Source organism: Mycobacterium sp. SMC-21 (assembly GCF_045310825.1).
In the GTDB taxonomy this organism is placed as follows: Bacteria; Actinomycetota; Actinomycetes; order Mycobacteriales; family Mycobacteriaceae; genus Mycobacterium.
In genome coordinates this window covers 57672-113623 of the sequence record NZ_JBJIAO010000006.1, presented here as the reverse complement: position 1 = coordinate 113623, position 55952 = coordinate 57672, and the positions used below count along the sequence as shown (strand labels likewise).

Below are 55952 nucleotides of genomic sequence, written 5' to 3'. Positions count from 1 at the left end.
TTTCATGCCGCCGGGGTTGACGCCTTCGAGCTTGGCCCAGAAGCCGCGGTCATCGGTGGTGAACGGGGCGGTGATCCGCAGCACCGGGGTGCCGCCGACCATGGTGCCGGGCCGGTCGTAGCGGGCCAGCCGGCACGGACCCGAAGCCGGTCGAGCGGTGTTTCTGGGCAGGGTGAGATTGGTCGAATTGTTCATGGGTGCATCACTTTTCGCGTCATGCCGCGGCGCGGCAGCGGGATCGGGCAGCAGACACCGACCAGCCACGAAACGCGGCCGATCTGCGCTGACCGATCAGCGTCGGGAGATGCAGAGCCGGGTCAGGACCGCCCGGCCGGTGTGGATCGCCGCCACCTGACGGGGCGGTCCCCGGCTGGTCACCGGCGTCAGTGCGCACCAGCACACCATCGCGACGCAGACGGCCAGCGCGAGGCCGAGAGCCAGGAGGGTGGAGGTGGACCGGGGAAGGCCGATCATCAGATCCGGGGCCGACGGGATCGAATTGTCGCGCAGGTGTGGATGTTCGGCGGTCACGGACGGCAGCGTGTGGCCCGGTGCCACGAGGACGGGGGCCGCATGGGGATGCGTCGCGGCAGCGGGCTTGATGCCCAGCTGCGTGCCGATCCCGAGGCCCAGCAGCGCGACGAGCAGCAGGATCGCCGCCCGCCATCGCATCGGCCTGGTCGTCACCTTCGCGACTGTACCGACGTTTCAGCGCCTATAGCCGTGCCGATGCCGGCGCATGCGGAAAAGTTACCGGGTTCAAATCACTTTCATATCCGCATCGGCCGGAGACTCAGGCGCTGAACTCGTAGTCGTCGAGATCGAAGCGGCGGCTGCGGACGTAGGCCTCCACGGTGGTGGCGGGCCGTAGCGGCACGTCGCCGTTCTTGTCGAAGTAGTAGCTGTTGGCCGACTGGCAACTGTCCTGCCAGAACACCTGGCGGTGGCGCTTGCGCATCATTTCGTCGAAGTAGCGGTCGTTGGCCTCCTGCGAGACCTCCACCCGGTGGGCGCCAAGCTTTTCCGCCCGCTGCAGACACCGCACGATGTGGTGCGTCTGCGCTTCGATCAGCGCGAAATACGACGAACCCACGTAGCCGTACGGCCCCATGACGGTGAAGAAGTTCGGGAAACCGGGGATGCTGACGCCCTCATAGGCCTGCAGCCGCTGCGTCTCCCAGAACTCGCCGAGGGTGTGGCCGCCCGCACCGGTGACGGGGAACGTCGGCACGCTGTCGACGTCCATCACCTTGAACCCGGTGGCCAGGATCAGCACGTCCACCTCGTGTTCCTGTCCGTCGGCGGTACGTACCCCGGTCGGCGTGATGCGCTCGATGGATTCGGTTACCAGACTGACGTTTTCGCGGTTGTAGGTCGCCAGGTAGCTGTTGTGGAAACCCGGCCGCTTACAGCCGACCGCGTAGCGCGGCGTCAGCTTGTCCCGCACCACCGGGTCGTGGACCTCGCGGCGCAGGAACGACCGCCCCATCCGGGCCGCGCCGTCCGCCAACGGGAAGACGCTGTAGTACTGCGCCGACAGCGGGAAGGTCAGCTCGACGTAGGCCTGGCTGGCCAGCCGCTGCAGCGTCTTGCCGCCGGGAATGCGCATGGCCCACCGGGCCGGGGCCGGCAGCGGCAGGTCGAGTTTCGGGAAGCACCAGATCGGCGTCCGCTGAAACACCGTGAGGTGCGCCACGATCGGGGCGATCTCGGGGATCACCTGCACCGCCGAGGCACCGGTGCCGATGATCGCGACCCGCTTGCCACGCAGGTCGATGCTGCTGTCCCAGCGTGCGGTGTGCAGCGTGATGCCGGCGAAGTCCTCGACGCCGTCGATGTCCGGTGCCTTGGGCACCGTCAGGACGCCACTGCCGTTGATCAGGAACCGTGCGGTGACGGTGCCGCTGCTGGTGTGCACGCGCCACAGGGCGGCGTCGTCGTCGTACTCGGCGCCGGTGACCTCGGTGCCGAACCGGATGCGGTCCCGCAGTCCGTACTTGTCGACGCAGTGCTCGGCGTAGGCCTTGAGCTCGTGGCCCCTGGCGTAGGTGCGCGACCAGTCGGCGCTCTGCTCGAACGAGAACTGGTAGGAGAACGACGGAATATCCACGGCGACACCGGGATAGGTGTTCCAGAACCAGGTGCCGCCGGGGCCGGAGCCGGCTTCGAGGATTCGGTAGTCACCGAGCCCGGCCCGGTCGAGCAGGATGCCGGCCCCGATCCCGGAGAACCCGGCGCCGACGATCACCGTTTGGACATCAGGCGTTGTCATGGGTCCATACTTGCGGAAATTCAGGCGTAGAGGGCGGCTTTCAGGGCCGCGAGTCCACGGTTGGTGGCCTCGGTCGCCACCGGCGAAGCCAGGGCGAGGCTGACGAACCCGTGCACCATGGTCGGCTCGTTGCTCAACTCGACCGGAACACCTGCTGCGGCAAGCAGTTTGGCGTACTCGGCGCCGTCGTCCCGCAGCGGGTCGTGCTCGGCGGTCCCGATGTACGCCGGCGGCAGACCTGCCAGCGACTCGGCGTTCGCCGGGGCCAGGTCGGTCGGCAGGGCCGAGGCGTCGCTGAGGTCCATGCCCGGCAGGTACCAGGTCAGGAAGGCCGCCGTCACATTGCTGTTGAGCATGGGGGCGTCGGCGTTCTCGGTGAACGACGGCAGCGTGACATCACCCGTCACCACGGGGTACCAGAGCAGCTGGAACGCCAGCTTCGGGCCACCGGCGTCACGCGCCCGCAGCGCCATCACCGCGGAGATGTTGCCGCCGGCCGAGTCGCCGGCCACCGCGAGGCGCGCCGGGTCGCCACCCAGTTCGGCGGCATGCGCGCCGACCCACTGCAGCGCGGCCCAGGAATCCTCGATGGCGGCCGGGAACGGGTGCTCGGGCGCCAACCGGTACTCGACCGACACCACGATGGCGCGGGCGCCGACGGCGTGGGCGCGCGCCACATGGTCATGGGTGTCCAGGTCCCCGATGGCCCAGCCGCCGCCGTGATAGAAGACCACGACGGGCAGCGGCCGGGTTTCGCCGTCGATGGGCGGCCAGTAGATGCGGACCGGAATCTGGCCTGCCGCACCGCAATCGAGCGTACGGTTCTCGATCCGCAGGTCAGGCAGCATCGCCGCCGGCGGCCGCATCGCGGCGATCTTGGCCCGCGCCACCTCGACACCGTCGTCGATGGTGAACTCCAGTGGCACGGCGTCCAGGAGGGCTTTGAGGATCGGGTCGATACCAGGGCGGTCAGCGGACGTCACAGCGTCGCTCTCATCCAGGGTCATGCCTCAGGCTAACGCTGCCTTCAGCGCGGCGATTCCGCGGTCGGCCGCCTCGGTCGTCGCCGGCACCACGCCGTGGTACCCGAGGTAGCCGTGCACCAGGGTCTCGGCGTTGTGCACCTCGACGGAAACCCCGGCCGCGGTGAGCATCTCGCCGTACCGGATGCCGTCGTCACGCAGCGGGTCATATCCGGCGACGGCGATGTAGGCCGGTGCCAGCCCGGCCAGCGACTCGGCCCGCGCCGGGACCAGGGCGGCCGGCGGGTTCCGCAGGTCGACGCCAGTGGCGTACAGCAACGAGAAACCGCCGACGGCGTCGCGGCCCAGGACCGGTGCGTCGGCGTTCTCGGTGAACGACGGCAGCGACGTGTCCCAGGTGGTCGCGGGGTACCACAGCAGCTGGGCGCGCAGCATGATGCCGGCATCGCGGGCCAGCTGCGCGACCACGGCGGCGAGGTTGCCGCCGGCCGAATCACCGGCCACCGCAAGACGATTCGGGTCACCGCCGATCTCGTCGGCGTGGGCGGCCACCCACTGCGTCACGGCCCAGACGTCGTCGACCGCGGCGGGGAAGGGGTGCTCGGGAGCGAGCCGGTAGTCCACCGACACCACCACGGCGCCGGCCCCGGCGGCGTGCAGGCGGGCGGTGCCGTCATAGGTGTCCAGATCGCCGACCACCCAGCCGCCGCCGTGGAAGAACAGCACCACCGGCGCCGACGGTTCGATGTCCGCGGGCCAGTAGACGCGCACCGGGACGCCGTCGATGACGCGGTCCTCGGCGCGGACCTCCGGGAACACCGCCTTGCGGGGCAGCTCACGGAACCGGGCCCGGGCGGCTTCGACGCCACCGTCCATGGTCAATTGGAACGGAACCGCTTCCAGTACCTTTTGCAGAATGGGATCGAGCGGGGGACGCGCAGTGTCCGACATGAGTTCACCGTACGCACCGCGCCGGCGGCTGTGGCTGGCGGCCGCCGTGATCGCCGCCGGCTATGGCATCTTCCTCATCGCGACGGCGCTGCGGTTGCCGTCGGGCGCCGACCTAATCGGCCAATTCGCCCTGCAGCCCGTGGTCAAGGCACTGCCCGCGCTGCTGCTGGCGGCGGCCGCGGCGAGCCATCCGATCGTCCGCGAACGCAACTGGCTGGTCGCCGCACTGGTGTTCTCGGCCGGTGGTGACTTCCTGCTGGCCGTGCCGGGCTGGCCCATGGGATTCGTGTTCGGGCTCGGCTCGTTCCTGATCGCGCACCTGTGCTTCCTGGCCGCCCTGCTGCCGTTGGCGCGCCGCACCCCGGCGGCCACCGCCGGCGCCGCGGTCCTGGTCGTCATCTGCATCGGGCTCGTCGTCTGGTTCTGGCCCAGCCTGGTCGCGCAGCAGATGACCATCCCCGTCACCGTGTACATGGCGGTACTGGTGGCCATGGTGTGCACGGCGCTGTTCGCCGACCTGCCGACCCGCTGGACCGCCCTCGGCGCGCTGTGCTTCGCGGTGAGCGACGGCATGATCGGCATCAGCAAGTTCGTGCTCGGTGACGAGACGCTGGCGGTCCCGATCTGGTGGGCCTACGCCGCGTCGTTGCTCCTGATCACCGCTGGATTCTTCGCCGGCAGGACGGTGTCGGCCGCGTCTGCTACACCGGCTGCGTGACCGTCACCAGACAGCAGGCCGAGCACGAGCCCGTGGCTCGGGTGCTGCCCATGCTGTCGGTGCCGCATCTGGACCGCGAGTTCGATTACCTGGTGCCGGCCGACCTGTCCGACGACGCCCAGCCGGGTGTGCGGGCCAAGGTCCGGTTCAATGGCCGCCTCGTCGACGCCTTCATCCTCGAAAGGCGTTCGGACACCGACCATTCGGGCAAGCTGGGCTGGCTGGACCGGGTGGTCTCGGCCGAACGGGTGCTGACCCCGGACGTGCAGCGCCTCGCCGAGGCGGTGGCCGCCCGGTACGCCGGCAGCCGGCCCGATGTGCTGCGCCTGGCCATCCCGCCGCGGCATGCCACCGTGGAGAAGCAACCGCCGCCGGAGCTTCCGCCGTTCGTTGCGCGCGACGTCGACGCCGGCGCCTGGCAGCAGTACGGCCGCGGCGAGCAGTTCCTCGAAGCGCTTGCCGAGGGCCGGGCCGCGCGCGCGGTGTGGCAGGCGCTGCCGGGGGAGGACTGGGCCCGGCGGCTGTGCGAGGCGGCGGCTGTCGTCGTCAACGCCGGCCGCGCGGCACTGCTGATCGTGCCGGACCAGCGCGACGTCGACGCCGTCCACGCCGCGGCGCTGACGCTCGTCGACGAGTCCCGGGTCGTGGCGTTGTCCGCCGGCCTCGGCCCGTCGCAGCGCTACCGGCGCTGGCTGTCGGTGCTGCGTGGTCAGGCCCGGCTCGTGATCGGCACCCGCAGCGCGGTGTTCGCCCCCGTCGCCGACCTCGGGCTCGTCGTCGTATGGGACGACGGCGACGACTCGCTCGCCGAACCGCGTGCGCCGTATCCGCACGCCCGCGAGGTCGCCATGCTGCGGGCGCACCAATTGCGTTGCGGCGCAATCATCGGCGGCTTCGCGCGCACTGCCGAGGCGCAGGCCCTGGTCCGCAGCAAGTGGGCGCACGACCTGGTGGCGGGCCGCAGCGTGGTGCGCGCCCGGGCGCCACGCGTCGTCGCGCTCGACGACGATGCCCACACCCACGAACGCGACGCCGCCGCCCGCACCGCGCGGTTGCCGTCGATGGCCCTCGGCGCGGCCCGGGCGGCGCTGAGTGCCGGCCGGCCCGTGTTGGTCCAGGTGCCGCGCCGCGGCTACGTGCCCGCGCTGGCCTGCGGTAAATGCCGGACCATCGCGCGGTGCCGCCACTGCACCGGTCCGCTGTCGCTGCCGGACCGCGACACCGTCGGCGCGGTGTGCCGCTGGTGTGGCCGTCAGGACGTCGCGCTGCGCTGCGGCCGGTGCGGTTCGGACGCGGTACGCGCGGTGGTGGTCGGGGCCCGGCGCACCGCCGAGGAGCTGGGCCGGGCCTTCCCGGGCGTTCCCGTCGTCACCTCCGGCGGGGACGCCGTCGTGACCGACGTGCCCGCGCGCGCCGCCGTCGTGGTGGCGACCCCGGGCGCCGAACCGCGGGCCGACGGCGGTTACGGCGCGGCGCTGTTGCTGGACGGCTGGGCGCTGCTGGGCCGCCAGGATCTGCGTGCGGCCGAGGACACGCTGCGCCGGTGGATGTCGGCAGCGGCCATGGTGCTCGACCGCGCGGCCGGGGGCACCGTCGCGGTGGTGGCCGAATCGTCGATCCCGACGGTGCAGGCGCTGGTGCGCTGGGACCCCGTCGGGCACGCGGAGTCCGAGCTCGACGGCCGTACCGAGGTCGGGCTGCCCCCCGCGGTGCATCTCGCGGCCGTCGACGGCGTCCCGGAGGCGGCGGACGCGCTGCTGGAGGCCGCCGCCCTGCCGCCCGATGCCGAGGTGCTGGGTCCGGTCGACCTGCCGTTCGGTGCCCGTCGTCCGCCCGGAGTGGACCCGGACGCTCCCGTGCACCGCATGCTGGTGCGGGTCTCGCGTGATCGCGGGCTGGTCCTGGCGGCGGCCTTGCGCCGGGCGACCGGCGTGCTCAGCGCCCGCCACGATCAGACGCCGGTGCGGGTGCAGATCGATCCGCTGCACATCGGATGAGTAGGTTCGGCCGCTGCACAAGTAGCCTGGTGGATCGTGCGTATCGTCTTCGCCGGAACCCCGGAACCCGCGCTGCCGTCGTTGCGTCGGCTCATCGCGTCGCCCCGCCACGAGGTGGTCGCGGTGCTGACCCGTCCTGACGCGGCCTCCGGTCGCCGCGGCAAGCCCGCGCCGTCTCCCGTCGCGGAACTTGCTCTGGCCGAAGGCATTCCGGTGCTGCGTCCGGCCAAGCCCAACGAGCCCGAGTTCGTCGCCGAACTCGCCGCGCTGGCCCCCGACTGCTGCGCCGTCGTCGCCTACGGTGCGCTGCTGCGCGACGAGCTGCTGGCGGTGCCCCGGCTGGGCTGGATCAACCTGCACTTCTCGGTGCTGCCGGCGTGGCGCGGCGCCGCCCCGGTGCAGGCCGCCATCGCCGCGGGCGACGAGGTGACCGGTGCCACCACGTTCCAGATCGAACGGGCCCTGGACTCCGGGCCCGTGTACGGCGTGCTGACCGAGGCGGTGCGGCCCATCGACACCGCGGGCGACCTGCTGGCCCGCCTGGCCGACGCCGGCGCCGGTCTGCTGGAGACGACGCTCGACGGTGTCGAGGACGGCCGGCTGACCGCGGTGCCGCAGCCCACCGACGGCGTGACGATCGCACCCAAGGTGACCGTTGAGGACGCGCGCGTGCGCTGGGAGCTGCCCGCGCACGTCGTCGACCGCCGCATCCGCGCGGTCACGCCGAATCCGGGTGCCTGGACCGAGATCGGCCACCTGCGGGTGAAACTCGGACCGGTGGTCCCGGTCGAAGCAGAACCGTTGGCGCCCGGCGTGATTCGCGTGCAGAAATCCGGCGTGCTGGTCGGCACCGGCAGCACCCCGGTGCGCCTGGGCCTGGTGCAACCGCCGGGGAAGAAACTGATGAATGCGGCGGACTGGGCGCGCGGTGCCCGGCTGGACGAAGGTGTGGTGGCCCGGTGACCGAACGGAGCGGACGAGGCGGACGGCAGGGCCGGCCGAACAACCAGGGGCGTACCGGCGGCCACCGGCAGCCGGCGGCCCGGGCACAGGCCCCCCGCGGCCCGCGCCGCAAGCCGCTCGATCCGGCCCGCCGCGCCGCGTTCGACGTGCTGCGCGCGGTGTCGCAGCGCGACGCCTACGCCAACCTCGCGCTGCCGGCCATCCTGCGCGAGCGCGACATCACCGGCCGCGACGCGGCCTTCGCCACCGAACTGACCTACGGCACCTGCCGCTGCGTCGGGCTGCTGGACGCGGTGATCGAGAGTGCCGCCGGGCGCCCCACCGACCGGATCGACCCGGTTCTGCTGGATCTGCTGCGGCTCGGCGCCTATCAGCTGCTCCGCACCCGCGTCGACGCCCACGCCGCGGTGGACACGACCGTCGAGCAGGCCGGCATCGAATTCGATTCGGTGCGTGCGGGTTTCGTCAACGGCGTGCTGCGCGCCATCGCGAGCAAGGACGAGGCCGCCTGGGTCGCCGAGCTCGCGCCGTCGGCCGCCGCCGACCCGATCGGCCACACCGCGTTCACCCATGCGCACCCGCGCTGGGTGGCGCAGTCGTTCGCCGACGCCCTCGGCGCCGACGCGGGGGAGCTAGACGCGATGCTCACCAGCGACGACGAACGCCCCGTCGTGCACCTCGCGGCCCGTCCGGGGGAGATCAGTGCCGAGGAGCTGGCCGCGGCGATCGGCGGCGACGTCGGCCGCTTCTCGCCGTACGCGGTGTATCTGCCCGGCGGCGACCCCGGCCAGCTGGACCCGATCCGCGACGGCCTGGCACAGGTGCAGGACGAAGGCAGCCAGCTGGTGGCCCGCGCCCTGACCGAGGTGCCGCTGGAGGGCAACGACAGCCGGTGGCTGGACCTGTGTTCGGGTCCCGGCGGCAAGACCGCGATGCTGGCGGCCATCGCCGCACAGTCCGGCGCCACGGTGACCGCCGTCGAACCGACGGAGCACCGCGCCGATCTGGTGGAGCGCAACACCACCGGCATGGGTGTCGAGGTGCTCCGGGTCGACGGCCGCGACTCCGGTCTGGCGCCCGGATCCTTCGACCGCGTCCTGGTCGACGCCCCCTGCACCGGTCTGGGCGCGCTGCGTCGCCGGCCCGAGGCGCGGTGGCGCCGGCAGCCGTCGGACGTGCCCGGCCTCGCCCGGCTGCAGCGTGAATTGCTCGCTGCCGCAATCAAACTCACGCGACCCGGCGGTGTGGTGCTGTACGCGACCTGTTCGCCGCACCTGGCCGAGACCGTCGGGGTGATCGCCGACGCGGTGCGCCGTCAGCCGGTCGAACAGATCGACACCCGCCCGCTGTTCGCGCCGGCGGACCGGCTGGGACCCGGACCACATGTGCAGTTATGGCCACATCGGCATGGCACCGATGCGATGTTCGCGGCCGCGCTCAAAGTAGTCTGACCGCCATGGCAGGACCACTGATCGCCCCGTCCATCCTTTCGGCCGACTTCGCCCGGCTCGCCGACGAGACCGCGGCGGTCGAGGGCGCCGACTGGCTGCACGTCGACGTCATGGACAACCATTTCGTCCCCAACCTGACGCTGGGTCTGCCGGTCGTCGAGAGCCTGCTGAAAGTCACCGACATCCCGATGGACTGCCATCTGATGATCGAGGACCCCAAGCGCTGGGCTCCGTCGTACGCCGAGGCCGGCGCCTACAACGTGACGTTCCACGCCGAGGCCACCGACGACCCGATCTCCGTCGCCCGCGACATCCGCGCGGCCGGCGCCAAGGCGGGCCTGAGCGTCAAGCCCGGCACCCCGATCGAGCCCTACCTGGAAATCCTGCGTGACTTCGACACCCTGCTGGTGATGTCGGTCGAGCCGGGCTTCGGTGGCCAGAAGTTCATCGCCGAGGTGCTGCCGAAGGTGGCGCTGGTCCGCAACCTCGTCGACTCCGGTGAGCTCACCCTGGTCGTCGAGATCGACGGCGGCATCAATGACGACACCATCGAAGCCGCCGCCGCGGCCGGCGTGGACTGCTTCGTCGCCGGCTCCGCGGTGTACAACGCGGCGGATCCGGGTGCCGCGGTGGAATCCCTGCGGCGTCAGGCCGCGGCCGCGTCACCGCATCTGGTGCTGTGACGCCGGAGGCCATCGAAGCGGCCATGCGGCTGGCCATCGGCCAGGCCGACGCGGTCAAAGGCACGACGTACCCGAACCCGCCGGTCGGCGCGGTGATCCTGGACCGTGACGGCGAAGTGGCCGGTGTCGGCGGGACCCAGCCGCCGGGGGAGGCGCACGCCGAGGTCATGGCGCTGCGGCGGGCCGGTACCCGCGCCGCGGGCGGCACCGCCGTGGTGACGCTCGAGCCGTGCAACCACCAGGGCCGCACCGGCCCGTGCGTGGACGCGCTGCTGGACGCCGGGGTGGCGGCCGTGGTGTTCGCCGTGGCCGACCCCAATCCGGTGGCCGCGGGCGGCGCCCAGCGGCTGACCGATGCCGGCGTGACGGTGACTTCGGGTGTTCTCGCCGACGAGGTCAGCGGCGGGCCGCTGCGCGAATGGCTGCACCGTCAGCGCACCGGCCGACCCCATGTGACGTGGAAGTTCGCGGCCAGCCTCGACGGGCGCAGCGCCGCCGCCGACGGCACCAGCCAGTGGATCACGGGCCCCGCCGCCCGGGCCGACGTGCACCGGCACCGCGCGGCGGCCGACGCCATCGTCGTCGGCACGGGGACGGTGCTGGCCGACGACCCGACATTGACCGCCCGGCTGTCCGACGGCACCCCGGCGCCCCGTCAGCCGCTGCGGGTGGTGGTCGGGGAACGCGAAATCTCGTCGGAGGCCAACGTCCTGAACGATGATTCCCGGACCATGGTGATCAGGACGCACGATCCGCTCGAGGTGCTGCGGGCGCTGTCGGACCGCACCGATGTGATCCTGGAAGGCGGGCCGACGCTGGCCGGGGCATTCGTCCGGGCGGGACTCGTGGACCGGATTCTGGCGTATCTGGCGCCGACGCTGCTGGGCGGACCCATCACGGCGATCGACGACGCCGGGGTGTCGACCATGTCGCAGGCCCGCCGCTGGCGTTTCGACGGCGTCGAGACCGTCGGGGCCGACGTGCGGCTCAGTCTCGTGCCGAACTGATTGCTCGGGCGCTTCCAGCGAACTTTTCGCGCCGTGCGCGGCGGTTCGGCGCAGGCGTACGGCGGGTCTGAAGGCCCGAACTGATTCCCGATTGTGGCTGAGATGTGCGATTCACCGTGACGCTCAATGTGAGTGGGCTCACCGCGGCCCATCTTTAGTTTTGCTAATCGTTACCACTTCGAGATCAACGCCGCGACATTCGCGCAGGAGGCCGCGATTTCGCATCCGTAAAATTGAGGGCAGACACCGGATCATCTGGATCCGGCTGAAATATCGCGCTCACCGATGTCGTTAGAGCGAAGGTGATCACGAGCAAAGGATAAGAGCATGACTGCACTGCAGGACTGGCTCAGCTTCCGTCCGAGTGAAGATGGCATCCGGGACATGATGTTCCGCCGGCCCCTACGGGCGGTGCTGAGTGTCGTCGAAGAGTTCGACGAAGCCGTGGACGTCGCGCTGGAACGCCTCGCGGCCCACGCGAACGGATCCCACCCGGATCCGGCGCCCGCGCCGACCCCGGCGTACATCCCGGACAACGTGGTGCTGATGCGCCCGGGCGTAGAGCGGTGCTAGTGCGCTGCCGCTGACGGCCGATACAACGCCGAGACAACGGAGCCGCAGAGTCGATCGACTCTGCGGCTCCGTTGTCGTTACGGCCTACGCCACCGGCGCGGGATCGACCTCGGGAGCGGTCTCGGGCTCCTCGGCCTGCTCGTGGCGACCGGCGATCAGCAGACCGGCCAGCGCACCCACCACACACACGATCGCGGTGATCAGGAAGATCGAGCTGTACTGCATGGTGTAGGCGGTCTTCACGTTCTTGGCGATCTGCTCCGCGGCGTCGGCAAGACTGCCGCCCTTGGCCGGCGGCAGGGCGGCCAGGTTCTGGTTGAACTTGTACAGACCCCATGCGGACAGCGCCGCCATACCGATCAGCATGCCGATCATGCGGGACACCACGACCGCCGCCGAGGCGATGCCGTGCTGCGCCGTCGGGACCACGCGCAGCGTCGCCGACGTCAGCGGTCCGATGACCAGACCCAAGCCCAGGCCGGCGATGATCAGATCGGTCGGCAGTGTCGGGAGCTTCACGATCGCGAGGTCGTGGGTGGCTTCCAGCACGTTCATGTCCCAGTGCGAGACCAGCAGATACGCGGCGGCTGCGATGAGCAGACCGACGAACGCGACGATCCGGTCGCCGATCCGGGTGGCGATCCACCCGCCGACCAGCGCGCCGACAGGCAGCGCACCCAGGAACCACGCGAGCTTGAAGATCGCATGCGCCTGGTCGATGCCGAGCACACCGCGGCTGAACAACTCGACGTTCACCAGCGTGACCATGAGCGCCGCGCCCGCGCACAGCGACGACGCCAGGCCCGCCAGGAACGGCCGGAAGTGCACGCCCACCGGATCGATCAGCTTGGTGCGGGCCATCTTCTCCCACACGAAGAACGCGACCGCGACGACCGCGGCGGCGATCAGCAACGGCGGGCCGTTTTCCGGGAGCACCTGCTTGCCGTCGGGGTTGGGGTTGTACAGGCCCCACGTCGCCAATCCCAGGGCGACGGCGAGCAGCACGCCGCCCAGGACGTCGATCTTCTCGGGCTTCTCGGTCTCGATGCGTGACGGCAGGCTGAAGTGGATCATCACGATGGCCGCGAGGGTCAGCGGCACGTTGATCCAGAAGACATCCCGCCAGTCGTGCAGCAGCCACACCACGGCGACGCCGTACAGCGGGCCGAGCACGCTGCCCAGCTCCTGCGCGGCACCGATGCCACCGAGCACGCCGGCGCGGTTGCGCGCGGCCCACAGGTCGGCCGCCAGCGCCAGCGTCACCGGCAGCAGCGCGCCGCTCGCCACACCCTGGATGGTGCGGCCGACGATCAGCTGATTGAGCGGCTCGATCAGCTCGTTCGCCGGGATGAACATGCCGGCCATCGCCGTGACGATCGAGCCGACCGCGAACAGCGCGAGGCTCGCCTGGAGCACCAGCTTGCGGCCGAACCGGTCGGACGCCCGGCCCAGCAGCGGCATCGCCGCGATGTAGCCCAGCAGGTACCACGTGACGACGGGCGTGACCTGCTGGATCTTGTTGATCGGGATGCCGATCCCGTCCGGCGGGTCCTTCATCATGTCGGTCATGATCGTCACGACGACGTAGGTGTCGAGCGCGCCGAGCAGGACCGCGAGACTGCCCGCGGCTATGGCGACGTGGCGGTTGCTACCCCCGGCCATTACTGAACGTCGGGCTTGTTGACGGTGACCGGCTTACCCCAGTCCGTCAGCGTCATCTGCAGGTTGTTGCCCGGGCTCGTCTCCAGCTGCGCCTGCGCGAGCTGGTGGTTGCCGCCCTCTTCGATCCAGGCGGTGCCCGGCAGCGCGGTGGTGACCTTCAGCTGCGGGGCGATCTTGTTGACGGCCTCGGCGCTGACGGTGCCGGTGACCTTGACGGTCTTCACGCCGTTGATGTCCTCGCGGCCCACGGCCTTGGCGTCGGTGAAGTTGTCCAGGATGTTGGCCAGGCCGGTCTCCGGGCGCAGGATCGCCGAGATGTCGTAGATGGCGTCGGCGGGGCCGAAGTCGGACAGCGGGCCACCGGACGACAGCGAGGCGTACAGGTGGTTGTCGTAGACGACGAACGGCGCGTCCTGGACGCCCATGCCGCCCACCGAGAGGTTGGCCTTGCCCTGGCCGGCGACGGCGGGGGTGAGCGTCATGTCACCGGTCAGCTTGGTGACCGTCAGCTTGGCGATCTTGCCGTTGACCGTCAGGACCAGGTGCACGCTCTGCTGGCCGCGGGTGGTGTCCGCGGACTGCTTGAGCAGCGCTGCGGCGTCGGGCAGCGGCGTCGAGGGGGCCTCGGACTTCGAACATCCGGAGACCAGGAGCACCCCGGCCATCACGGTGGAGAGTAGGGAAACAAGCATGGCGGAGCGTTTGCGCGTCTGCATGTCCTGCATCGTAATAGGTGCGCCCGACCAACAAGTTGCCTCGATCGGCCGGCCCGGCGCCAATAGCTAGGCTGAGGCCCATGTTCACCGGCATTGTCGAAGAGCTCGGCGAGATCGTCAGCAAGGACCAACTGGCCGACGCGGCGCGGTTCGTCATCCGCGGCCCCTTGGTCACCACCGATGCCGGGCATGGTGACTCGATCGCGGTGAACGGCGTCTGCCTGACGGTCGTGGACGTGCTGCCCGACGGCGCGTTCTCCGCCGACGTGATGGCCGAGACCCTGAACCGGTCGAGCCTCGCCGGCGTCGAAGTCGGCGGCCGGGTGAACCTGGAGCGCGCCGCGGCGATCAACAGCCGCCTGGGCGGGCACATCGTGCAGGGTCATGTGGACGGCACCGGCACTGTGTTGTCGCGCACACCGTCCGAGCACTGGGAGGTCGTGCGCATCGCGCTGCCGCCGCAGCTGGCCCGGTACGTGGTCGAGAAGGGCTCCATCACCGTCGACGGGGTTTCGCTGACGGTGTCCGGCCTGGGCCGAGACGAGCAGGGCGACTGGTTCGAAATCTCTCTGATTCCAACGACGTTGCAGCTGACGACGCTCGGCCGCGCCCCGGTCGGGACCACCGTGAACCTGGAAGTGGACGTCATCGCCAAATACGTCGAACGGCTGCTCGGCCCGGCGCAGTAGCGCCCGGTTCTACCGTGTCCGCTGAGCGGACCGGCGGGAGTAAGTCGGCCCGTACCAGTGGTTCATACTGGTAGGTGATCAACATGGCCCTGATGTGGCCACGGCAAGGGTGGTGGAGATGACGAGGCTTGATTCCGTCGAGCGGGCGATAGCCGATATCGCGGCGGGCAAGGCTGTCGTCGTCATTGACGACGAAGATCGCGAGAACGAAGGCGATCTGATCTTCGCCGCGGAGAAGGCGACGCCGGAACTGGTGGCCTTCATGGTCCGCTACACCTCGGGCTACCTGTGTGTGCCGCTCGACGGCGCCATCTGCGACAAGCTGGGCCTGCTGCCGATGTACGCGGTGAACCAGGACAAGCACGGCACTGCCTACACCGTCACGGTGGACGCGAAAAAGGGTGTGGGAACCGGCATTTCGGCTTCCGACCGCGCCAAGACCATGCAGCTGCTGGCCGATCCGGACGCCGTCGCGGACGACTTCACCAAACCCGGACACGTAGTCCCGTTGCGCGCCAAGGACGGTGGCGTGCTGCGCCGCCCCGGCCACACCGAGGCCGCCGTCGACCTGGCCCGGCTGGCCGGTCTGCAGCCCGCCGGCGCGATCTGCGAGATCGTCAGCCAGAAGGACGAGGGCTCCATGGCCCAGACCGACGAGCTGCGCGTCTTCGCCGACGACCACGACCTGGCGCTGATCTCCATCGCCGACCTCATCGAATGGCGCCGCAAGCACGAGAAGCACATCGAGCGCGTCGCCGAGGCCCGGATCCCGACCCGGCACGGCGAATTCCGGGCCGTCGGCTACACCAGCATGTACGAGGACGTCGAGCACGTGGCGCTGGTGCGCGGCGAGGTTTCCCCGGAGAACGGTGACGACGTGCTGGTGCGCGTGCACTCCGAGTGTCTGACCGGTGACGTGTTCGGCTCGCGGCGCTGCGACTGCGGCCCCCAGCTCGACGCCGCCATGGAGATGGTGGCCAACGAAGGCCGCGGCGTGGTGCTGTACATGCGCGGACACGAGGGCCGCGGCATCGGCCTGCTGCACAAGCTGCAGGCCTACCAGTTGCAGGACGCCGGCGCCGACACCGTCGACGCCAACCTCGAGCTGGGCCTGCCCGCCGACGCCCGCGACTACGGCATCGGCGCGCAGATCCTGGTCGACCTCGGCATCCGCTCCATGCGGCTGCTGACCAACAACCCGGCCAAGCGCGTCGGCCTGGACGGCTACGGGCTGCACATCATCGAACGCGTGCCGCTGCCCATCGGCCCCAACGCCGACAACATCCGGTACCTGATGACCAAGCGGGACCGGATGGGCCACGACCTCATCGGCCTCGACGATTTCGCCGGTGACGCAACAGACGGAGAAGGTAAATGAGTGGTGTCGGTGTGCCGGACATGCCGGCGCTCGACGCGTCCGGGATCAAGCTGGCCATCGTCGCCAGCACGTGGCACACCAAGATCTGTGACGCGCTGCTCGACGGCGCCCTCCGGGTCGCCACCGCATCGGGTATCGCCGAACCGACCGTGGTCCGCGTGCTCGGTGCCATCGAAATCCCGGTTGTGGCACAGGAATTGGCCAAGAACCACGACGCGGTGATCGCGCTGGGTGTGGTGATCCGCGGTGGCACACCGCATTTCGACTACGTGTGCGACGCCGTCACGCAGGGCCTCACGCGGGTGTCGCTCGACGAGTCGACACCGGTCGCCAACGGTGTGCTGACGGTCAACACCGAAGAGCAGGCCATCGACCGTGCGGGCCTGCCCGGCTCGGCCGAGGACAAGGGTGAGCAGGCCGCGTCGGCGGCCCTCGCCACCGCGATCACGCTGCGCGACCTGCGTCGATGACGAAGGAAACCGGCAGCTGGGACCTGGAGGTCCGGCCGCAGCGCGTGAAGTACGTCGCGTACGCGGCGGCCGCCGTCATCATCGCCGTGCACGTCACGGTGGGGGCGCTGCTCAAAATCGGTGCCACCGGGGTGATCTTCCAGACCGCCGACCAGGTGTCCATGGCGCTGCTCGGTGTCATCCTCGCCGGTGCGGTGCTGTTGCCGACACGGTCCCGGCTGCGGGTCGGCCCGGCCGGCATCGTCGTCCGTAACGTCTTGAGCGACAAGACGATTGCCTGGTCCGACATCGTCGGGGTGTCGTTCCCGCTGGGCGCCCGCTGGGCGCGGGTGGATCTGCCCGACGACGAGTACGTCCCGATCATGGCCATCCAGACCGTCGACAAGGCGCGGGCCGTCGACGCGATGGACCGGCTTCGGGAGCTGGTCGCGAAATACCGCCCGGACCTCAGCTCAGCGTCAAAGACATCGTGAGTTCGTCTGCCGGGCCCGGGCTTCGGGAACCCTCCGCCGGGTCGGCCGTGGCGACGAATCCGAAGGCGCGATAGACCCCGAGCGCGGCGGTGTTGTCGCGGTGCACCCGCAGCGTCACGGTGCGCGCTCCCAGACCGCGACCCCAGTCGATGGCCGCGGTCAACAGAGTGCGCGCCACCCCGCGGCCGCGGGCGACCGGATCGGTCCACAGCGAGTACAGGTACACCGAGCTCGGGCTGGCCCGATGTGCCGCGATCAGGCCCACCAGCTGGTCCTCCTGAGCCACGGCGAACTGCGCGTGCGCCCGCAGGCGACGGCGCCACTGCGTCCCGGTGAAGCTCATCTCGGCGCGGTACTCGGCATCGTCGGTGCCCGCGGAATCGGCCAGCGCGCGCAGCCGCAGCGCCGCGAACACCCGCCAGTCGGCTTCGGTGAGCCGGATCACCCCCACCTGGGTGCTCCCTCCCATGGGATAGAATTTGCTGATAGTGACCGATTTTCGCATGCCTTCGCCGCCCGACGCCGTGGCGATCGCACCCGATGAACTGGTCGGCCGCCTCGGTGCGTACCCGACGGTGACCGTGCCGATCTACCAGGGCCGGACCGTCGACACCCCGTCGCTGTGGCAGCACCTCGCCGAACCCGCGGACTACTTCGGGCTGACCATGCCTGCCCGCGCCGATCTGGACGCCGCGCTGGCTTCCTTCTCGACCCTGCCGGGACTGGTCGCCGCCACGGTCACGATCACCGACGGCGGCCGGTGCGCGGTGACGGGCCTGCCCTCGCAGGTCTGCACGCCGAAGCCGGTACGCATCGGATGGCGCGACAGCGGCTGGACCCCGCCGGCGGCGACGGACGAGCCGTGGCTGCGGATGGCGGCCCGGACGACCAGCCTGGGCACCGTGGACCTGCTGCTGCGCCGGCTGGCCGAACAGGGCTGCGTGGACGGCATCGCACCCGGTCCCGAGATCACGCCGGCCGTGGTCGGCGCGTTGCTCCTCGACATCGGCGCCGAACTGGTCGGCGTCGAGAATCCGGAGCCGGTCTCGTTGGTGGACCAGCTGCAGACGTGTGGCGTCGTGCGCGGTGTCGAGCGCCGTGCTTCGGTGCCCGCCGACCAGGTACTGCGCGCCTGGTGGATCTCGCCGCAGTACCGCACCCACCCGGTCGCACAACTCGGCGACCATGCCGTCCCCGTTGATCCCGCCCACCCGCCGTTCCTGGAGCAGCTGTGACCGAACCTTTTGTCCCACAGTCCTACAAGTCGTTCCGCATCGACGGCTACGACATCGAGGGCGGTGTGTTCCACGGGCGCTACACCATGTGCGGGGCCGACTCCGCCGACGATGTCAGCTTCGCCGAGACCGTCGATTTCGGCGACACCCTGGGCGGTGGCCGGCCCGACGACCGGCTGCTGCGCCTCCTGACGCTGACCTGCTCGTTGAGCTACTACAAGGCGGCAGCGCCGCCGCAGATCGAAATCGCCTTCCCGACTTACGATTTCGAACGCGAATATCTGCGGCAGGTGTTGGCAGGTGGCCTGGGTGAGTACGCGTACCGCAACAACCTCCCGGGCGCACTGAGCCCGGAGATCACCGGCGACCGTGCCGAGATCGGCGAGCCGCGGGCGGATACCTGGAATCCCGACGCGGCGCCGCTGGTGCCGGTCGGCGGCGGCAAGGACTCGGTGGTGACCATCGAAGCGCTCGCGCCGCTGCGGCCGGTGTTGTTCAACGTCAACAAGTTCGACCCGATCGACCGGTGTGTCGAGATCAGCGGGCTGCCGCACGTGCGCGTCATGCGGACCATCGACCGCACGCTCATCGACGTCAACGCCGCCGGCGCCTACAACGGGCACATCCCGGTCACCGCGATCAACAGCATCATCGGCCTCATCGTGGCCGACGCCAACGGCCTGGGGCCGGTCGTGCTGTCCAACGAACGCTCGTCCAACGTCGGCAATGTCGAATGGATGGGCCAGGACATCAACCACCAGTGGTCCAAGAGCGTCACCTACGAGACGCTGTTACGCGACACCCTCGCCGCGTACGGACTGAACCCGGACCGGTACTTCTCGCTGCTGCGTGGCCTGTCGGAGTCGCAGATCGCCGACCGGTTCGCCGCCAGCCCGCAGTATTTCCGCGCGTTCATCAGCTGCAACCGGCCGTTCGCGCTCGACGCCGGCCGCCGCGGCGCCACCTGGTGCGGGCACTGCCCGAAGTGCCAGTTCGTCTTCGTGCTGATGGCGCCGCGGCTGGGCCGCGCCGAGGTCGAGGCGATCTTCGGCCGAAACCTGTTCGAGGGCACCGACAGCCGTGCCGAGTTCGAGGACATCCTCGGGGTGGGCGCGCACAAGCCGTTCGAGTGCGTCGGTGAGTACTACGAGGCCGCCGAGTCGATGCTGACGATCCTCGACGACGAGGCCTGGGCCGGCCTGCCGCTGGTCGAGCAGTTCCGCAGTGCGCGAGCCGATCTGGAGCGCGTCGCCGCCGACCACGACGACAGCCCGGCGGTGCAGTACGTGCCCGAGCGTTACCGAGCCGCCCTGGACGCGCGGCCATGACGGCACAGCGCCCGCAACTTTCGGGTGCCACCGTCGGCATCTGGGGTTTCGGCAAGGAGGGCCAGTCGCTGGCCCGGACCGCGGCTGCCGCGGGAGCGGCGCGGATCGACGCCGTCGACGACGCCGGCCGCGGCACCCTGGACGCACCGACCGACATCGCCAACCTGAACCTGTGGCGCGGCGCCGAACACCTGACCCGCCTGGCGGACTCCGACGTCGTCTTCCTCAGCCCCGGAATACCTTGGCACCAGCCGGTTTTCGCCGAGTTACGCGCCGCCGGCGCCACGCTGTCGAGTGCCGCCGACTGGTACCTGCGCCGGTACGCCGCGCAGACCGTCGGCGTCACCGGGACCAAGGGCAAGAGCACCACGGCATCGTTCCTGTCACACCTGCTGTGCCGGCTCGGCGCGGACGCCGTGGTCGCGGGCAACATCGGCACCCCGCTGTCGGATCTGGAGCCGGGACCGGACGCCGTCGTGGTCGCCGAGCTGTCCAGCCAGCAGTTGGCACTGGTGACGGCGTCACCGCGGATCTCGGTGATCACCAACCTCTTCGAGGACCACCTGGACTGGCACGGCGACATCGACGCCTACCACGGCGCGAAAGCCAACATCTTCGCCCGCGGCGGTGAGGTCCTGATCACCACGCCACAGGTGCTGGCCGCCCTCGAGCGGTTGGGCATCGCGTTGCCGCCGGTGGTGCGCACCGTCGACCCGGCGGACGTGACGCGTCCCGAAGGTGACTACGTCATGGCCTACGAGCACAACGTCGTCAACGGCGCTCTGGCTGCCGCCGCGGCGGCAGAAGTGCTCGGCCGGCCGGTCACCGAGGACGAATTCCTCGGTGCGGTAACGACATTCGAGGCCCTCCCGCACCGGCTGCAGGTCGTGCGCCGCACCGGGGACGTGCGCTGGATCGACGACACCCTGGCCACCACGGGGGAGAGCGTGGTCGCGGCCCTGCGCTCCATGCGGCCCGACGACCGGGTGGCGCTCATCGTCGGCGGCATGGACCGTCAGCTCGACTACGACCAGATCGACGACTATCTGCTCTCGGGCGCACGTGACGTTCACCTCATCCAGGGACCGACCAACGGGACCGCGATCGGCCGCCGCTTCGCCGCCGCGCGGCCCGCGTCGGTGCACCCCGTGGACAGTCTGCAGGCGGCGGTGCAGGTCGCGGCCGCCGTGCCGGGGGTGACGGCCGTGCTGCTGTCGCCGGGCGCGGCGAGCTACGACCTGTACGCGAACTACATGGCCAAGGCCGCGGCGTTCTGCGAGCTCATCGATGCTGTCAGCCGGCCGAACTAACCTGTAACAGTGCCTGATCCATCGACGTACCGGCCTGCGCCGGGGACCATCCCGTTGGAGCCGGGGGTGTACCGGTTCCGGGATCCGCACGGTCGGGTCATCTACGTCGGCAAGGCCAAGAGCCTGCGCAGCCGGCTGAACTCGTACTTCGCCGACCTGTCGGCGCTCGCGCCGCGGACCCGGCAGATGGTGACGACGGCCGGCAGCGTCGAGTGGACGGTCGTCACGACCGAAGTCGAAGCGCTGCAGCTGGAATACAACTGGATCAAGGAATTCGATCCGCGCTTCAACATCCGGTACCGCGACGACAAGTCGTACCCCGTGCTGGCGGTGACCCTCAATGAGGAGTACCCGCGGCTGTTCGTCTACCGCGGTCCGCGCCGCAAGGGCGTCCGGTACTTCGGTCCGTACTCGCACGCCTGGGCCATCCGCGAGACGCTGGATCTGCTCACCCGGGTGTTCCCGGCGCGCACCTGCTCGAACGGAGTGTTCAAGCGGCACAACCAGATCGGGCGACCCTGTCTGTTGGGCTACATCGACAAATGCTCGGCGCCGTGCGTCGGCCGGGTGACCGCCGCCGAGCACCGCAAGATCGTCGAGGACTTCTGCGACTTCCTGGCCGGCAAGACCGACCGGCTGGCGCGGGACATGGAACAGCAGATGGCCGAGGCCGCCGAGGAACTGGAGTTCGAGCGGGCGGCGCGGCTGCGCGACAACATCTCGGCACTGAAGCGGGCGCTGGAGAAGCAGGCCGTCGTGCTCGGTGACGGTACCGACGCCGACGTGGTGGCCTTCGCCGACGACGACCTGGAAGCCGCCGTGCAGGTGTTCCACGTCCGGGGCGGCCGGGTGCGGGGTCAGCGGGGCTGGGTCATCGAGAAGTCGGGCGAGCCGGGGGAGTCCGGCGAGGACTATCTGGTGAGCCAGTTCCTCACGCAGTTCTACGGCGATCAGGCCGAGCTGCGCGGCGCCGGACCGACCGACGAGGCCACCAACCCGGTACCGAAAGAGGTTCTGGTGCCGGTACTTCCGGACAACGCCGGCGAACTCGCCGACTGGTTGTCGGGCCTGCGGGGGTCGCGGGTGCAGTTGCGCGTGGCGCAGCGTGGCGACAAGCGCGCCCTGGCCGACACCGTGCAGCGCAACGCGCAGGACGCGCTGGCGCAGCACAAGCTCAAGCGGGCCGGTGACTTCAACGCCAGATCGGAAGCACTGCAGAGCATTCAGGACTCGCTGGAGTTGGACGACGCGCCGCTGCGCATCGAGTGCGTCGACATCAGCCACGTGCAGGGCACCGACGTGGTGGCCTCGCTGGTGGTGTTCGAGGACGGGTTGCCGCGTAAGTCCGACTACCGGCACTACGCCATCCGGGAGGCCGCCGGCGACGGCCGGTCCGACGACGTCGCGTCCATCGCCGAGGTCACCCGCCGGCGCTTCGCGCGCCACGTCGCCGATACCCAGGTGCTGGAGAACGCCGACGTGACCGACGCCACCGAAACCCCGGTGCGGCCAAAGCGTTTCGCCTATCCGCCCAACCTGTTCGTGGTCGACGGCGGCGCGCCCCAGGTGAACGCGGCGGCCGCGGTGCTCGACGAACTGGGCGTCACCGACGTGGCGGTCATCGGGCTGGCCAAGCGCCTGGAAGAGGTGTGGGTCCCCGAGCAGCCGGACCCGCTGATCATGCCGCGCAACAGCGAGGGCCTGTATCTGTTGCAACGGGTGCGCGACGAGGCCCACCGGTTCGCCATCACCTATCACCGCAGCAAACGGTCGAAGCGGATGACGGCGTCGGTGCTCGACGCGATCCCGGGTCTCGGTGAGCACCGTCGCAAGGCGTTGGTCACCCACTTCGGTTCGGTGGCACGGTTGAAGGAGGCCGGCGTCGACGAGCTGACGGCGGTGCCGGGCATCGGGGCGGCGACGGCGCAGGCGGTCGTGGATGCGCTGCGCTCGGATTCCCCGGGGCCCGATTCCCCGCCGGAACCGGGGGCGGCGCCGACGGTTATCGGCAATGATCGGACAGAGCAGTGAGCGCGCAGCACCAGCGGATGAGCAACGGGGGACGGACGAAGTCGTGACGGACGATCAGATGGACGGTGCTGCCGGCGAGATCGACGTGGTTCTGGTCACGGGTCTGTCCGGTGCCGGCCGCGGCACCGCCGCCAAGGTGCTCGAAGATCTCGGCTGGTACGTCGCCGACAATCTGCCCCCGGAGTTGATCACCCGGATGGTCGAGCTGGGTCTGGCAGCCGGTTCGCGCATCACCAAGCTGGCCGTGGTGATGGACGTCCGGTCGCGCGGCTTCACGGGCGACCTGGATTTCGTGCGCCGGGAATTGGCGACCCGCAGCGTGTTTCCCCGGGTGCTGTTCCTGGAGGCCTCCGACGACATCCTGGTGCGCCGCTACGAGCAGAACCGGCGCAGTCACCCGCTGCAGGGCAACCAGACGCTCGCGGAAGGGATTGCCGCCGAACGGAGATTGCTGGAGTCGGTGCGCGCCACGGCCGATCTGATCATCGACACGTCGACGCTGCCGGTGCCGGCGTTGCGCGCCAGCATCGAGCGCGCCTTCAGCGGGGAGGCTGTCGCCGGCACGAGCGTGACGGTCGAGAGTTTCGGCTATAAATATGGTCTGCCGATGGACGCCGACACCGTGATGGATGTCCGGTTCCTGCCGAATCCGCATTGGGTCGACGAGTTGCGGCCCCATACCGGGCAGCATCCGGCGGTTCGGGACTACGTGCTGGGACAAGAGGGCGCCGCCGAGTTCCTGGACACCTACCATCGGCTGCTGGGGGTTGTGATCGACGGCTATCGCAGGGAGGGGAAGCGCTACATGACCGTGGCCATCGGCTGCACCGGCGGCAAGCATCGCAGTGTCGCGATCGCCGAAGCGCTGGCGGGCCGGCTGCGTGGCGGTGACCACCTGACCGTGCGCGTGCTGCACCGGGATCTGGGGCGCGAATGACGGAAGATCGGGCTCCCGCACGCATCGTGGCGCTCGGCGGCGGGCACGGCTTGTACGCGACGCTGTCCGCGGCGCGCCGGCTGACGCCGCATGTCACCGCTGTCGTCACCGTCGCCGATGACGGCGGTTCCTCGGGCCGGCTGCGCTCCGAACTGGACATCGTGCCCCCGGGTGATCTGCGAATGGCGTTGGCGGCCTTGGCATCCGACAGTCCACACGGGCAGCTGTGGGCCACCATCATCCAGCACCGGTTCAACGGCAGCGGCGCGCTGGCCGGTCACCCGATCGGCAATCTCCTGCTCGCCGGCCTCAACGAGGTGCTGGCCGACCCGGTCGCCGCGCTCGACGAGCTGGGCCGGATCCTGGGGGTCAAGGGCCGCGTGCTGCCGATGTGTCCCATCGCATTGCAGATCGAGGCCGACGTGTCGGGGCTCGAGGCCGATCCGCGGATGAGCCGCGTGATCCGCGGTCAGGTCGCGGTCGCCACCACACCGGGCAAGGTGCGCCGGGTCCGGCTGCTGCCGGGCGATCCGCCGGCGACGCGGCAGGCCGTCGACGCCATCATGTCGGCAGACCTCGTGGTGCTCGGTCCGGGTTCCTGGTTCAGCAGTGTGATCCCACATGTGCTGGTGCCCCAGCTGCTGGCCGCGCTGCAGGCGACCGAGGCACGCCGGGCCCTGGTGCTCAACCTCGCCGCCGAGCCGGGGGAGACCGCCGGGTTCTCCGCGGAGCGTCATGTACACGTGCTCTCGCAGCACGCCCCGGGCCTGACGGTCCACGACATCATCGTCGACGCCGCGAGCGTCCCCAGCGAACGGGAACGCGACCAACTGCGCCGGGCGGCGTCGTTTCTCGAGGCTCAGGTCGAGTTTGCTGACGTATCCCGACCTGGTACACCTTTACATGACCCGGCACGGCTTGCGGCTGCGCTGGAGCGGGTGCGTCGTGGTGGCAGCGCACCGGCCCGGCCCGCATACGAGCCATCTACTCCCGCCGCTCGGTCGGCCGACGGATTACTCCGTCAGCAGCCGGCCCCTGAAGGACCAAGAGGTGACGATTCGTGGCGATGACTTCGGAAGTGAAGGACGAGCTGAGCCGGCTGGTCGTCAACTCGGTGACCGCACGCCGGGCCGAGGTGGCGTCGCTGCTGCGGTTCGCCGGCGGCCTGCACATCGTGGCCGGACGCGTCGTCGTCGAGGCCGAGGTCGACCTGGGCAGCATCGCCCGGCGGCTGCGCAAGGACATCTACGACCTGTACGGCTACAACGCCGTCGTGCACGTGCTGTCGGCCAGCGGCATCCGCAAGAGCACCCGGTATGTGGTGCGCGTCGCGCAGGACGGTGAGGCGCTGGCGCGGCAGACCGGGCTGCTCGATCTGCGTGGCCGGCCCGTGCGTGGCCTGCCGGCCCAGGTGGTCGGTGGCAGCGTCGGCGACGCCGAGGCGGCTTGGCGCGGCGCGTTCCTGGCGCACGGTTCGCTGACCGAGCCCGGGCGGTCGTCGGCGCTGGAGGTCAGTTGCCCCGGACCGGAGGCGGCGCTGGCGCTCGTCGGTGCGGCCCGCCGGCTCGGGGTCAGTGCCAAGGCGCGCGAGGTCCGCGGCAGCGACCGCGTGGTGGTGCGCGACGGCGAGGCGATCGGCGCGTTGCTGACCCGCATGGGCGCCCAGGACACCCGGCTCAATTGGGAAGAGCGGCGGATGCGCCGCGAGGTGCGTGCCACCGCCAACCGGCTGGCCAACTTCGACGACGCGAACCTGCGCCGGTCCGCACGGGCGGCCGTCGCGGCCGCGGCGCGGGTCGAACGGGCGCTCGACATCCTCGGGGACACCGTGCCCGACCACCTGTCGGCCGCGGGCCGGTTGCGCGTCGAACACCGGCAGGCGTCGCTCGAGGAACTGGGCCGGTTGGCCGACCCGCCGATGACGAAAGATGCTGTGGCAGGCCGGATTCGGCGCCTGCTATCGATGGCCGACCGCAAGGCCAAGCTGGAGGGCATCCCGGACACCGAGTCCGCCGTCACCCCCGACCTGCTCGACGACGCCTAGCTGTCCGCGCGTCGGAGTCCGGCGTGGAGTTCGTCACAGCACTAGGCTGGCTGAGGATTCACCGCATGACCTGTCCAGGATTACCGGCGAGGGAGCACAGCAGTGACTATTCGGATCGGCGTCAATGGTTTCGGGCGTATCGGGCGTAACTTCTTCCGGGCCCTGGATGCGCAAAAGGCAGCGGGGAAGAACGCCGATCTGGAGATCGTCGCGGTCAACGACTTGACTTCCACGGATGCGTTGGCGCATCTGTTGAAGTTCGATTCGATCCTGGGCCGGTTGCCCTATGAGGTGCGCGCGGACGGGGACACCCTGATCGTCGGGGACACCAAGATCAAGGCGCTGGCGATCAAGGACGGTCCGGCGGCGCTGCCGTGGGGTGATCTGGGTGTGGACATCGTGGTGGAGTCGACCGGCATTTTCACCGATGCGGCCAAGGCCCGCGGGCATCTGGAGGCCGGCGCCAAGAAGGTGATCATCTCCGCACCGGCCACCGGTGAGGACATCACGATCGTGATGGGTGTCAATGATGACAAGTACGACGGTAGTCAGAACATCATCTCCAATGCCTCGTGCACCACGAACTGCCTGGGCCCGATCGCCAAGGTGTTGAACGACGAGTTCGGCATCGTGCGCGGCCTGATGACCACGATCCACGCCTACACCCAGGATCAGAATCTGCAGGACGGGCCGCACAAGGATTTGCGGCGGGCGCGGGCGGCGGCGATCAACATCGTGCCGACCTCCACCGGCGCGGCCAAGGCCATCGGCCTGGTGCTGCCCGAACTCAAGGGCAAGTTGGACGGGTATGCGTTGCGGGTGCCGGTGCCTACGGGGTCGGTGACCGATCTGACCGCTGAGCTGGGTAAATCCGCGAGTGCGGCGGACATCAATGCGGCGATGCGGGCGGCGGCCGAGGGTCCGCTGCAGGGGATTTTGAAGTACTACGACGCGCCGATCGTGTCGTCCGATATCGTCACCGACCCGCACAGTTCGCTGTTCGATGCGGGACTGACCAAGGTCATCGACAACCAAGCCAAGGTCGTGTCCTGGTATGACAACGAATGGGGCTACTCCAACCGCATCGCTGATTTGGCTGCACTGGTCGGCAAGTCGCTGTAGACGCACGTGAGAGAAAGACAGGTATGAGCATCAAGACCCTCGATGAGCTGTTGGCCGAAGGCGTAGAGGGGCGGGGCGCCCTGGTCCGCTCCGACCTGAACGTCCCGCTCGACGAGAACGGCAACATCACCGATCCCGGCCGGATCATCGCCTCGGTCCCGACGCTGGCCGCGCTGGCCGACGCCGGTGCGAAGGTCGTCATCACCGCGCACCTGGGCCGGCCCAAGGGCGGACCGGACCCCAAGTTCTCGCTCGCGCCGGTTGCCGCCGCGCTCGGAGAGAAGCTGGGCCGGCACGTCCAGCTGGCCGGTGACGTCGTCGGCACCGACGCGCTGGCGCGCGCCGAGGGTCTGACCGACGGCGACGTGCTGCTCCTGGAGAACATCCGCTTCGACCCGCGCGAGACCAGCAAGGACGACGCCGAGCGCGCGGCCCTGGCCCGCGAGCTGGCGGCTCTGGTCGAGGGTCCCGACGGCTCGCCCGGCGCGTTCGTCTCCGACGGCTTCGGTGTGGTGCACCGTAAGCAGGCATCGGTGTACGACGTCGCGAACATCCTGCCGCACTACGCCGGCACGCTGGTCGACGCCGAGGTCAAGGTGCTCGAGCAGCTGACCAGCTCGACCGAGCGGCCCTACGCCGTCGTGCTCGGCGGCTCGAAGGTGTCCGACAAGCTCGCCGTCATCGAGAACCTCGCCACCAAAGCCGACAGCCTCATCATCGGCGGCGGCATGTGCTTCACCTTCCTTGCCGCGCAAGGCCTTTCGGTCGGTACCTCGCTGCTGCAGGAGGAGATGGTCGACACCTGTAAGCGGCTGCTGGACACCTACGCCGACGTCATCCACCTCCCCGTCGACATCGTGGTGGCCGACAAGTTCGCCGCCGACGCCGCGCCGGAGACCGTGGCCTCCGACCGCATCCCGGACGGCAAGATGGGCCTGGACATCGGCCCCGAGTCGGTCAAGCGCTTCACCGCGCTGTTGTCCAACGCCAAGACCGTGTTCTGGAACGGGCCGATGGGCGTCTTCGAGTTCCCGGCCTTCGCCGACGGCACCAGGGGCGTCGCCGAGGCCATCATCACCGCCACGTCCAAGGGCGCGTTCAGCGTCGTCGGTGGCGGCGACTCGGCTGCCGCGGTGCGCCAGCTCGAACTCGCCGAGGACGGCTTCTCCCACATCTCGACCGGCGGCGGTGCGTCGCTGGAGTACCTCGAGGGCAAGACCCTCCCGGGCATCGAAGTGCTGGGGTCGTAAACCATGGCGCGTAAGCCGCTCATCGCCGGCAACTGGAAGATGAACCTCAACCACTTCGAGGCCATCGCCCTGGTACAGAAGATCGCATTCGCCTTGCCGGACAAGTACTTCGCCAAGGTCGACGTCACCGTCCTGCCGCCGTTCACGGACCTGCGCAGCGTGCAGACCCTGGTCGACGGCGACAAGCTGCTGCTCACCTACGGCGCCCAGGACGTGTCCCAGCACGACTCCGGCGCCTACACCGGTGAGATCAGCGGCGCGTTCCTGGCCAAGTTGGGCTGCACGTTCGTCGTCGTCGGGCATTCCGAGCGCCGGACCTACCACCACGAGGACGATGCCCTGGTCGCCGCCAAGGCCAAGGCCGCGCTCAAGCACGGCCTGACGCCGATCGTGTGTATCGGCGAGGGACTCGACATCCGCGAGGCCGGCAACCACGTCGAGCACTGCACCGGCCAGCTGACGGGCTCGCTGGCGGGGCTGTCGGCCGACGAGATCAGCCGCGTCGTCATCGCGTACGAGCCCGTCTGGGCCATCGGCACCGGCCGCGTGGCCAGTGCCGGCGACGCACAGGAGGTGTGCGCCGCGATCCGCTCGACCCTGGGCGAGCTGGCGTCACCCGAGATCGCCGCGACCGTACGCGTGCTCTACGGCGGCTCGGTCAATGCCAAGAACGTCGGCGAGCTCGTGGCGAAGCCCGACATCGACGGTGCGCTGGTCGGCGGCGCATCACTCGACGGTGAGCAGTTCGCGACGCTGTCGGCGATCGCCGCCGGCGGGCCACTGCCTTGACGGGCTAGTTCGCGGGCTCCAGCACCATCGTGGGCAGGTTGCCCCTGTTGATCCCTCCGGGCAGTGGTCTGCTCGTGGTGGTCAACGGGGCGTCCGCCGCCTTGGCCGGTGGCGCGTGGCACCCGGTCTCCGGATCCATGCCGGGGATGCCGCCGGACTCGATGCAGCACAGATCGGCATTCCGGACGGTCTTCTTCATGCAGTTGTCGTACGCCTCGATATCCCAGGTGTCGTCGCTGGGAGCGGCGAGCGATATTGCCGGTGTCGTCAGCGCGAATACGGCAGACAGCAAAGCGGCAGAAGCGATCTTGAGCGCTTTCACGGTGGCCTCCAATCAGGCCCGATGAGCAGTGGTTGACCAGTCCATGGTGCGCCGATGCCGGGCGTTGTGGACGGGAACTGCGAACTTCCTGAGCGAATCTGGCAAACCGGCTGTGGCGCGGGCTGCGACGCGACGGCGGACCGTGGCCGGACCACGGCACTCCACCCGGTAAGCTGTGGCTCATGATTTTGGCCCTGCAGATCACTTTGATCATCACCAGCGTGTTGGTTGTGTTGCTGGTGCTGCTCCACCGGGCCAAGGGTGGCGGTCTGTCGACGCTGTTCGGTGGCGGTGTGCAGTCCAGCCTGTCCGGCTCCACGGTGGTCGAGAAGAACCTCGACCGGCTGACCTACTTCATCACCGGCATCTGGCTGGTGTCGATCATCGGCATCGCGCTGCAGATCAAGTACGGCGCCTGACCTCAGACTTCCGAACCGGCCACGCCCCTCGGGCGTGGCCGGTTCTGTTTGTCCAGCTACTGACAGGAATCGTCCAGCTGGTGCTGTGCCGGCGCTTATCCCGATGACAGGGCGCGCATAGCGCCGGCCCTTAATCTCGCCTCGTGGTGCATGTTCTTCGTATCGGCTCCGGCGCGCTGGTGCTGCTCTGCGTGGCCGGTGGTGGTGCGGCCCCTGGTGTGGCCGGCGCCGATCCGCTCCCGGTCGCCGACGTCCGGCAGGCCGTCAACACCGAAGACGGTTGGCGCCTGGGGGTTTCGCTCACCCAGATGACCGTCAACTCGGTGCCCAACATGGCCGCGACGGCTTTCACGCGAGAAGGTTTCGTCACCGGCCGGGCCGAGGCCACCATCGATGGCAGCGGCTCGTCGGCGGTCAACAACGGGACGTTGATCGTGGGTCTGCAGCTCGGCTGCCAGGTCGACCTCAGCGAGGGTGCCAGCGTCGGCGGCGACGCCGACATCGGCATCAACCCCGGCTTCAGCGGAAACGTGCTGAATGCCATCGGCCCCTATGCCGATCTGGAAGGCAACGTCTCGGTGAACCTGCTGCCGGGCACGATCACCAATGTGGTGCTGGGCAAGAAATCGCTCAAGGGCCGCTCCGGCGGCATCACCGTGCACGACGCCCACGTCAAGGTCGACGCCTGCGGCGGGGCGGTGGCGATCCGGTTCTTCTCCACGGTGACCATCGATACCGACAAGAACGACGACAGTGTGAACGCCTACGGGGACATCCTGCAGCTATGAGCGTCGTACGAATGGTCGGCGTCGCGGCATCGGTCTGGTTCTTGGTTCTGGCACCGGTCGCTCGGGCCGACTGCACCGGCGCGGGAGACTTCGGCGCCGGATCGGGCTGCGCGCCACCGGGTGGCGGGAGCTCGTCGGCGAAGGCCTGGCCGCCGACATCGGTGGACTGGCCACCGAACGTGGATGCAGACACCTCAGGCGGGGACGGCGACGGCAGCGATTCGCACCCAATTGTGTTGCCCGACGGGCAGAAACCATCGGCCACGACGCCGCGTACGAGCGCCCCGGCCACACCCACCACGTCGTCGACGCCGATCGTCCCCGTCGGTGCCCCGTGACCGGGTCGGTCGCCGTGCTCTGCGCCAACGGCGCGTGGCGTCGATACTGAAGTGATGGCCGAGGTTCCCAACGCTCCCGACACCACACTGCTGCCGATCGGATCGGTTCAGCGCACCGAACTGGGCCGCGAGGCCACCGAACCGATGCGCGAAGACATCCGCCTGCTCGGCGCAATTCTCGGTGACACGGTGCGCGAGCAGAACGGTGAAGCCGTCTTCGATCTGGTGGAACGGGCGCGCGTCGAATCGTTCCGGGTGCGTCGTTCCGAGATCGACAGGGCGGAGCTCGCAGCGCTGTTCTCCGGCATCGACATTCATCAGGCGATCCCGGTCATCAGGGCATTCACCCATTTCGCGCTGCTGGCCAACGTCGCCGAAGACATCCACCGGGAACGGCGGCGCGCTCTGCACGTGGCAGCGGGCGAGCCGCCGCAGGACAGCAGCCTGGCCGCGACGTACCGCAAGCTGGACGAGGCCGGGGGATTGGACGCGGCGGAGGTCGCCGATGCGCTGCGCGGTGCGCTGGTCTCGCCGGTGATCACCGCCCACCCCACCGAAACCCGCCGGCGCACCATCTTCGACACCCAGAACCGGATCACCGACCTGATGCGGCTGCGGTTGCACGGGCACAACGTGACGCGTGACGGCCGCGACATCGAGACCGAGCTGCGCCGCCACATTCTCACGCTGTGGCAGACCGCGCTGATCCGCTTGTCGCGGTTGAAGATTCAAGACGAGATCGCCACCGGGCTGCGTTACTACCCGGCCGCGTTCTTCGATGTCATCCCACGCGTCAACGCGGAGGTACGCGGCGCGCTGCAGGCCCGCTGGCCGGGTGAGCCGCTGCTGGAGACACCGATCCTGCGGCCCGGTTCGTGGATCGGCGGTGACCGCGACGGCAACCCCAACGTCACCGCAGACGTGGTGCGCCTGGCCACCGGCAGTGCGGCCTTCACCGCGTTCGACCGCTACTTCGCCGAACTCCTTGCGCTGGAACATGAATTGTCGATGTCCGCGCGGCTCGTCCGGGTCACCGATGCGCTGCAGGCTCTGGCCGACCAGCATCCCGAACCGGCCCACGCCGACGAACCGTACCGCCAGGCGCTGCACGTGCTCCGCGGGCGCCTGACGGCCACGGCCGCCGAGATCCTTGACCGGCAGCCCGAGCACGAGCTGGACCTCGGCCTGCCGCCGTACACCACGCCGGCCGAGCTGCTGGCCGATCTCGACGTCATCGACGCGTCGTTGCGCGCCGGCGGCACCAGCGTGCTGGCCGACGACCGGCTGGCCCGGTTGCGAGAGTCCGTGCGCGTCTTCGGCTTCCACCTCTGTGGCCTGGACCTGCGGCAGAACTCCGAAGTGCACGAGCAGGTGGTGGCCGAGCTGCTGGCCTGGGCCGGTGTGCACCCTGACTACGCGTCGCTGCCGGAAGATGAGCGGGTCGCCGTCCTGGTGGCGGAGCTGTCCACGCGCCGGCCGTTGGTGGGGCGCGACGCCCAACTGTCCGAACTGGCGCGCAAGGAACTGGACATCGTCGCGGCGGCGGCCCGGGCCGTCGAGGTCTTCGGGCCCGAGGCCGTCCCCAACTACATCATCTCGATGTGTCAGTCGGTATCCGACCTCCTCGAGGCCGGGGTGCTGCTCAAGGAGGCCGGCCTGCTCGATGCGGCGGGGCCCGAGCCGTACAGCCCGGTCGGCATCGTGCCGCTGTTCGAGACCATCGACGACCTGCAACGCGGGTCGGCCATTCTGGAAGCGGCCCTTGCCATTCCGCTGTACCGGTCGATCGTCACCGCCCGGGGCGACCATCAGGAGGTCATGCTCGGCTACTCCGACTCCAACAAGGACGGCGGTTACCTGGCCGCCAACTGGGCGCTCTACCGCGCCGAGCTCGATCTCGTGGAATCGGCCCGCAAGACCGGAATCCGGCTACGCCTGTTCCATGGCCGCGGCGGCACCGTCGGCCGCGGTGGCGGCCCGAGCTACGACGCAATCCTCGCCCAGCCGCCCGGTGCGGTGCGGGGCTCGCTGCGCATCACCGAGCAAGGTGAGGTGATCGCCGCCAAGTACGCCGAACCGCATGCCGCACATCGCAATCTGGAGACCCTGCTCGCGGCGACGCTGGAGTCGACGCTGCTCGACGTCGAAGGGCTCGGCGACGCCGCGGCACCCGCCTACGACGTGCTCGACGATCTCGCTGCCCGCGCGCAACGGGCCTACAGCGAATTGGTGCACGAGACACCGGGATTCGTCGAGTACTTCAAGGCCTCGACTCCCGTCAGCGAGATCGGTGCGCTCAACATCGGAAGCCGCCCGACGTCCCGCAAGCCGACCACCTCGATCGCCGATCTGCGGGCCATCCCGTGGGTGCTGGCCTGGAGCCAGTCGCGCGTCATGCTGCCCGGCTGGTACGGCACGGGGACCGCGTTCGAGGAGTTCGTCGACAACACCGACGGCGGCCTCGAGGTGCTGCAGGACCTGTACGCGAAGTGGCCGTTCTTCCGGACCGTGCTGTCCAACATGGCGCAGGTGCTCGCCAAGTCGGATCTCGGTCTGGCGGCGCGGTATTCGGAGCTCGTGGACGACGAGGCCCTGCGCCACCGGGTGTTCGACAAGATCGCCGCCGAACATGAGCGCACCATCCGGATGCACGCCCTGATCACCGGCCACGACGACCTGCTCGCGGACAACCCGGCCCTCGCCCGGTCGGTGTTCAACCGGTTCCCGTACCTGGAGCCGCTCAACCACCTCCAGGTCGAGCTGCTGCGCCGCTACCGCTCGGGCGACGACGCCGAACTCGTGCAGCGCGGCATCCTCCTGACCATGAGCGGGTTGGCCACCGCGCTGCGCAACAGCGGGTAGCCGACTCAGGCTGCGCGGTCGGCCAGTGTCACCGCGACGGATCCGTCGATCATCTGCGCCTCGATCACGATGCGCGCGGACGGTGTGGTGCGGCCGCGGAGTACACACTCGGCGGCCGGTGCGATGAGATGGGATCGGATGGTTCGGCGCAACCCACGGGCACCGTAGATCGGGTCGAACCCACAGTCCTGCAAGAACTGCACCACGGTTTCGTCGACACGCAGTTCGACGGATTCGCGGGCCAGCCGCGCGGTGAACAACTCCACTTCGCGCGCGGTGACCTGCCGGGCCGTCGAGGTGCTGAAGGGTTCCATGACGACGGTTTCGTCGATCCGGTTGTAGAACTCCGGGTCGAAGAACTCCTCGACCGCGGCGGTCACCAGACCGTGCATGTGGGTCGCCGGATGGCGGCGCCACCGGGACGACCACCGGTGTGCGCGCTGGGCCGTGGCGACGGCCTTGGAGCCCAGGTTGGACGTCATGAAGACGTAACTGTTGCGGAAGCTGATGCGTTCGCGCCCGTTCGCGAGCCTCAGCTGGCCGCTGTCGAGCACGTGCAGCAGCGCACGGATCACCGTGGGGTCCGCTTTCTCGACCTCGTCGAAGAGCACGATGCCGGGCGTGTATGGATCGCCTTCGATCTTGTTCTTGTCGAACAGGGTGAAGGATTCCTTGCTTCCGGCGTATCCCGGTGGTGCCCCGGAGAACGACGCGGCGTAGTGCTCCTGGGCCAGGGCGGCCATGTCGATTCGGCAGAGATCGTCGGGCCCGGTGCGGATCTCGGCGGCGACCTGGCGGACCAGTTCGGTCTTGCCGATCCCGGTCGGTCCGACCAACAGCACGCTGGCCAGCGGGCGACCGGGATCTGCGATACCGGCATGTGCGATCGACAATGCCCGGGCGACGGCGCTGACCGCCTCCGGTTGACCGAGTATCCGCTGCCCGAGTCGGTCGGCGAAGGCATCGGGATCGAACCGGGCGACCGATTTCACGGCGACGTCGTTGGTGCGCTGCGGCGTCGCGTTCTGATCGTGAAACATGTCGGTGAGGTAGGGCACGTCGCTCTCTTACGCCTCGACGGTCCGCTCGACGGGCAGGTTTCCCACGCGGCACTCCGCCACACCGACGGTGTCCCGGGTGATCGATTCGACGACTTCCTGAGCCTTCTGCGCGTCGGTCACCCACAGCTTGTAGAACTCGAACGGGCAATCGGCGACACCCTTGTCGCCGTCACCGGCCGCATGCACGCCGGAGTAGCCGCGGTGCAGCAGTTTGAACAGGTGGTTCTGCGACTGGTCGTTCTGGCGGGCGTCTCGAATCGCCGACAGCGACAGCTGCGCATACTGGATTCCGTACTCTTCCTCGCCGGTTTCGCCCAGGGTGCGGCCGTCGAACCCGACGATGGCCGAGTGCCCGAAGTAGGAGTACACCCCGTCGAAGCCGGCCGCGTTGGCCACGGCGACGTAGGTGTTGTTCGCCCACGCCATCGCCTTGGCCATGAGCACCTGCTGCTCCTTGGCGGGATACATGTACCCCTGGCAGCGCACGATCAGCTCCGCACCCTTCATGGCGCAGTCCCGCCAGATTTCGGGGTAGTTGCCGTCGTCGCAGATGATCAGCGAGATCTTCATGCCCTTCGGCCCCCGGGAAACATAGGTGGTGTCTCCGGGGTACCAGCCCTCGATCGGACACCAGGGCAGGATCTTTCGGTACTTCTGCACGATCTCACCGGTGTCGTCGATGAGGACGAGGGTGTTGTACGGCGGCTTGTTCGGATGGTCTTCGTGGCGCTCACCGGTGATGGAGAAGACGCCCCACGTCTTGGCCTTCCGGCACGCCGCGGCGAAGATGTCGGTTTCGTCGCCGGGGATGGAAGCCGCGGTGGCGTACATCTCCTCGGGGTCGTACATGATGCCCTGAGTCGAGTACTCGGGGAACACCACGAGATCCATGCCCGGCAGCCCGGACTTCATTCCCACGACCATGTCCGCGATCTTGCGGGCGTTGTCGAGGACTTCTTCCCTGGTGTGCAGCCGGGGCATCTTGTAGTTGACGACGGCTACGCCGACGGTGTCCGGGCTCGACGAAATGTCACCATGGCGCATGGCGGTTCTCCTCAAAAGGTAAGGGCTCGAACGGAATACGGACGGAACACAACTGTGGCGATGCCGGGACCACGTCGACACCGGGCACGGTTGCCACCTCAAAAAAGATTCAGATGAAATATCTTCAATTGAAATTAAATGCCCGTTGGCACGGTGTCAACCCGAGCCGGCTGAACCATCGGCCGTCACAATGCGGTCAGGGTGGTGAGCACATCGAAGTCGTATCCGTCGGCCACAGCCAGGTGCACCGGTTGCACCGTCGCGTCCGCCCGGTAGTGCACGGTGCCCCTCGGACCGTCGTACGAGACCCGATCGCTCGTCGCTATGTCGGTCAACTGCCCTGAGCGATGAATGAGTCGGGACAGCAGTTGCAGTCCCTCGTAACAGGATTCGGCGATACCGCTCAGCGGTGGCGCGGTGGGGCCGTGCAGGTCGTGGTAGCGGCCTGTCAACTCCATTGCATTGGCGTCCACCAGCGAGGAAAAGAAGGAGGCGGCGACGAACAATCCTCGGGTGCCGTCCGCCCCGCTGCCCAGCAACATGCTCTCGTCCATCAACGGGCTGAACCGAAGGAACGAGTCGGCGGCACCGAGTGCGGCGCAGGCGCGGTTGAATTCGACCGCGTCCTGGCCCACCAGCAGCATCAACACCGCATCGCATTCCGACGCCATGGCCGCTCTCACGGCCTCCGACATGTCAGCGCGGCCCAGGTCCACGAACCGGTGCCCGACGAGGTCGAGACCGAGATCGCGGGCATACTCACGGACCGCGGCCACCGACGATCGCGGCCACACATAGTCGTCGCCGACGATGAACCAGCGCCGCACCCCGGCGTTCTCCCGCAACCAGCGCAACGCCGGCGCGATCTGGCGGTCCGGAGTCTCGCCGCAGCAATAGATGTCGCGGCGACGCTCGCCGCCTTCGTAGAGGGCGGGGTACACGTAGGGCACCCGGCCCGCGATCACCGGAGCGAGCGCATTGCGTACGGAGGAGATGTGCCATCCGCTGACTGCGTGGATCGTGCCCGTTGTGATGAGTTGATCGATGCGCCGGGCGACCAGGTGCGGGTCGGCCCCACCGTCGACCACCTCGATCTGCACTTCGCGGCCGAGGACTCCGCCGTCGACGTTGAGGTCGTGGGCCGCCAGCTCGCTGACGGCCTCACATGCCGGCCCGAAAACGCCGCCCGGACCCTGCAGGGGCACCACCATGGCCACCCGCCATGCCTCGCCGACAGTGCTGGTGGCCTGCGAGTTCATGACCATTACGTCCTTTGCCGCACCGTCCGCGGACCGGCTATCATCATTTTCAATTGAAAGTATTGCGCTACCCGGCCCAGCGGGCAACACGTAGGAGTTGGTCATGGCGAGCACGGTGTCCCAGCACGACATGACGACGTCGATCACCGCCACGCTGCTTCGCGCAGCCCGCAATCTGACCGCCTGCCTGGATGCCGAACTTCAGGACACCGGGCTCGGCGTCGACCACTGGCTGGCACTCGACGCCCTGGCCGCCGCCGCCGGACTCACGATGGCAGAACTGCAGGCGCTGACGCCGACCCCTGGACCCACCCTGACCCGGGTGGTCGACCGGCTGGTCGTCCAGGCACTCGCATACCGGGAGGTCGACCAATTCGACCGCCGTAAGGTTCGGGTCTTCCTCAGCGAACGCGGCACCCTGCTGCACGACAGCTTGCGTAGCCGGATCGAGCCCGTCGAAGCGCAATGGGCGGCGACCAATCGCCGGCAGCTGTCTGACCGACTCGCCTCGCCGTAGTCCTACGGGGCCCAGTCGCGAACCGACTTCAGGACGCCGCGCAGGACGTTCTCCGTGACCGTGATGGGCGACAGCACCGTCTCGGCGACCCCGACGATGGCCTCGACGCGCGTCACGATCGCCTCCATGCGGTCGACGACGCCGAAGATGCGCGGCGCGAGTTCGTCGATCTGAGTGATGGTCTCGTTGAACCGCGACATCGTGGTGTCGAGGTCGCCGGTCAGCGTGCTGAGGGTCGCCAGGGTGCCTTCCATGTCGACCAGCAGTGCGTCGACCTGGGACACCGTGACGTCGGCGTTGAGTGCCGCCTGCGTGAGCGTCCGGATGCGGCCGCCGACCGGACGCGCGCGGCCATCGCCTTTGTCGACCATGGCTACAGTTTCGCTGCCGCGGCCTCGTCGAGCAACCACACCGTCGCCTCGGTGCCGACGGCGCCGGCCGCTGGAATGTCTTCTGCCGCAGCGCCACCGACCGCGGCCGCGACCGCGTCGGCCTTCTCGGCGCCGGCCACGACGAGCCACACCTGACGGGCCCGCCGGACCGCGGGCAGCGTCAGGGTGATCCGCCGCGGCGGGGGCTTGGGGGAGTCGGTGACGGCGACGACGTACCGTGCCGTCTCGCGCACCGCGTCGGTGTGCGGGAACAGCGAGTTGACGTGCCCCTCGCCGCCCATGCCCAGCAGGTGGACGTCGAATTCCGGTGTCGGCGAACCATTCCCGGCGACCAGGGCCAACTCGTGTTCGTAGGCGGCGGCCGCGGCGTCGATGTCGTCGCCGAACTCGCCGTCGCTCGCGGCCATCGCGTGCACGTTCGCGGCCGGAATCGCGACGGAATCCAGCAGCGCCTCGCGCGCCTGCTTGATGTTCCGGTCGGCATCGTCGGCCGGGACGAAACGGTCGTCACCCCAGAACAGGTGCACCTTGGCCCAGTCGATCGGATGTCCGCCGACGTGCTTGAGCAGCTTGATGCCGGTGCCGCCGCCGGTCAGCACGATGTACGCGACACCGCGGGCCGCGATGGCACCGTTGATGGCCGACACCAGGCGGTCTCCCGCCGCGGTCACCAAAGCGTCTGCGTCGGCGTACTTTTCGATGATCTGCTCAGACATAAACAACCTTGTCCAGGCCCACCAGGGCGCGATGGTAGATCTCGTCGGCATCCAGCCGGCGCATCTCTTCGGCGAGGCAGTCGCGAGCTTCCCGGCGGGCCAGCGGAATGCGGGCCTCCGGCCGGCCGGTGCGGGTGAGCGACGCGGTGACACCAGTCTGCGGGCGGCTCAGGGTGATGGTCTCGGTCGGCCGGGTCAGCACGACTTTGAGTTCGCCGACCGCGCGCTTGACCGGCCCGTCGATGCAGGCCGCCAGCCAGCCGGCCAAGATGTCCAGTGCCGGTTCCTCTTTCAGCCCCGACACCAGTGCTTCGGTGATCGGTTCATACGGTGCCTGATCCAGTGCGGCGGCGAGCAGCGCCCGCCAGTACGTCACCCGGCTCCAGGCCAGATCGGTGTCCCCGGACGTGTAGCCGGCCAGCCGGCTCTTGATGCACGCCAGCGGGTCTTCGCCGTTGGTAGCATCGGTGATCCGCCGGATCGCCAGCTTGCCCAGCGGGTCGGCAGCCGGCACCGCCGGCGCCACATCGGGCCACCAGGTGACCACCGGGGTGTCCGGAAGCAGGAAGGGCGTCACGACGCTGCTGGCGTGGCCGGCCAGTGGACCCGAAAGACGCAGCACCACAACCTCGTTGGCGCCGGCGTCGCGGCCCACCCGGAGTTGGGCGTCCAGGCGCGCTTCGGTGGCCAGCCGGTCGCCCGGGATCACCACGATGACGCGGCACGGGTGTTCGCGGCTGGCGGTGTTGGCCGCGTCGATCGCCTCTTCCAGCATGGCTTCGGTGTCAGGTGCCACCACCAGGGTCAGCACCCGCCCGAGGGTGATGGCGCCGCCCTCTTCGCGCAGGGCGACGATCTTCTTGTTGATCGCACCGGTATCGGTGTCGGGCAGTTCGAGAATCACGGCCGCCTCCATTCGCGGCCGGTGCGCCGCAACATTTCGAACGCCGATTCCGGCCCCCAGGTGCCTGCTTCGTAGGCCTCGGGCCGGCCGCCGGCGCGGTCCTGCGCCGCCCAATGTTGGAGCACGGGATCCAATATCTTCCAGGACAATTCGACTTCGGCGTTGACTGGGAACAGCGACGGTTCGCCGAGCAGGACGTCGAGGATCAGTCGTTCGTAGGCTTCGGGGGAGTCCTCGGCGAACGCCGAACCGTACGAGAAGTCCATGCTGACGTCGCGGACCTCCATGAGATGACCCGGCACCTTCGAACCGAACCGCAGGGTGATGCCTTCGTCGGGCTGCACCCGGATCACCAGTGCGTTCTGCCCGAGCTCGTCGGTCATCGTCGCATCGAACGGCAGGTGCGGGGCCCGCTTGAACACCAGCGCGATCTCGGTGACCCGGCGCCCCAACCGTTTTCCGGTGCGCAGGTAGAACGGCACGCCGGCCCAGCGCCGCGTGTCGACTTCGACGGTGATGGCGGCGTATGTCTCGGTGGTGGACGTCTTCGAGAAGCCTTCCTCGTCGAGCAACCCGACCACCTTCTGTCCGCCCTGCCAGCCGGCGGCGTACTGACCGCGTGCCGTGGTCTCGTCCAGCGGCTCGGCCAGGTGCGTTGCCGACAGCACCTTGATCTTCTCGGCTTGCAGTTCATGCGGCGAGAAGTTGACCGGCTCCTCCAGCGCCGTCAGCGCGAGCAGCTGCAGCAGGTGGTTCTGGATGACGTCGCGGGCGGCGCCCACTCCGTCGTAGTAACCGCCGCGGCCACCGAGACCAATGTCTTCGGCCATGGTGATCTGCACACTGTCGACGTAATGGGCGTTCCACACCGGCTCGAACAACTCGTTGGCGAACCGCAGGGCCAGGATGTTCTGGACGGTCTCCTTGCCCAGGTAGTGGTCGATGCGGAACACCGATGACTCCGGGAACACACTGTTGACGACCCCGTTGAGCGCTTCGGCGCTGGCCAGGTCGTGACCGAACGGTTTCTCGATGACCACCCGGCTCCAGGACCCGTCCGACTTGTTGGCCAGGCCGGACGTCGACAGTTGCTCGCACACCTGCGGGAACGCGTTCGGCGGAATCGACAGGTAGAACGCGTGATTGCCGCCGGTGCCGCGTTCCTCGTCGAGCTTGTGCAACGTGTCACGCAGCCGTTGGAACGCTGCGTCGTCGTCGAACGTGCCCTGCACGAACCGGAATCCCTCGGCCAGTCGGTCCCAGACCTCCTGCCGGAACGGTGTCCGAGCATGTTGTTTGACGGCGTCGTACACGACCTTGCCGAAATCCTCGTCGGCCCAGTCACGCCGGGCGAACCCCACCAAGGCGAACGACGGCGGCAGCAGCCCGCGGTTCGCGAGGTCGTAGATCGCCGGCATGAGCTTCTTCCGGGCGAGATCGCCTGTGACACCGAAGATCACGACCGCGCACGGGCCGGCGATGCGGGGCATGCGCTTGTCACGCTTGTCCCGCAGCGGGTTCACCCAGTCCGTCGGCCGCCCGCTGCTGTCGCTCATTTCAGCGCGTCGAGCTGACCCTGAGTGGCCTCGAGCAGCTCGCCCCAGGACTTCTCGAACTTCTCCACGCCCTCGACCTCGAGGACGTTGAACACGTCAGCAAGGTCGATACCGACGGCCGAGAGCTCGTCGAACACGGCCTGTGCGGCCGCAGCCGTGCCGGTGATGGTGTCTCCGGTGATCTGACCGTGGTCGGCGACGGCCTCCAGCGTCTTCTCCGGCATGGTGTTGACCGTGTCGGCGGCGACCAGCTCGGTGACGTACAGCGTGTCCGGGTAGTCCGGGTTCTTCACGCCGGTCGACGCCCACAGCGGACGCTGCACGCGAGCGCCCTCGGCCTTGAGGTTCGCGAACTGCGGGCCGCCGAAGACCTGCTCATAGGCCGCGTAGGCCAGCCGGGCGTTGGCGACGCCGGCCTTGCCGCGCAGACCCAGCGCCGAGCCGCCGATCTTCTCCAGCCGCGCGTCGATCTCGGTGTCCACGCGGGACACGAAGAACGAAGCGACGGAATGGATCTTGGACAGGTCGTGGCCGGCTTCGCGGGCCTTCTCGAGCCCGGTCAGGTAGGCGTCCATCACGGCCCGGTGCCGCTCCACCGAGAAGATCAGGGTGACGTTGACCGAGATGCCCTCGGCGATCACCGCGGTGATCGCCGGCAGGCCCGCCAGCGTCGCCGGGATCTTGATCAGCAGGTTGGGCCGGTCGACGATCTTCCACAGCTCGATGGCCTGCAGGATCGTCTTGTCGGTGTCGTGCGCCAGGCGCGGGTCGACCTCGATCGACACCCGGCCGTCGACGCCGCCGGTGGCCTCGTACACCTTGGCCAGCACGTCGCACGCGTTGCGGACGTCGTCGGTGGTGACGGTGCGGATGGTGGCGTCGACATCGGCGCCGCGCGACGCCAGTTCGTGCACCTGCTCGTCGTAGGCCGTGCCCTTCGACAGCGCGGCCTGGAAGATCGAAGGGTTGGTGGTGACGCCCACAACGCTGCGGGTGTCGATCAGCTGCTGCAGGTTTCCGGTCTGCAGCCGCTCACGCGACAGGTCGTCGAGCCACACGGAGACACCGGCGGCGCTCAGCGCCGCGAGGTTCGGGTTCTGAGTCATGAGGGTGCTCTTTTCTGAATCGGTTGTCAGTTGTCCAACGAGCGTTCTGCGGCGGCGACGACGGCCTCAGCGGTGAAGCCGAACTCCCGGAACAGGGTCTTGTCGTCGGCCGATGCGCCGTAGTGCTCGATCGAGATGATCTCGCCGGTGTCACCGACCAGCTTGTGCCAAGGCTGCGCGATGCCGGCCTCGACCGCAACACGTGCCGAGACGTCGGGCGGAAGCACCGCGTCGCGGTACTCCTTCGGCTGCGCCTCGAACCATTCCAGGCACGGCATCGACACCACGTAGGCGACGATGTCCTTGTCCGCCAACAGCTTCTGTGCCTCGACGGCCAGCTGTACCTCGGAGCCCGTCGCGATGATGATGACGTCGGCGTCGTCGGCCGGGTTACCGCCGCCGAGCACGTAGCCACCCTTCGCCGCACCTTCCGACGACGTGCCCTCGAGGACGGGTACCCCCTGGCGGGTCAGGATGAAACCGGTCGGGTTGTTGCCGTGGGTGCGCTGCAGGATGGTGCGCCACGTGTAGGCGGTCTCGTTCGGGTCGGCGGGACGGACCACCGACAGGTTCGGGATCGCGCGCAGCGCGGCCAGGTGCTCGATCGGCTGGTGCGTCGGGCCGTCCTCACCCAGACCGATGGAGTCGTGGGTCCAGATGTAGATCGGGTCGATGTCCATCAGCGCGGCCAACCGCACCGCCGGGCGCATGTAGTCGGCGAACTGCAGGAAGGTGCCTGCGAACGGACGCGTCGGGCCGTGCAGCACGATGCCGTTGAGGATCGAACCCATGGCGTGCTCGCGGATGCCGAAGTGCAGCACGCGGCCGTACCAGTCGGCGGTGTAGTCCTCGGTCGAGATCGACGGCGGGCCGAACGACTTCACCCCGTTGATGGTGGTGTTGTTGCTGCCCGCGAGATCGGCTGAGCCACCCCACAATTCGGGCAGCTTGCCGGCCACGTCGTTGAGGACCTTGCCGAACGCGGCACGCGTCGCGACGGCCTTGCTGCCCGGCTCCCAGTACGTCAGGTCGGCGTCCCAGCCCTCGGGCAGTTCGCCGGCCTCCAGGCGGTCCAGCAGCTTTTTGCGCTCGGGCTCCTTGGCGGCCCAGGCGTCGAACGCGACCTGCCACTCGTCGTGCGCCTTCTTGCCGCGGGCGACCAGTTCACGGGTGTGTTCGATGACCTCGGGCTTCACCTCGAAGCTCTTGTCCGGGTCGAAGCCCAGCACCTTCTTGGTGGCGGCGACCTCGTCGGCGCCCAGCGCCGAACCGTGCACCCCGCCGGTGTTCATCTTGGTGGGCGCCGGGTAGCCGATGATGGTGCGCACCGAGATGAACGACGGGCGGTCCGTCACCGCGCGCGCCGCGGCCAGCGCCTCTTCGATCGCGACGACGTTCTCGCCGCCCTCGACCTCCTGCACGTGCCAGCCGTAGGCGCGGTAGCGGGCGCAGGTGTCCTCGGACAGCGCGATGTTGGTGTCGTGCTCGATGGAGATCTTGTTGTTGTCCCACAGCACGATCAGGTTGCCCAGCTGCTGGGTGCCGGCGAGCGACGACGCCTCGCTCGTCACGCCCTCTTCGATGTCGCCGTCCGAGGCGATCACGTAGATGAAGTGGTCGAACGGGCTCTCACCCGGAGCGGCGTCGGGGTCGAACAGACCGCGCTCGTAGCGGGCGGCCATCGCCATGCCGACCGACGACGCCAGACCCTGGCCCAGGGGACCGGTGGTGATCTCGACACCCTTGGTGTGGCCGTACTCGGGGTGGCCGGGGGTCAGCGAGCCCCAGGTGCGCAGCGCCTCGATGTCGGCCAGCTCGAGGCCGAAGCCGCCCAGGTACAGCTGCAGGTACAGCGTCAGGCTGGAATGTCCACACGACAGGACGAAGCGGTCACGGCCGATCCAGTGGGTGTCGGACGGGTCGTGGCGCATCTGGCGCTGGAACAGGGTGTAGGCCAGCGGGGCCAGGCTCATGGCGGTTCCGGGGTGGCCGTTTCCGACCTTCTGAACCGCATCCGCGGCCAGCACGCGCACGGTGTCGACGGCGGCCGAGTCCAGCTCGGTCCAGTCGTCCGGGTGGTGCGGGCGGGTGAGTTCGGAAATCTCTTCGACTGTGGTCACGGGCGCACTCCTACTGAGGGACGTCTCGGGCTCGGCAAATCGCAAGCGAGCTGCATGACTACCCTAGTGCGCGCCGCTGGTGTGGTGCAGACCGCTTCACCTTTGGCCTGTCCGTGATTGGGTTTCCGTTCACCTGAATGCACCCTGCGGTGTGGAGCACTCAGGTGCGCGGTCTACCATCGTCTGTAGTAGAGGCTGCGCGGCCGTGACTTCCGAGGAGATATCTGCGTGAGCATTCGCGAGCGCCGTTCCGTCCACGGGGCACACGGTTTCGGTCCCGGAGCTGCGGCGTCTGACGAGCACGACGCTGCTTCGGGGACCAAGTCGCCGAACCGCGTTCGGGACACGTTGCTGGCCTACATCGCGCTCACCAAGCCGCGTGTCATCGAGCTGCTGCTGGTTACGACGATCCCGGCGATGCTGCTGGCGCACCGCTTCGACGTGGTGGCCAGTCAGGGTCCGATCAAGCCGCTGTTGATCCTCAACACCCTGGTCGGCGGGCTGCTCGCGGCGGCCGGCGCCAACACGCTGAACTGTGTTGCCGACGCCGACATCGACAAGGTGATGAAGCGCACCGCCCGCCGGCCGTTGGCCCGCGCGACGGTGCCCACCCGCAACGCGCTGATCTTCGGCCTGGTGCTCACGGTCACGTCGTTCCTGTGGCTGTGGCGTAGCTCGAATCTGCTGTCGGGCCTGCTGGCGCTGGCGACCATCGCCTTCTACGTCTTCGTCTACACGCTGCTGCTGAAGCGCCGCACCTCGCAGAACGTGGTGTGGGGCGGCGCGGCCGGCTGCATGCCGGTGATGATCGGCTGGTCGGCGGTCACCGGCACCATCCAGTGGCCGGCGCTGGTGATGTTCCTGATCATCTTCTTCTGGACGCCGCCGCACACCTGGGCGCTGGCCATGCGTTACAAGGAGGACTACGAGGCGGCCGGCGTGCCGATGCTGCCCGTCGTCGCCACCGAGCGCGCGGTCACCAAGCAGATCCTGATCTACACCTGGGCCACGGTCCTCACGACGCTCGCGCTCGCGTTCGCCACCGGCTGGCTGTACGCGGCCGTCGCGCTCGTCGCCGGCGTCTGGTTCCTGGTGATGGCGCACCAGCTGTACTCGGGCGTGAAGCGCGGTGAGCCGGTGAAGCCACTGCGCCTGTTCCTGCAGTCGAACAACTACCTCGCCGTCGTGTTCTGCGCGCTGGCGGTCGACTCGGCACTCGCGCTGCCGATGCTGTTCCACTGACCCGCTAGCTTGGGGGCATGCCCCAACCGGTGAGCCCCGACAATTTCGCCCGCGCCGAATCGGACCTGTACTTCTCCGGCATCGTGAACGACGGCGGCGTCGGTGGCTTTCTTCATCATCGCGAACTGAGCTCGATCGATCACCAGGTCGTCATCCGGCAGAACCGCGACACCCTCTACTCGGCCGCGGTGTTCGACCTCGACGCCGGACCGGTCACCGTCACCCTGCCCGACAGCGCGGGCCGGTTCATGTCGCTCCAGGTCATCAACGAGGACCACTACACGACCCAGGTCGCCTACGCCCCGGCGACGGTCGACCTGACACGCGAGGCCGTCGGCACCCGGTACGTGGCGGTGGCCGTCCGCACGCTGGTCGATCCCAACGATGCCGCCGACCTGGCCGCCGTACACGCGCTGCAGGACGCCGTCACCGTCGCGCAGGACGCCCCGGGCAGCTTCGAGGTACCCGACTGGGACCCCGTCAGCCAGAAGACCGTGCGCGACGCCCTCGTCACGCTGGCCACGACGCTGCCGGACACCAAGGGCATGTTCGGCACCGCGGCCGACACCGACCCGGTGCGGCACCTGATCGGCTCGGCCAACGCCTGGGGCGGCAACCCCGAGCGCGACGCGTTCTACCTGACCGTGGTGCCGTCCGAGAACGACGGCACCACGGTGCACCGGCTCACCGTCAAAGACGTTCCGGTGGACGGTTTCTGGTCGGTGACGGTCTACAACAAGGACGGCTACTTCACCGCCAACGAGCAGAATGCCTACTCGCTGAACAACATCACCGCGGTCAAGGCCGCCGACGGTTCGACAACCATCCAGTTCGGTGGCGCGGGTGCCGACAATCTGCTGCCGATCACGCCGGGCTGGAACTACACCGTGCGGCTGTACCGCCCGCGGGCCGAGATTCTCGACGGCGCCTGGACGTTCCCGGCGGCCGAGCCGGTCTAGGGCACCAGCACCACCGAGCCGACGGTCAGGCGGGCCTGCAGGTCGGCGTGTGCACGGGCGGCGTCGGCCAGCGGGTAGCGCTGGCTGACCGTCACGTTGATGGTGCCGTCGGCGACGGCCTGCAGCAGTTCGCCTGCCCGCCACGAGAATTCGTCGGCCGTGCGGGTGTAGTGCGCCAGCGTCGGCCGGGTGACGAACAACGAGCCCGCGCTGTTGAGCCGCTGCAGGTCGAACGGCGGCACGGGACCGCTCGAGGCGCCGAACAGTGCCAGGGTGCCGCGCACCGCGAGGCTGGCCAGGCTGGCCTCGAACGTGGACGCGCCCACCCCGTCGTAGACGGCGGCGACGCCGTTACCGCCCGTCAGTTCGCGGATCTTGGCGCCGAACTCGGCGGGGTCGTCGGGATAGTCGAGCACCTCGATGGCGCCGGCCCGCCGGGACAACTCGGCCTTGTCCTGGTTGGAGACGGTGGTGATGACCCGGACGGCCATGCTGGTGGCCCACTGCGTGAGGATGAGCCCGACGCCGCCGGCGCCGGCGTGCAGCAGCACGGTGTCGCCCTGCTGGACCGGATAGGTCGACTTGATCAGGTAATGCGCCGTCATGCCTTTAAGCAGTGCCGCAGCCGCCACCTCAGGGTCGACGCCCTCTGGGACGTAGGCCACGTAATCGGCTGGTGCGACGCAGTATTCGGAGTAGGTGGCGTCGGCGGCGGCGGTGACCACGCGGTCGCCGACGGCCAGCGCCGCCACATCGTCACCAACCGCGGTGATGGTGCCGCAGACCTCGGTGCCGGGGATGTACGGCACTTCGCGCTGATAGAGGCCGGAGCGGAAATACGTGTCGATGAAGTTGACGCCGATGGCCTCGGCCTTGATCAGGACCTCGCCCGGGCCCGGCGTGGGCTCGGGGCGTTCGACGAAGGACAGGACTTCTGGACCGCCGAGTTCGGCGACTTCGATGGCGTGCATGCCACCTATCATTCCAACGTGAAACTCGCGCGGCCCGATATCCGTCATCCACGCATCGTTTTGGCAGGTTGCCGGGCTCTCGTCGAAGGCGACGGAGACGACGACGGGTTGGTCAAGGCGTTGCGGGACCGCGGTTTGCATGCGCAGTGGCTGGCCTGGGACGACCCGGCCACACTGCAGGCCGATCTCGTGATCCTGCGGGCCACGTGGGACTACACCGAGCGGCACGACGAATTCCTGGCCTGGACCACGAAGGTGCGCAATCTGCTGAACGCGCCCGGGGTGGTGGCGTGGAACAGCGACAAGCGTTACCTGGCGGACTTGGCGGCGGCCGGCGTGCCGACGGTGCCCAGCGGTTTCTTCGCGCCGGGTGAGTCGGTGACGGTGCCCAGCGGTCAAATCGTGGTCAAACCCGCGGTGGGTGCGGGTTCGGTTGGGGCGCAACGATTCACCGATGCCGCCGCGGCCGCCGCGCATGCTGCCGCGCTCCAGGCCGATGGCCGCACGGCGCTGATCCAGCCGTATGACGAGCGTATCGAGGCAGGGGAGACCGCCCTGGTGTTCCTGGCCGGCAAGCAGTCGCACGCGTTCATCAAGGGGCCGATGTTGCCGCCGCCCGGTGGCAGTGTGGAGATGCACGAATCCGGCACGTACGCCGAGGAACAGCTACAGCCGGCCGACCCGGATTTCGAACTGTGGGACGTCGGCTACGCGACGCTGGCCGCTGCGGCCGCGCATCTCGGGATCGAGCCGGAGGAGTTCCTGTACGCGCGGGTGGACGTCATCGGCGATCACCGGGACCCGCGGTTGCTCGAGCTGGAACTCGTCGAACCGGGCCTGGGCTGGCGGCAGCTGGCCGAGTCCGAACGCGCTGTGGCGCAACGGCAATTCGCCGTCGGCGTCGAGTGGGCCCTGGAGCGGCTCGGGCTCGGTCCGCTGTCGGGCCGGGGGTAACCGTGTCTGACGAGTTTTATGACGGAATCGGCGACTACCGGAGACTGGCCCGAGAAATCGGGGAGGGCGTTGCGGCCGTCGCCAATGCCGTTCCTCACCACGGGCGAGTGTTCTGGAAGCTGACGGAGGCAGACAGCGGTTCACTCGCTTGGCTCGCGTTCACCCGGCCAGATGCGCGCTCGACGCTGGACCGGCGCAAGGTGTGGACGTTGATCCCGCGGCTTCAGGTTTTCCTGGCCAACTGGTTCGTGATCGTCGGCCGTGAACGCACCGATCAGAGTGAGTGGGTGCACAAGGTCATCGACGTCGATGAGGCGCGCGAAATCGCGCCGTTGGTACCGCAGCCGTCAGCCGAGGACATGAAGCGGATCACCCGGCCCCAAGCGGTGCTGACCCTGGATGACATCGACCGACACACGGTGACGACGGTGCTGGGCAAGAGAGCCGCTGCGGCGCTGAAAATCCGCTGACAAAGATCGGTTGGGCTGAGATCCCTGACGTCAATCTGCGGCGGCATATCGCTACTTTGACTCAAGTCTGGGATCGATTTCGGCATCGCGGCGTCCCTGGTTGCAATCTGTGACGGGATGCCGCAGACCCGACTGAAGCCAGGGACTCGCTACGCGGATGTCCGCACTCGCATCGACGCCCACAGCGCCGCCGTGGCCGCGGTGCAGGCGCCGGCGCCCGCGACGTGGATGGCGACCAGAACGGCGGGGACGCCGGTGTAGAACTGGACCGCGCCGACGGCGCCCTGCGCGAGCACCAGCCCGGCCAGCACCGCCAGCCGCAGCAGTACGGGCTTGGGGGCGCGCACCGCGAGCAGTGCGAAGCCCAGGCCGATGACGAAGCTGAGGTAGGCCACCAGCAGCGACGAGTGCAGGTGCGCCAGATCGGTGATCTCGACCTGCAGGCGCTTGACCGGTTGCAAGGCGCTCTTGTCGCCGGCATGTGGTCCGGCGCCGGTCACCAAGGTCCCGGTGACGAGCACCGCGGACAGGGTGACGGCGGTCAGTGCGGTGAACCAGCGCAGCGGCTGCGGCACGACGAGTTCCTCGGTGCCCGAGTCGGGTTCGCCGATCTTGACGTAGAGCAGCACGGCCAGCCAGACCATCACCATCGACACCAGCAGGTGGACGGCGACCGTCCACCACAGCAGCCCGGTGCGGACCGTGATGCCGCCGATGACCGCCTGCACCACAGTCGACGCCGGCATCAGCCAGGCATAGACCTGCACCTCGCGGCGGCGGCCGGCACGGATGACGGCGAGCACCGCCAGGGCGGCCGTCAGCACGACGCCGAACGTGAACATGCGGTTGGTGAATTCGACGGCCTGATGCACGACGGGCACTTCGGCGTGCGGCACCGGCACGAAGCTGCCGGGGAAGCACTGCGGCCACGTCGGGCAGCCCAGTCCGGATGCGGTGACGCGGACGATGGCCCCGGTGACGGCGATGCCGCCCTGGGTCAGGATGACGAGGAACGCGATGAGCCGCTGGACCCGAAGCGAGGGGATGGGCAGCTTGTCGAGCACGGTCTGATCGTAGGCCAGCGCTAACTACGTGGCGTAGTAGGGGCGACGAACGGCACCAGCACCTGGTCGACGAGGTCGACGACCAGCTCGTCGGTGATGGGATCGCCGGTGATGAGCAGCCGGTGCCAGAGCACGCTCTGGCCGAGCTCGCGGGCGATCTCGACGGGGACGTCGGGACGGACGTCGCCGCGGGCGACGCCACGGGCCAGCAGGTCGGCCATCTCCGCCTTGCGCCACCCGATCACGTCGTCCCGGAATGCCGCGGCGAGTTCGTCATCCCCGGTCATGGCCGCGACCACCGCGCGCATGGTGGCGGCCTGTGGTCCGGTGAACATCGCGGCCCAGCCGCGCAGCACCGCCAGCATGTCGCCGCGGTAGCTGCCGGTGTCGGTGTGTGGGATCGCTGCTTTCGCGTTGCGCAGCAAGGTGTCTCGCAGCAGTGCGGCGCCGTCGGGCCAGCGCCGGTACAGCACGGGCTTGCTGGTGCGCGCCGCGGCGGCGACGGCCTCCATCGTCACTCCGGCGGGTCCCTGCTCGGTGAGCAGTGTCATGACCGCGGCGCGGATCGCCGCGTCGAGCTCGTCGCCGCGTCGTCGCATCGGGCCTCCTTGAAGAAACGCTTGCGTATCTTAACTGACGAGCCTAGCGTCTTGATCAAGAAACGGAACCGTATCTTGGAGGAGCTATGAGCCGACCGATCCTGTATCCGCTGCGGTCCGTCGACACCGCAACCGTCCGGTACTTCGACGCACCCCACGGCCGTCGTCGGGTCACCATCGAGCACCGGCCGCTACCTGGAGTGACGCCGCCGATGCTCCTCGACTGGTTCACGCACCTCGGCGGCACCATGCGCTACGGGGATCAGGTCATCGACCGGTACCTGGCGTGGCACCCTGTCGACCACATCCGGTGGGAACTGGCGCGCCCGGCGCCGACCGGCGGCGCGGCCGAAGGCGCGCGATTCCGCATCGTCGAGGCGTTCGGCGGGCGGCCCGAATATCGCGTCGACGTGGTGGACCGCGTCGAGAAGCTCGACGAGACCGGCATCCGGCTCGTGCAACGGGTGGCCGGCGTGATCGTGTTCAGCCTCGAGCACACCTGGTCGGCAGGGGCCGAAGGAGCGCACTACGTCAGCGTGCTCGATGTCGGCGCGCGATCGGCGTTCATGACGCCCGTCAACCGCCTGCTGGGCCGCCGGTTTCCCGACGACATGGTGCGGGCGTGGGTCAAACACAACATCGAAGAGGTCGGTCAGCTGGAATTCCTGCTGCCGCAGTTGCTGCCCGTCAGCTGAACCGGAACCAGCGCATCGCGGCCAGCGCGGCGAGCACTCCCCACACGGCCAGCACCGCGATGCCGAACCAGTCCACCGACAGCGTCATCGCCTGGGTGAGGGACTCGGTCAGCGCACCCGACGGCGTCAGCCGGGCCACCCAGCGCAGCGCCTCGGGGACGACGCGGTGCTCGATGGTCAGGGCGCCGAGGCCGGCCAGGATGAACCACAGCAGGTTCGCGAGGGCCAGCACGATCTCGGCCTTCAGCGTCCCGCCGAGCAGCAGACCCAGCGCCGCGAACGAGGCCGTGCCGAGCGCGATGACGAGCGCGCCGAGCAGCAGGCTCAGCGGGCTCGGCCGCCAGCCCAGCGCAATGCCGATGCCGCCCAACAGGATCGACTGTAGGAACACCGTCGTGATGACCGCCAGCGACTTGCCGGCGATGATGCCCCACACCGGCAGCGCGGTGGCGCCGAGGCGCTTGAGCGCGCCGTAGCGCCGATCGAACGCGACGGCGATGGCCTGTCCGGTGAACGCCGTCGAGATGACCGCCAGCGCCATGATCGGCGGGGTGAACGTCCCCGGCCGGTGGTCCCCCAGGGAGCCCAGCGGCAGCAGCGTGAGCCCGACCAGCAGCGTGATCGGGATGAACATGGTCAGCAGCAGCTGCTCGCCGTTACGCAGCAGCAGTTTGAGCTCCAGGCCGTACTGTGCCGCCAGCATGGCGGGGATACCCGCGGGCCGCGGGTCCGGGGTGAACGTCCCCGGTGCGAACCGATTGGTCTCGGTACTCACGACCGCAGCTCCCGTCCGGTCAGGTCGAGGAACACGTCCTCGAGGCTGCGCTGCTCGACGCGCATGTCGGTGGCCAGCACGTTCAGGCGGGCGGCCCATGCGGTGACGGTCGCCAGCACCTGTGGGTCGATGTGCCCTTCCACCAGGTACTCGCCGGCGCCGGCTTCGGTGGCGCGGTAGCCCTCCGGCAGCGCCGAGATCAGCAGCGAAAGGTCCAATTTGGGCGGGGCCGAGAAGCGCAACTGGTTCTCGGCGCCGCCGCGCGTCAGGTCGGCGGGAGTGCCCGCGGCGACGGCCGCGCCGTGGTCGATGATGACGATCCGGTCGGCCAGTTCCTCGGCCTCGGTGAGCTGATGCGTGGTCAGTACGACGGTGACACCGTCGCGGCGCAGGCCTTCGATCAACTCCCACACCACGATCCGGGCGTGGGCGTCCATGCCGGCGGTCGGCTCGTCGAGGAACACCAGCTCGGGCCGTCCGACGATGGCGCAGGCCAGCGCCAGGCGCTGCTGTTGCCCGCCGGACAGCCGGCGGTAGGTGGTGCGGGCGGCCTCCGTCAGACCGAGGGTGTCCAGCAGCCATTGCGGGTCGAGCGGGTTCGCCGAATACGCCGCGACCAGGTTCAGCATCTCGCCGGCCTTGGCGGCGGGGTAGCCGCCGCCGCCCTGCAGCATCACGCCGATGCGGGCGCGCAGCTTGGCGTTGTCGGCCGTCGGGTCCAGGCCCAGGATCGAGATGCTGCCGGAGTCGGGCTTGTTGAAGCCTTCACACATCTCGACAGTGGTGGTCTTGCCGGCCCCGTTGGGTCCGAGCAGGGCCAGCACCTCGGCGCGCTGCACCTCCAGATCCAGGTTGTTCACGGCCTGGATATCGCCGTAGCGCTTGCTGACGCCGCGCAGCAATACGGGCGTCTCACCGGAACTCACGGGGATTCAGCGTAAGCGTCGGACCTGGCAGCGCCGCTACCAGGGGCGTCACCGTTGTCTGATTCCGGCAATCCGCGCCAGGGCAGGCTGTTGCGCGTCAGGGCGATCAGCAGCAGCACGATGACGGTGCTGGCCAGCGTGGCGTCGAGGATCTGGAAGAGCGCGAACCGGTCACCGTTGGCCGTCGGGCCGAAGACGCCGACGACGAACGTCACCACGATGGTGGTGCCACGGAAGCCCGGCCGGGTCGCCCAGCAGGCCAGCGGGATGATCGCCCAGAGCAGGTACCAGGGCTGCACGACGGGGAACAGCAGCACCGTCGCGCCCATGGCGACGCCGAGGCCGCCGAGCGGGTGGAGCCGTCCCCGCAGCACCGACAGCAGCAGCCAGCTGACCAGCACGCCGATGACGAAGACGCCGATCCCACGGGTCAGTCCGAGGACCGCGGTGGTGTGGTCGCCCAGGCCCAGCAGGATGCCGACCTGTCCCGTGCCGAGCGCGACGAGTGTCGGCGGCGACATCCAGGACCGCACCACGTTCGCGGTGCCGAGGGTGAACAGCCAGCCGAAGCCCAGGCCGCTGGCCCAGCCGATGAGCGCCATGACCGCCAGCGCGACGGTGCCCAGCGGCACACAGGCCTGGAAGAAGGCCTTGACCGTCCCGCCCAGCCGGCGCGCGAGGGCCATCGCCACGAAACCCAGCGCGAGCAGGGAGGGCAGCTTGATCTGCGATGACATGGCGATGAGCACCGTGCCGGTCAGCAGCATCGCCAGCGGCCACCACGCGGACCAGTCCTCCCGGTGCCGTGGCCAGTGCAGTGGTCGGGGGATGAGGGGACGGCCGGAATCGATGCCGCGCATGGCGAATTCGGTGCCGGCGAGCATCAGGCCGAGCATCGGGGCTTCGTTGTGGATGCCCGCGATGAGGTGCATGAAGAGCAGGGGATTACACGGTCCCAGCCACAGCGCGCTGACCTCGGCGACACCGCAGCGACGGGCCAGACGTGGCGTTGCCCACACCGTGGCCGCGACACCGAGCAGCACGACCAGCCGGTGGGAGAGCACGCCGGCGACGATGTTGTCGCCGGTGAGCTCGGAGATGCCGCGCCCGATCCACAGGAACAGCGGTCCGTAGGGCGCCGGTGTCTCGCGCCAGAGGCTCGGCACCGTCAGGGTGAACACGTGGCCGAGCCCGAGACCGGTCGCCGGGCCGACACGGTAGGGGTCCAGCCCGATGCTCGCTATCTGGCTCTGCGCCAGATAGGAGTAGACGTCCTTGCTGTACATCGGCGGCGCGATCAGCAGCGGCAGCGCCCACAGCAGCAGTGTCTGGTCCAGCTGGCTACGCGACATCCGGCGTTTGCCCAGCGTGTAGCGGCCCAGCATCAGCCACGCCAGCGCCATCATGACGGCGCCGGTGGTGGTCATGGTCAGTGAGACGGTCTGGATGCGCGACGGCAGGTTCAGCAGGCGCACGCCGAACGTCGGGTCCTGCACGACGGGCCGGGCGCCGGCGCCGAGCGCGCCGATGGCCATGAGTACGGTTCCGGTGGCGCCGAATCGCCGGGTCCGGCGCAGGGATGCGACCTCGGACGCGTTCAGGGGCGAGCCGACGGACGGTTCGTCGGCGTGCCAATGCGCGACGGCCGTGCTCAGGTGCTGAAGGCGGTCGGGCATCAGAGCAGATTAGCCGTAGGCCTGTTCGGCCCCCGCCAACTCGGTGATAAGGGTTACCTTCCTAGATTCGGGTTCTGAATTCCGTCACAATGGTGTTGTGAAATTACCGTCCGGAGCTCCCGAAGCTGTCGGCACCGCGACCGCGGTGGCGTCGGCGACGGCTGTTTCCGATGGTCACACCCGTTCGGCCATCGTGCAGTTGCTGCTGGAAGGCGCGGTCACCGCGACCCAGATCGGCGAGCAGCTCGGCATCTCCGCCGCTGGTGTGCGGCGTCATCTCGACGCTCTCATCGAGGCCGGCGACGCCGAGTCCAGTGCCGCGGCCGCATGGCAGCACAACGGGCGTGGTCGTCCCGCCAAGCGCTACCGGCTGACCGCCGCCGGGCGCGCCAAGCTCGGCCACACCTACGACGACCTCGCCGCGGCCGCCATGCGCCAGCTGCGCGAAATCGGCGGTGACGACGCCATCCGCACCTTCGCGCGTCGTCGTATCGACTCGATCCTGTCCGGCGTGACCGCCACCGACGATGTCACCGACACCGCGGACCAGGTGGCCGCGGCGCTGACCAAGGCCGGTTACGCCACCACGACAACCCCGGTGACGGGGCCGATCGGCGGGGTGCAGATCTGCCAGCACCACTGCCCGGTCTCGCACGTCGCCGAGGAGTTCCCCGAACTGTGCGACGCCGAGCGTGAAGCGTTCGCCGAGGTCCTCGGCACGCACGTCCAGCGCCTGGCCACCATCGTCAACGGCGACTGTGCATGTACGACGCACGTTCCCGTCATCCCCGAGAACGCAGTCCACTCGATCCACCCCGCGACCCAAGAAGAAGGAGTGTCGCAATGACGACCACCCCGGAACAGCTGACCCAGGAGGAGACCATTGCCTCCCTGGGCACGTACGGCTACGGCTGGGCAGACAGTGATGCCGCAGGCGCCGCCGCGACCCGTGGGTTGAACGAGGCTGTCGTCCGCGACATCTCGTCGAAGAAGAACGAGCCGGAGTGGATGCTCGACTTCCGGCTCAAGGCGCTGCACATCTTCGACAAGAAGCCGATGCCGCGCTGGGGCAGTGACCTCGAGGGCATCGACTTCGACAACATCAAGTACTTCGTGCGGTCCACCGAGAAGCAGGCCGCGTCCTGGGAGGACCTGCCCGAGGACATCAAGAACACCTACGACCGC

At 69.0% G+C, this 55952-nt stretch carries 57 protein-coding genes (2 of these 57 cut by a window edge); 33 read left to right on the top strand and 24 right to left on the bottom strand.

Annotation, left to right across the window (positions count from 1 at the left end):
• The 5 genes from ACJH6H_RS08965 to ACJH6H_RS08945 form a co-directional block, all read right to left on the bottom strand.
• Window positions 1–102 carry the 5' portion of a PLP-dependent cysteine synthase family protein gene (locus ACJH6H_RS08965; RefSeq protein WP_346415698.1) on the bottom strand. 924 nt of this gene lie to the left of the window's left edge, so only the first 102 of its 1026 coding nucleotides appear in the window; it begins with the start codon at window positions 100–102; the stop codon falls past the left edge of the window.
• Window positions 103–291: 189 nt separating this feature from the next.
• The gene (locus tag ACJH6H_RS08960) at window positions 292–687 is read right to left on the bottom strand and encodes a hypothetical protein (protein WP_346415650.1); all 396 of its coding nucleotides are present in this window, start codon (window positions 685–687) and stop codon (window positions 292–294) included.
• Between the two features lie 106 nt (window positions 688–793).
• Window positions 794–2272: a flavin-containing monooxygenase gene (locus ACJH6H_RS08955; protein WP_406774692.1), complete on the bottom strand. Its 1479-nt coding sequence runs from the start codon at window positions 2270–2272 to the stop codon at window positions 794–796.
• A gap of 20 nt (window positions 2273–2292) precedes the next feature.
• Window positions 2293–3279, bottom strand: coding sequence for an alpha/beta hydrolase (locus ACJH6H_RS08950; protein ID WP_212811538.1), 987 nt, complete (start codon window positions 3277–3279; stop codon window positions 2293–2295).
• A gap of 3 nt (window positions 3280–3282) precedes the next feature.
• Complete coding sequence (locus ACJH6H_RS08945; protein WP_406774691.1) at window positions 3283–4206, bottom strand: alpha/beta hydrolase; 924 nt, start codon at window positions 4204–4206, stop codon at window positions 3283–3285.
• Here ACJH6H_RS08945 and ACJH6H_RS08940 point away from each other — a divergent pair.
• The 7 genes from ACJH6H_RS08940 (at window position 4205) to ACJH6H_RS08910 (ending at window position 11598) form a co-directional block, all read left to right on the top strand.
• A complete protein-coding gene (locus tag ACJH6H_RS08940; protein WP_406774690.1) occupies window positions 4205–4924 on the top strand; it encodes a lysoplasmalogenase in 720 nt (239 codons plus the stop codon). The genes ACJH6H_RS08945 and ACJH6H_RS08940 overlap by 2 nt on opposite strands.
• Window positions 4921–6921 carry a primosomal protein N' gene (locus ACJH6H_RS08935; RefSeq protein WP_406774689.1) on the top strand — a complete coding sequence of 667 codons (2001 nt, stop codon included), beginning with the start codon at window positions 4921–4923 and terminating at the stop codon, window positions 6919–6921. Before ACJH6H_RS08940 ends, ACJH6H_RS08935 begins: the two co-directional genes overlap by 4 nt.
• A gap of 36 nt (window positions 6922–6957) precedes the next feature.
• Window positions 6958–7884 carry a methionyl-tRNA formyltransferase gene (gene fmt, locus ACJH6H_RS08930; RefSeq protein WP_406774688.1) on the top strand — a complete coding sequence of 309 codons (927 nt, stop codon included), beginning with the start codon at window positions 6958–6960 and terminating at the stop codon, window positions 7882–7884.
• Window positions 7881–9335 carry an RsmB/NOP family class I SAM-dependent RNA methyltransferase gene (locus ACJH6H_RS08925; RefSeq protein ID WP_406774687.1) on the top strand — a complete coding sequence of 485 codons (1455 nt, stop codon included), beginning with the start codon at window positions 7881–7883 and terminating at the stop codon, window positions 9333–9335. Before fmt ends, ACJH6H_RS08925 begins: the two co-directional genes overlap by 4 nt.
• 5 nt (window positions 9336–9340) lie before the next feature.
• Window positions 9341–10018, top strand: coding sequence for a ribulose-phosphate 3-epimerase (rpe, locus tag ACJH6H_RS08920; protein WP_212811532.1), 678 nt, complete (start codon window positions 9341–9343; stop codon window positions 10016–10018).
• The gene (gene ribD, locus ACJH6H_RS08915; protein WP_371824543.1) at window positions 10015–11025 is read left to right on the top strand and encodes a bifunctional diaminohydroxyphosphoribosylaminopyrimidine deaminase/5-amino-6-(5-phosphoribosylamino)uracil reductase RibD; all 1011 of its coding nucleotides are present in this window, start codon (window positions 10015–10017) and stop codon (window positions 11023–11025) included. Before rpe ends, ribD begins: the two co-directional genes overlap by 4 nt.
• A 327-nt stretch (window positions 11026–11352) precedes the next feature.
• The gene (locus ACJH6H_RS08910) at window positions 11353–11598 is read left to right on the top strand and encodes a hypothetical protein (protein ID WP_212811531.1); all 246 of its coding nucleotides are present in this window, start codon (window positions 11353–11355) and stop codon (window positions 11596–11598) included.
• An 84-nt stretch (window positions 11599–11682) separates the two neighbouring features.
• Here ACJH6H_RS08910 and ACJH6H_RS08905 read toward each other — a convergent pair whose 3' ends face one another.
• Together ACJH6H_RS08905 and ACJH6H_RS08900 are read right to left on the bottom strand one after the other, a co-directional pair.
• Window positions 11683–13260 (bottom strand): MFS transporter, encoded by a 1578-nt coding sequence (locus ACJH6H_RS08905; protein ID WP_212811530.1) that lies wholly within the window; start codon window positions 13258–13260, stop codon window positions 11683–11685.
• Window positions 13260–13976, bottom strand: coding sequence for an LppX_LprAFG lipoprotein (locus tag ACJH6H_RS08900; RefSeq protein WP_212811529.1), 717 nt, complete (start codon window positions 13974–13976; stop codon window positions 13260–13262). Before ACJH6H_RS08900 ends, ACJH6H_RS08905 begins: the two co-directional genes overlap by 1 nt.
• 80 nt (window positions 13977–14056) lie before the next feature.
• On the opposite strand from ACJH6H_RS08900, the gene ACJH6H_RS08895 reads away from it, so the two are divergent.
• The 4 genes from ACJH6H_RS08895 to ACJH6H_RS08880 all read left to right on the top strand — a co-directional run bounded on the left by ACJH6H_RS08895 (window position 14057) and on the right by ACJH6H_RS08880 (window position 16986).
• Window positions 14057–14665, top strand: a complete 609-nt coding sequence (locus tag ACJH6H_RS08895; RefSeq protein WP_212811528.1) for a riboflavin synthase — start codon at window positions 14057–14059, stop codon at window positions 14663–14665.
• A gap of 118 nt (window positions 14666–14783) precedes the next feature.
• The gene (locus tag ACJH6H_RS08890) at window positions 14784–16043 is read left to right on the top strand and encodes a bifunctional 3,4-dihydroxy-2-butanone-4-phosphate synthase/GTP cyclohydrolase II (protein WP_212811527.1); all 1260 of its coding nucleotides are present in this window, start codon (window positions 14784–14786) and stop codon (window positions 16041–16043) included.
• Window positions 16040–16513 carry a 6,7-dimethyl-8-ribityllumazine synthase gene (ribH, locus tag ACJH6H_RS08885; protein WP_029120839.1) on the top strand — a complete coding sequence of 158 codons (474 nt, stop codon included), beginning with the start codon at window positions 16040–16042 and terminating at the stop codon, window positions 16511–16513. The genes ACJH6H_RS08890 and ribH overlap by 4 nt, the downstream gene beginning before the upstream one ends.
• Window positions 16510–16986 (top strand): PH domain-containing protein, encoded by a 477-nt coding sequence (locus tag ACJH6H_RS08880; protein ID WP_029120840.1) that lies wholly within the window; start codon window positions 16510–16512, stop codon window positions 16984–16986. The genes ribH and ACJH6H_RS08880 overlap by 4 nt, the downstream gene beginning before the upstream one ends.
• Here the strand turns inward: ACJH6H_RS08880 and ACJH6H_RS08875 are convergent.
• The gene (locus tag ACJH6H_RS08875; protein WP_244872561.1) at window positions 16961–17455 is read right to left on the bottom strand and encodes a GNAT family N-acetyltransferase; all 495 of its coding nucleotides are present in this window, start codon (window positions 17453–17455) and stop codon (window positions 16961–16963) included. The genes ACJH6H_RS08880 and ACJH6H_RS08875 overlap by 26 nt on opposite strands.
• Window positions 17456–17489: 34 nt before the next feature.
• Between ACJH6H_RS08875 and ACJH6H_RS08870 the strand changes: the two genes are divergently transcribed.
• The 10 genes from ACJH6H_RS08870 to tpiA all read left to right on the top strand — a co-directional run bounded on the left by ACJH6H_RS08870 (window position 17490) and on the right by tpiA (window position 29032).
• Window positions 17490–18221: a hypothetical protein gene (locus tag ACJH6H_RS08870; protein WP_212811525.1), complete on the top strand. Its 732-nt coding sequence runs from the start codon at window positions 17490–17492 to the stop codon at window positions 18219–18221.
• Window positions 18218–19549 carry a hypothetical protein gene (locus tag ACJH6H_RS08865; protein ID WP_212811524.1) on the top strand — a complete coding sequence of 444 codons (1332 nt, stop codon included), beginning with the start codon at window positions 18218–18220 and terminating at the stop codon, window positions 19547–19549. The genes ACJH6H_RS08870 and ACJH6H_RS08865 overlap by 4 nt, the downstream gene beginning before the upstream one ends.
• Complete coding sequence (murD, locus tag ACJH6H_RS08860) at window positions 19546–20859, top strand: UDP-N-acetylmuramoyl-L-alanine--D-glutamate ligase (RefSeq protein WP_212811523.1); 1314 nt, start codon at window positions 19546–19548, stop codon at window positions 20857–20859. The genes ACJH6H_RS08865 and murD overlap by 4 nt, the downstream gene beginning before the upstream one ends.
• Window positions 20860–20868: 9 nt before the next feature.
• A complete protein-coding gene (uvrC, locus tag ACJH6H_RS08855; RefSeq protein ID WP_212811522.1) occupies window positions 20869–22890 on the top strand; it encodes an excinuclease ABC subunit UvrC in 2022 nt (673 codons plus the stop codon).
• A 58-nt stretch (window positions 22891–22948) separates the two neighbouring features.
• Complete coding sequence (gene rapZ, locus ACJH6H_RS08850) at window positions 22949–23827, top strand: RNase adapter RapZ (protein WP_135356433.1); 879 nt, start codon at window positions 22949–22951, stop codon at window positions 23825–23827.
• Window positions 23824–24897, top strand: coding sequence for a uridine diphosphate-N-acetylglucosamine-binding protein YvcK (gene yvcK, locus ACJH6H_RS08845; RefSeq protein ID WP_135356418.1), 1074 nt, complete (start codon window positions 23824–23826; stop codon window positions 24895–24897). Before rapZ ends, yvcK begins: the two co-directional genes overlap by 4 nt.
• A complete protein-coding gene (gene whiA / locus ACJH6H_RS08840; protein ID WP_029105256.1) occupies window positions 24894–25871 on the top strand; it encodes a DNA-binding protein WhiA in 978 nt (325 codons plus the stop codon). Before yvcK ends, whiA begins: the two co-directional genes overlap by 4 nt.
• A 102-nt stretch (window positions 25872–25973) precedes the next feature.
• Window positions 25974–26993, top strand: coding sequence for a type I glyceraldehyde-3-phosphate dehydrogenase (gap, locus tag ACJH6H_RS08835; RefSeq protein WP_212811521.1), 1020 nt, complete (start codon window positions 25974–25976; stop codon window positions 26991–26993).
• Between the two features lie 23 nt (window positions 26994–27016).
• Window positions 27017–28243, top strand: a complete 1227-nt coding sequence (locus ACJH6H_RS08830) for a phosphoglycerate kinase (protein ID WP_213020315.1) — start codon at window positions 27017–27019, stop codon at window positions 28241–28243.
• Window positions 28244–28246: 3 nt separating this feature from the next.
• Window positions 28247–29032: a triose-phosphate isomerase gene (tpiA, locus tag ACJH6H_RS08825; RefSeq protein ID WP_213020316.1), complete on the top strand. Its 786-nt coding sequence runs from the start codon at window positions 28247–28249 to the stop codon at window positions 29030–29032.
• A gap of 4 nt (window positions 29033–29036) precedes the next feature.
• Here the strand turns inward: tpiA and ACJH6H_RS08820 are convergent, their stop codons facing one another.
• On the bottom strand, window positions 29037–29354 hold the full coding sequence (locus ACJH6H_RS08820) for a hypothetical protein (protein ID WP_212811520.1): 318 nt from the start codon (window positions 29352–29354) through the stop codon (window positions 29037–29039).
• Window positions 29355–29536: 182 nt separating this feature from the next.
• Here ACJH6H_RS08820 and secG point away from each other — a divergent pair, with 182 nt between their 5' ends.
• From secG to ppc, 4 genes are all read left to right on the top strand, one after another.
• Window positions 29537–29773, top strand: coding sequence for a preprotein translocase subunit SecG (secG, locus tag ACJH6H_RS08815; RefSeq protein WP_029105032.1), 237 nt, complete (start codon window positions 29537–29539; stop codon window positions 29771–29773).
• A 179-nt stretch (window positions 29774–29952) separates the two neighbouring features.
• On the top strand, window positions 29953–30561 hold the full coding sequence (locus tag ACJH6H_RS08810) for an MspA family porin (protein WP_212814823.1): 609 nt from the start codon (window positions 29953–29955) through the stop codon (window positions 30559–30561).
• Window positions 30558–30899: a hypothetical protein gene (locus ACJH6H_RS08805; RefSeq protein ID WP_406774686.1), complete on the top strand. Its 342-nt coding sequence runs from the start codon at window positions 30558–30560 to the stop codon at window positions 30897–30899. The genes ACJH6H_RS08810 and ACJH6H_RS08805 overlap by 4 nt, the downstream gene beginning before the upstream one ends.
• Window positions 30900–30953: 54 nt before the next feature.
• Window positions 30954–33761 carry a phosphoenolpyruvate carboxylase gene (ppc, locus tag ACJH6H_RS08800; RefSeq protein ID WP_406774685.1) on the top strand — a complete coding sequence of 936 codons (2808 nt, stop codon included), beginning with the start codon at window positions 30954–30956 and terminating at the stop codon, window positions 33759–33761.
• A 5-nt stretch (window positions 33762–33766) separates the two neighbouring features.
• Here ppc and ACJH6H_RS08795 read toward each other — a convergent pair whose 3' ends face one another.
• The 3 genes from ACJH6H_RS08795 to ACJH6H_RS08785 form a co-directional block, all read right to left on the bottom strand.
• Complete coding sequence (locus ACJH6H_RS08795) at window positions 33767–34819, bottom strand: AAA family ATPase (RefSeq protein WP_406774684.1); 1053 nt, start codon at window positions 34817–34819, stop codon at window positions 33767–33769.
• 9 nt (window positions 34820–34828) lie between these two features.
• A complete protein-coding gene (locus ACJH6H_RS08790) occupies window positions 34829–35866 on the bottom strand; it encodes an aliphatic amidase (protein WP_318984560.1) in 1038 nt (345 codons plus the stop codon).
• 185 nt (window positions 35867–36051) lie between these two features.
• Entirely contained in the window at window positions 36052–37125 is a 1074-nt protein-coding gene (locus ACJH6H_RS08785) for a substrate-binding domain-containing protein (RefSeq protein WP_244872559.1), read from the bottom strand.
• A gap of 103 nt (window positions 37126–37228) precedes the next feature.
• On the opposite strand from ACJH6H_RS08785, the gene ACJH6H_RS08780 reads away from it, so the two are divergent.
• Window positions 37229–37642 (top strand): MarR family winged helix-turn-helix transcriptional regulator, encoded by a 414-nt coding sequence (locus ACJH6H_RS08780; protein WP_244872558.1) that lies wholly within the window; start codon window positions 37229–37231, stop codon window positions 37640–37642.
• Between the two features lie 2 nt (window positions 37643–37644).
• Here ACJH6H_RS08780 and ACJH6H_RS08775 read toward each other — a convergent pair whose 3' ends face one another.
• From ACJH6H_RS08775 to tkt, 6 genes are read right to left on the bottom strand one after another with little or no spacing between them, the layout of a single operon-like run.
• A complete protein-coding gene (locus ACJH6H_RS08775) occupies window positions 37645–38013 on the bottom strand; it encodes an ATPase (RefSeq protein ID WP_212811515.1) in 369 nt (122 codons plus the stop codon).
• Window positions 38014–38015: 2 nt separating this feature from the next.
• Window positions 38016–38750, bottom strand: a complete 735-nt coding sequence (gene pgl, locus ACJH6H_RS08770; protein ID WP_406774683.1) for a 6-phosphogluconolactonase — start codon at window positions 38748–38750, stop codon at window positions 38016–38018.
• Window positions 38743–39654 (bottom strand): glucose-6-phosphate dehydrogenase assembly protein OpcA, encoded by a 912-nt coding sequence (gene opcA, locus ACJH6H_RS08765; protein ID WP_406774682.1) that lies wholly within the window; start codon window positions 39652–39654, stop codon window positions 38743–38745. The genes pgl and opcA overlap by 8 nt, the downstream gene beginning before the upstream one ends.
• The gene (zwf, locus tag ACJH6H_RS08760) at window positions 39651–41210 is read right to left on the bottom strand and encodes a glucose-6-phosphate dehydrogenase (RefSeq protein WP_406774681.1); all 1560 of its coding nucleotides are present in this window, start codon (window positions 41208–41210) and stop codon (window positions 39651–39653) included. Before zwf ends, opcA begins: the two co-directional genes overlap by 4 nt.
• The gene (gene tal / locus ACJH6H_RS08755; protein WP_406774680.1) at window positions 41207–42316 is read right to left on the bottom strand and encodes a transaldolase; all 1110 of its coding nucleotides are present in this window, start codon (window positions 42314–42316) and stop codon (window positions 41207–41209) included. The genes zwf and tal overlap by 4 nt, the downstream gene beginning before the upstream one ends.
• 26 nt (window positions 42317–42342) lie before the next feature.
• Window positions 42343–44436, bottom strand: coding sequence for a transketolase (gene tkt / locus ACJH6H_RS08750; RefSeq protein WP_406774679.1), 2094 nt, complete (start codon window positions 44434–44436; stop codon window positions 42343–42345).
• Window positions 44437–44664: 228 nt separating this feature from the next.
• On the opposite strand from tkt, the gene ACJH6H_RS08745 reads away from it, so the two are divergent.
• Window positions 44665–45678: a heme o synthase gene (locus ACJH6H_RS08745; RefSeq protein WP_346415678.1), complete on the top strand. Its 1014-nt coding sequence runs from the start codon at window positions 44665–44667 to the stop codon at window positions 45676–45678.
• 29 nt (window positions 45679–45707) lie between these two features.
• Window positions 45708–46637: a DUF1254 domain-containing protein gene (locus ACJH6H_RS08740; protein ID WP_406774746.1), complete on the top strand. Its 930-nt coding sequence runs from the start codon at window positions 45708–45710 to the stop codon at window positions 46635–46637.
• On the opposite strand, the gene ACJH6H_RS08735 is transcribed toward ACJH6H_RS08740, so the two are convergent.
• Entirely contained in the window at window positions 46634–47608 is a 975-nt protein-coding gene (locus tag ACJH6H_RS08735; protein ID WP_318984568.1) for a quinone oxidoreductase, read from the bottom strand. The genes ACJH6H_RS08740 and ACJH6H_RS08735 overlap by 4 nt on opposite strands.
• Window positions 47609–47626: 18 nt before the next feature.
• Here ACJH6H_RS08735 and ACJH6H_RS08730 point away from each other — a divergent pair, with 18 nt between their 5' ends.
• Together ACJH6H_RS08730 and ACJH6H_RS08725 are read left to right on the top strand one after the other, a co-directional pair.
• On the top strand, window positions 47627–48562 hold the full coding sequence (locus ACJH6H_RS08730) for a RimK family alpha-L-glutamate ligase (protein ID WP_406774678.1): 936 nt from the start codon (window positions 47627–47629) through the stop codon (window positions 48560–48562).
• Window positions 48563–48564: 2 nt separating this feature from the next.
• The gene (locus ACJH6H_RS08725; RefSeq protein WP_406774677.1) at window positions 48565–49032 is read left to right on the top strand and encodes a hypothetical protein; all 468 of its coding nucleotides are present in this window, start codon (window positions 48565–48567) and stop codon (window positions 49030–49032) included.
• A gap of 149 nt (window positions 49033–49181) precedes the next feature.
• Here the strand turns inward: ACJH6H_RS08725 and ACJH6H_RS08720 are convergent, their stop codons facing one another.
• Window positions 49182–50096 (bottom strand): heme A synthase, encoded by a 915-nt coding sequence (locus ACJH6H_RS08720; RefSeq protein ID WP_207548009.1) that lies wholly within the window; start codon window positions 50094–50096, stop codon window positions 49182–49184.
• Window positions 50097–50116: 20 nt separating this feature from the next.
• A complete protein-coding gene (locus tag ACJH6H_RS08715; RefSeq protein ID WP_318984572.1) occupies window positions 50117–50695 on the bottom strand; it encodes a TetR/AcrR family transcriptional regulator in 579 nt (192 codons plus the stop codon).
• A gap of 86 nt (window positions 50696–50781) precedes the next feature.
• Here ACJH6H_RS08715 and ACJH6H_RS08710 point away from each other — a divergent pair, with 86 nt between their 5' ends.
• Window positions 50782–51390, top strand: coding sequence for a hypothetical protein (locus ACJH6H_RS08710; RefSeq protein ID WP_318984573.1), 609 nt, complete (start codon window positions 50782–50784; stop codon window positions 51388–51390).
• Here ACJH6H_RS08710 and ACJH6H_RS08705 read toward each other — a convergent pair.
• From ACJH6H_RS08705 to mptB, 3 genes are read right to left on the bottom strand one after another with little or no spacing between them, the layout of a single operon-like run.
• On the bottom strand, window positions 51383–52165 hold the full coding sequence (locus ACJH6H_RS08705; protein ID WP_406774676.1) for an ABC transporter permease: 783 nt from the start codon (window positions 52163–52165) through the stop codon (window positions 51383–51385). The two genes, ACJH6H_RS08710 and ACJH6H_RS08705, sit on opposite strands and share 8 nt — an antisense overlap.
• On the bottom strand, window positions 52162–53097 hold the full coding sequence (locus tag ACJH6H_RS08700; protein WP_406774745.1) for an ABC transporter ATP-binding protein: 936 nt from the start codon (window positions 53095–53097) through the stop codon (window positions 52162–52164). The genes ACJH6H_RS08705 and ACJH6H_RS08700 overlap by 4 nt, the downstream gene beginning before the upstream one ends.
• On the bottom strand, window positions 53088–54767 hold the full coding sequence (gene mptB, locus ACJH6H_RS08695; protein ID WP_406774675.1) for a polyprenol phosphomannose-dependent alpha 1,6 mannosyltransferase MptB: 1680 nt from the start codon (window positions 54765–54767) through the stop codon (window positions 53088–53090). Before mptB ends, ACJH6H_RS08700 begins: the two co-directional genes overlap by 10 nt.
• Before the next feature lie 97 nt (window positions 54768–54864).
• On the opposite strand from mptB, the gene ACJH6H_RS08690 reads away from it, so the two are divergent.
• Window positions 54865–55614: a metalloregulator ArsR/SmtB family transcription factor gene (locus tag ACJH6H_RS08690; RefSeq protein ID WP_318984577.1), complete on the top strand. Its 750-nt coding sequence runs from the start codon at window positions 54865–54867 to the stop codon at window positions 55612–55614.
• Window positions 55611–55952 carry the start of a Fe-S cluster assembly protein SufB gene (gene sufB / locus ACJH6H_RS08685; protein ID WP_318984578.1) on the top strand. 1086 nt of this gene lie beyond the right edge of the window, so 342 of the gene's 1428 nt are visible here — the first part of the coding sequence; it begins with the start codon at window positions 55611–55613; its stop codon lies beyond the right edge, outside the window. Before ACJH6H_RS08690 ends, sufB begins: the two co-directional genes overlap by 4 nt.

Excerpts from the sequence above, each read along its gene's own strand:
- ACJH6H_RS08955 (WP_406774692.1), bottom strand. The coding sequence starts at position 2,272 with ATGACAACGCCTGATGTCCAAACGGTGATCGTCGGCGCCGGGTTCTCC.
- ACJH6H_RS08950 (WP_212811538.1), bottom strand. The coding sequence starts at position 3,279 with ATGACCCTGGATGAGAGCGACGCTGTGACGTCCGCTGACCGCCCTGGT.
- ACJH6H_RS08940 (WP_406774690.1), top strand. The coding sequence starts at position 4,205 with ATGAGTTCACCGTACGCACCGCGCCGGCGGCTGTGGCTGGCGGCCGCC.
- ACJH6H_RS08945 (WP_406774691.1), bottom strand. The coding sequence starts at position 4,206 with ATGTCGGACACTGCGCGTCCCCCGCTCGATCCCATTCTGCAAAAGGTA.
- rpe (WP_212811532.1), top strand. The coding sequence starts at position 9,341 with ATGGCAGGACCACTGATCGCCCCGTCCATCCTTTCGGCCGACTTCGCC.
- ACJH6H_RS08910 (WP_212811531.1), top strand. The coding sequence starts at position 11,353 with ATGACTGCACTGCAGGACTGGCTCAGCTTCCGTCCGAGTGAAGATGGC.
- ACJH6H_RS08905 (WP_212811530.1), bottom strand. The coding sequence starts at position 13,260 with ATGGCCGGGGGTAGCAACCGCCACGTCGCCATAGCCGCGGGCAGTCTC.
- ACJH6H_RS08900 (WP_212811529.1), bottom strand. The coding sequence starts at position 13,976 with ATGCAGACGCGCAAACGCTCCGCCATGCTTGTTTCCCTACTCTCCACC.
- ACJH6H_RS08895 (WP_212811528.1), top strand. The coding sequence starts at position 14,057 with ATGTTCACCGGCATTGTCGAAGAGCTCGGCGAGATCGTCAGCAAGGAC.
- ACJH6H_RS08890 (WP_212811527.1), top strand. The coding sequence starts at position 14,784 with ATGACGAGGCTTGATTCCGTCGAGCGGGCGATAGCCGATATCGCGGCG.
- ribH (WP_029120839.1), top strand. The coding sequence starts at position 16,040 with ATGAGTGGTGTCGGTGTGCCGGACATGCCGGCGCTCGACGCGTCCGGG.
- ACJH6H_RS08880 (WP_029120840.1), top strand. The coding sequence starts at position 16,510 with ATGACGAAGGAAACCGGCAGCTGGGACCTGGAGGTCCGGCCGCAGCGC.
- ACJH6H_RS08875 (WP_244872561.1), bottom strand. The coding sequence starts at position 17,455 with ATGGGAGGGAGCACCCAGGTGGGGGTGATCCGGCTCACCGAAGCCGAC.
- ACJH6H_RS08870 (WP_212811525.1), top strand. The coding sequence starts at position 17,490 with ATGCCTTCGCCGCCCGACGCCGTGGCGATCGCACCCGATGAACTGGTC.
- murD (WP_212811523.1), top strand. The coding sequence starts at position 19,546 with ATGACGGCACAGCGCCCGCAACTTTCGGGTGCCACCGTCGGCATCTGG.
- rapZ (WP_135356433.1), top strand. The coding sequence starts at position 22,949 with ATGGACGGTGCTGCCGGCGAGATCGACGTGGTTCTGGTCACGGGTCTG.
- yvcK (WP_135356418.1), top strand. The coding sequence starts at position 23,824 with ATGACGGAAGATCGGGCTCCCGCACGCATCGTGGCGCTCGGCGGCGGG.
- whiA (WP_029105256.1), top strand. The coding sequence starts at position 24,894 with ATGACTTCGGAAGTGAAGGACGAGCTGAGCCGGCTGGTCGTCAACTCG.
- ACJH6H_RS08830 (WP_213020315.1), top strand. The coding sequence starts at position 27,017 with ATGAGCATCAAGACCCTCGATGAGCTGTTGGCCGAAGGCGTAGAGGGG.
- tpiA (WP_213020316.1), top strand. The coding sequence starts at position 28,247 with ATGGCGCGTAAGCCGCTCATCGCCGGCAACTGGAAGATGAACCTCAAC.
- secG (WP_029105032.1), top strand. The coding sequence starts at position 29,537 with ATGATTTTGGCCCTGCAGATCACTTTGATCATCACCAGCGTGTTGGTT.
- ACJH6H_RS08805 (WP_406774686.1), top strand. The coding sequence starts at position 30,558 with ATGAGCGTCGTACGAATGGTCGGCGTCGCGGCATCGGTCTGGTTCTTG.
- ppc (WP_406774685.1), top strand. The coding sequence starts at position 30,954 with ATGGCCGAGGTTCCCAACGCTCCCGACACCACACTGCTGCCGATCGGA.
- ACJH6H_RS08790 (WP_318984560.1), bottom strand. The coding sequence starts at position 35,866 with ATGCGCCATGGTGACATTTCGTCGAGCCCGGACACCGTCGGCGTAGCC.
- ACJH6H_RS08785 (WP_244872559.1), bottom strand. The coding sequence starts at position 37,125 with ATGAACTCGCAGGCCACCAGCACTGTCGGCGAGGCATGGCGGGTGGCC.
- ACJH6H_RS08780 (WP_244872558.1), top strand. The coding sequence starts at position 37,229 with ATGGCGAGCACGGTGTCCCAGCACGACATGACGACGTCGATCACCGCC.
- ACJH6H_RS08775 (WP_212811515.1), bottom strand. The coding sequence starts at position 38,013 with ATGGTCGACAAAGGCGATGGCCGCGCGCGTCCGGTCGGCGGCCGCATC.
- pgl (WP_406774683.1), bottom strand. The coding sequence starts at position 38,750 with ATGTCTGAGCAGATCATCGAAAAGTACGCCGACGCAGACGCTTTGGTG.
- zwf (WP_406774681.1), bottom strand. The coding sequence starts at position 41,210 with ATGAGCGACAGCAGCGGGCGGCCGACGGACTGGGTGAACCCGCTGCGG.
- tal (WP_406774680.1), bottom strand. The coding sequence starts at position 42,316 with ATGACTCAGAACCCGAACCTCGCGGCGCTGAGCGCCGCCGGTGTCTCC.
- ACJH6H_RS08735 (WP_318984568.1), bottom strand. The coding sequence starts at position 47,608 with ATGCACGCCATCGAAGTCGCCGAACTCGGCGGTCCAGAAGTCCTGTCC.
- ACJH6H_RS08715 (WP_318984572.1), bottom strand. The coding sequence starts at position 50,695 with ATGCGACGACGCGGCGACGAGCTCGACGCGGCGATCCGCGCCGCGGTC.
- ACJH6H_RS08710 (WP_318984573.1), top strand. The coding sequence starts at position 50,782 with ATGAGCCGACCGATCCTGTATCCGCTGCGGTCCGTCGACACCGCAACC.
- mptB (WP_406774675.1), bottom strand. The coding sequence starts at position 54,767 with ATGCCCGACCGCCTTCAGCACCTGAGCACGGCCGTCGCGCATTGGCAC.